43 protein-coding genes (1 of these 43 only partly in view) are annotated in these 57,671 nt (G+C 62.7%); 33 read left to right on the forward strand and 10 right to left on the reverse strand.

The genetic code is table 11. The features are described from left to right. A protein-coding gene (locus B5F40_RS06340) for an FAD-dependent oxidoreductase (protein ID WP_162610912.1) crosses the window boundary here: on the forward strand, positions 1-135 show its 3' portion. The gene continues 1,488 nt to the left of window position 1, outside the view; the window shows 135 of its 1,623 coding nt (coding positions 1,489-1,623); its start codon lies beyond the left edge, outside the window; it ends in the stop codon at positions 133-135. Between the two features lie 762 nt (positions 136-897). Here the strand turns inward: B5F40_RS06340 and B5F40_RS06345 are convergent. Further along, positions 898-1,230, reverse strand: a complete 333-nt coding sequence (locus B5F40_RS06345) for a helix-turn-helix domain-containing protein (RefSeq protein ID WP_087193513.1) — start codon at positions 1,228-1,230, stop codon at positions 898-900. A gap of 530 nt (positions 1,231-1,760) precedes the next feature. On the opposite strand from B5F40_RS06345, the gene B5F40_RS06350 reads away from it, so the two are divergent. Beyond that, positions 1,761-2,942, forward strand: coding sequence for an LCP family protein (locus B5F40_RS06350; RefSeq protein WP_239442930.1), 1,182 nt, complete (start codon positions 1,761-1,763; stop codon positions 2,940-2,942). 711 nt (positions 2,943-3,653) lie between these two features. Here the strand turns inward: B5F40_RS06350 and galE are convergent. Next, entirely contained in the window at positions 3,654-4,790 is a 1,137-nt protein-coding gene (galE, locus tag B5F40_RS06355) for a UDP-glucose 4-epimerase GalE (protein WP_087193515.1), read from the reverse strand. 700 nt (positions 4,791-5,490) lie between these two features. On the opposite strand from galE, the gene B5F40_RS06360 reads away from it, so the two are divergent. Beyond that, on the forward strand, positions 5,491-6,903 hold the full coding sequence (locus B5F40_RS06360) for a phosphoglucosamine mutase (RefSeq protein WP_087193516.1): 1,413 nt from the start codon (positions 5,491-5,493) through the stop codon (positions 6,901-6,903). Positions 6,904-7,417: 514 nt separating this feature from the next. Here the strand turns inward: B5F40_RS06360 and B5F40_RS06365 are convergent. Beyond that, complete coding sequence (locus tag B5F40_RS06365) at positions 7,418-7,855, reverse strand: hypothetical protein (RefSeq protein ID WP_204217343.1); 438 nt, start codon at positions 7,853-7,855, stop codon at positions 7,418-7,420. A 334-nt stretch (positions 7,856-8,189) separates the two neighbouring features. Between B5F40_RS06365 and B5F40_RS06370 the strand changes: the two genes are divergently transcribed. The 4 genes from B5F40_RS06370 (at position 8,190) to B5F40_RS06385 (ending at position 11,201) form a co-directional block, all read left to right on the forward strand. Further along, complete coding sequence (locus tag B5F40_RS06370) at positions 8,190-8,444, forward strand: dynein gamma chain protein (RefSeq protein ID WP_087193518.1); 255 nt, start codon at positions 8,190-8,192, stop codon at positions 8,442-8,444. A gap of 12 nt (positions 8,445-8,456) precedes the next feature. Further along, positions 8,457-8,879: a nickel-responsive transcriptional regulator NikR gene (nikR, locus tag B5F40_RS06375; protein WP_087193519.1), complete on the forward strand. Its 423-nt coding sequence runs from the start codon at positions 8,457-8,459 to the stop codon at positions 8,877-8,879. A 447-nt stretch (positions 8,880-9,326) separates the two neighbouring features. Next, positions 9,327-10,349, forward strand: coding sequence for a hydrogenase expression/formation protein HypE (gene hypE / locus B5F40_RS06380; RefSeq protein ID WP_087193520.1), 1,023 nt, complete (start codon positions 9,327-9,329; stop codon positions 10,347-10,349). 663 nt (positions 10,350-11,012) lie between these two features. Continuing rightward, positions 11,013-11,201, forward strand: coding sequence for a 4Fe-4S binding protein (locus tag B5F40_RS06385; RefSeq protein WP_087193521.1), 189 nt, complete (start codon positions 11,013-11,015; stop codon positions 11,199-11,201). A gap of 165 nt (positions 11,202-11,366) precedes the next feature. Here B5F40_RS06385 and B5F40_RS06390 read toward each other — a convergent pair whose 3' ends face one another. Beyond that, entirely contained in the window at positions 11,367-12,782 is a 1,416-nt protein-coding gene (locus tag B5F40_RS06390; RefSeq protein WP_087193522.1) for a helix-turn-helix transcriptional regulator, read from the reverse strand. Positions 12,783-12,876: 94 nt separating this feature from the next. Then, a complete protein-coding gene (locus B5F40_RS06395) occupies positions 12,877-14,496 on the reverse strand; it encodes an FAD-binding protein (protein ID WP_162610913.1) in 1,620 nt (539 codons plus the stop codon). 606 nt (positions 14,497-15,102) lie between these two features. Between B5F40_RS06395 and dnaK the strand changes: the two genes are divergently transcribed. The 14 genes from dnaK to B5F40_RS06460 all read left to right on the forward strand — a co-directional run bounded on the left by dnaK (position 15,103) and on the right by B5F40_RS06460 (position 33,452). Continuing rightward, the gene (gene dnaK, locus B5F40_RS06400) at positions 15,103-17,013 is read left to right on the forward strand and encodes a molecular chaperone DnaK (RefSeq protein ID WP_087193524.1); all 1,911 of its coding nucleotides are present in this window, start codon (positions 15,103-15,105) and stop codon (positions 17,011-17,013) included. 5 nt (positions 17,014-17,018) lie between these two features. Next, positions 17,019-17,798 carry a nucleotide exchange factor GrpE gene (grpE, locus tag B5F40_RS06405; RefSeq protein WP_087193525.1) on the forward strand — a complete coding sequence of 260 codons (780 nt, stop codon included), beginning with the start codon at positions 17,019-17,021 and terminating at the stop codon, positions 17,796-17,798. A 76-nt stretch (positions 17,799-17,874) separates the two neighbouring features. Then, positions 17,875-18,825: a DnaJ C-terminal domain-containing protein gene (locus B5F40_RS06410; protein ID WP_087193526.1), complete on the forward strand. Its 951-nt coding sequence runs from the start codon at positions 17,875-17,877 to the stop codon at positions 18,823-18,825. After that, a complete protein-coding gene (locus B5F40_RS06415; protein ID WP_087193527.1) occupies positions 18,822-19,214 on the forward strand; it encodes a heat shock protein transcriptional repressor HspR in 393 nt (130 codons plus the stop codon). The genes B5F40_RS06410 and B5F40_RS06415 overlap by 4 nt, the downstream gene beginning before the upstream one ends. A gap of 504 nt (positions 19,215-19,718) precedes the next feature. After that, on the forward strand, positions 19,719-22,442 hold the full coding sequence (gene clpB / locus B5F40_RS06420; protein ID WP_087193528.1) for an ATP-dependent chaperone ClpB: 2,724 nt from the start codon (positions 19,719-19,721) through the stop codon (positions 22,440-22,442). Between the two features lie 1,288 nt (positions 22,443-23,730). Continuing rightward, the gene (locus tag B5F40_RS06425; protein ID WP_087193529.1) at positions 23,731-24,456 is read left to right on the forward strand and encodes a hypothetical protein; all 726 of its coding nucleotides are present in this window, start codon (positions 23,731-23,733) and stop codon (positions 24,454-24,456) included. Positions 24,457-24,518: 62 nt separating this feature from the next. Further along, positions 24,519-27,344 (forward strand): molybdopterin-containing oxidoreductase family protein, encoded by a 2,826-nt coding sequence (locus tag B5F40_RS06430; protein WP_087193530.1) that lies wholly within the window; start codon positions 24,519-24,521, stop codon positions 27,342-27,344. After that, a complete protein-coding gene (locus B5F40_RS06435) occupies positions 27,345-27,932 on the forward strand; it encodes a 4Fe-4S dicluster domain-containing protein (RefSeq protein WP_087193531.1) in 588 nt (195 codons plus the stop codon). Between the two features lie 92 nt (positions 27,933-28,024). Further along, positions 28,025-28,843, forward strand: a complete 819-nt coding sequence (locus B5F40_RS06440; protein ID WP_087193532.1) for a DmsC/YnfH family molybdoenzyme membrane anchor subunit — start codon at positions 28,025-28,027, stop codon at positions 28,841-28,843. Between the two features lie 130 nt (positions 28,844-28,973). Continuing rightward, on the forward strand, positions 28,974-29,882 hold the full coding sequence (locus tag B5F40_RS06445) for a TorD/DmsD family molecular chaperone (protein ID WP_239442931.1): 909 nt from the start codon (positions 28,974-28,976) through the stop codon (positions 29,880-29,882). 3 nt (positions 29,883-29,885) lie between these two features. After that, complete coding sequence (locus tag B5F40_RS06450; protein ID WP_087193533.1) at positions 29,886-30,647, forward strand: 4Fe-4S dicluster domain-containing protein; 762 nt, start codon at positions 29,886-29,888, stop codon at positions 30,645-30,647. After that, positions 30,644-31,762: a 4Fe-4S binding protein gene (locus B5F40_RS06455; protein ID WP_087193534.1), complete on the forward strand. Its 1,119-nt coding sequence runs from the start codon at positions 30,644-30,646 to the stop codon at positions 31,760-31,762. Before B5F40_RS06450 ends, B5F40_RS06455 begins: the two co-directional genes overlap by 4 nt. Before the next feature lie 120 nt (positions 31,763-31,882). Then, complete coding sequence (locus B5F40_RS16630) at positions 31,883-33,244, forward strand: LuxR family transcriptional regulator (protein ID WP_239442932.1); 1,362 nt, start codon at positions 31,883-31,885, stop codon at positions 33,242-33,244. Next, the gene (locus B5F40_RS06460; RefSeq protein ID WP_239442933.1) at positions 33,177-33,452 is read left to right on the forward strand and encodes a response regulator transcription factor; all 276 of its coding nucleotides are present in this window, start codon (positions 33,177-33,179) and stop codon (positions 33,450-33,452) included. The genes B5F40_RS16630 and B5F40_RS06460 overlap by 68 nt, the downstream gene beginning before the upstream one ends. A 568-nt stretch (positions 33,453-34,020) precedes the next feature. Here B5F40_RS06460 and B5F40_RS06465 read toward each other — a convergent pair. Beyond that, positions 34,021-34,320, reverse strand: coding sequence for a hypothetical protein (locus B5F40_RS06465; RefSeq protein ID WP_087193536.1), 300 nt, complete (start codon positions 34,318-34,320; stop codon positions 34,021-34,023). A 416-nt stretch (positions 34,321-34,736) separates the two neighbouring features. Further along, the gene (locus tag B5F40_RS06470) at positions 34,737-36,446 is read right to left on the reverse strand and encodes an FAD-dependent oxidoreductase (protein WP_140396436.1); all 1,710 of its coding nucleotides are present in this window, start codon (positions 36,444-36,446) and stop codon (positions 34,737-34,739) included. Between the two features lie 201 nt (positions 36,447-36,647). On the opposite strand from B5F40_RS06470, the gene B5F40_RS06475 reads away from it, so the two are divergent. Next, positions 36,648-38,213 carry a response regulator transcription factor gene (locus B5F40_RS06475; protein ID WP_087193538.1) on the forward strand — a complete coding sequence of 522 codons (1,566 nt, stop codon included), beginning with the start codon at positions 36,648-36,650 and terminating at the stop codon, positions 38,211-38,213. Here the strand turns inward: B5F40_RS06475 and B5F40_RS06480 are convergent. Both B5F40_RS06480 and B5F40_RS06490 read right to left on the reverse strand, forming a co-directional pair. Next, entirely contained in the window at positions 38,210-39,163 is a 954-nt protein-coding gene (locus tag B5F40_RS06480; RefSeq protein WP_087193539.1) for an aminopeptidase, read from the reverse strand. The genes B5F40_RS06475 and B5F40_RS06480 overlap by 4 nt on opposite strands. A 698-nt stretch (positions 39,164-39,861) precedes the next feature. Then, positions 39,862-40,824, reverse strand: coding sequence for a DUF1177 domain-containing protein (locus tag B5F40_RS06490; RefSeq protein WP_087193541.1), 963 nt, complete (start codon positions 40,822-40,824; stop codon positions 39,862-39,864). Between the two features lie 105 nt (positions 40,825-40,929). On the opposite strand from B5F40_RS06490, the gene B5F40_RS06495 reads away from it, so the two are divergent. The 6 genes from B5F40_RS06495 to B5F40_RS06515 all read left to right on the forward strand — a co-directional run bounded on the left by B5F40_RS06495 (position 40,930) and on the right by B5F40_RS06515 (position 49,410). Beyond that, the gene (locus tag B5F40_RS06495) at positions 40,930-42,063 is read left to right on the forward strand and encodes a DUF917 domain-containing protein (RefSeq protein ID WP_087193542.1); all 1,134 of its coding nucleotides are present in this window, start codon (positions 40,930-40,932) and stop codon (positions 42,061-42,063) included. Continuing rightward, entirely contained in the window at positions 42,060-43,775 is a 1,716-nt protein-coding gene (locus B5F40_RS06500) for a hydantoinase/oxoprolinase family protein (RefSeq protein ID WP_239442934.1), read from the forward strand. Before B5F40_RS06495 ends, B5F40_RS06500 begins: the two co-directional genes overlap by 4 nt. Positions 43,776-44,029: 254 nt before the next feature. Then, on the forward strand, positions 44,030-44,263 hold the full coding sequence (locus B5F40_RS15880; RefSeq protein WP_140396437.1) for a hypothetical protein: 234 nt from the start codon (positions 44,030-44,032) through the stop codon (positions 44,261-44,263). Between the two features lie 314 nt (positions 44,264-44,577). Beyond that, entirely contained in the window at positions 44,578-45,450 is an 873-nt protein-coding gene (locus tag B5F40_RS06505; protein ID WP_087193543.1) for a nitrilase-related carbon-nitrogen hydrolase, read from the forward strand. A 613-nt stretch (positions 45,451-46,063) separates the two neighbouring features. Continuing rightward, positions 46,064-47,872 carry an FAD-dependent oxidoreductase gene (locus B5F40_RS06510; RefSeq protein ID WP_162610914.1) on the forward strand — a complete coding sequence of 603 codons (1,809 nt, stop codon included), beginning with the start codon at positions 46,064-46,066 and terminating at the stop codon, positions 47,870-47,872. 125 nt (positions 47,873-47,997) lie between these two features. Further along, positions 47,998-49,410, forward strand: coding sequence for a helix-turn-helix transcriptional regulator (locus B5F40_RS06515; RefSeq protein ID WP_087193545.1), 1,413 nt, complete (start codon positions 47,998-48,000; stop codon positions 49,408-49,410). A gap of 576 nt (positions 49,411-49,986) precedes the next feature. Here the strand turns inward: B5F40_RS06515 and B5F40_RS06520 are convergent. Then, entirely contained in the window at positions 49,987-51,369 is a 1,383-nt protein-coding gene (locus B5F40_RS06520) for a purine-cytosine permease family protein (RefSeq protein WP_087193546.1), read from the reverse strand. 1,068 nt (positions 51,370-52,437) lie between these two features. Here B5F40_RS06520 and B5F40_RS16405 point away from each other — a divergent pair. The 5 genes from B5F40_RS16405 (at position 52,438) to B5F40_RS06540 (ending at position 57,213) form a co-directional block, all read left to right on the forward strand. Continuing rightward, positions 52,438-52,575, forward strand: a complete 138-nt coding sequence (locus B5F40_RS16405; RefSeq protein ID WP_204217344.1) for a hypothetical protein — start codon at positions 52,438-52,440, stop codon at positions 52,573-52,575. 56 nt (positions 52,576-52,631) lie between these two features. Next, the gene (locus B5F40_RS06525) at positions 52,632-54,152 is read left to right on the forward strand and encodes a TrkH family potassium uptake protein (protein ID WP_087193547.1); all 1,521 of its coding nucleotides are present in this window, start codon (positions 52,632-52,634) and stop codon (positions 54,150-54,152) included. Continuing rightward, positions 54,149-54,844 (forward strand): hydrolase, encoded by a 696-nt coding sequence (locus B5F40_RS06530; RefSeq protein ID WP_239442935.1) that lies wholly within the window; start codon positions 54,149-54,151, stop codon positions 54,842-54,844. The genes B5F40_RS06525 and B5F40_RS06530 overlap by 4 nt, the downstream gene beginning before the upstream one ends. Positions 54,845-54,864: 20 nt before the next feature. Beyond that, positions 54,865-55,866, forward strand: coding sequence for a ribosome small subunit-dependent GTPase A (gene rsgA / locus B5F40_RS06535; RefSeq protein ID WP_087193548.1), 1,002 nt, complete (start codon positions 54,865-54,867; stop codon positions 55,864-55,866). A 768-nt stretch (positions 55,867-56,634) separates the two neighbouring features. Beyond that, positions 56,635-57,213, forward strand: a complete 579-nt coding sequence (locus tag B5F40_RS06540; protein WP_087193549.1) for a QueT transporter family protein — start codon at positions 56,635-56,637, stop codon at positions 57,211-57,213. Positions 57,214-57,671 lie beyond the last annotated feature (458 nt).

Raw genomic sequence — 57,671 nt, forward strand, 5'->3', positions numbered from 1 at the left:
GGGCTGTACGCTGTGGGCAACGTGTCCGGCCCTTTCTACGGCGGAGTCGATTACCCCATGGACGTGCTGGGATTGTCGATCGGACGTGCCATCACCGGCGGATACCTGGCTGGAAGGCACGTGGCGGGATTGTAGGGCGTCGCCTTCGCGGTCGCAGCCTAAACGGGATCTCCGACGCTTCGAAGCGCGCGGTTCCCATCTGGTATGATCGGTGCTTTTGAAATTCCGGACTATGCTTTCTCTGCGCCATGGCTTGTCATGGTGGCAATCGATAGGAAGCAGGCGAGAGAAGCTGCGAGCGCGCTTGGAAGGCCCTGACGAACCCCGCCAGCTCATCGGGGCCTTCCGGAAAAGCCATATGCGCGGAGGTAGCCAAGGCGCAAAGAGTGCGAAAGGCGTGAAAGGACCCTTCCGAACACTCGCCTTTTGACAAAGCATTCGATGTGCTTTCGCCGTTCCGGTGCCGTGCGCAATGCATGGCGCATCCAGCAAAGCGCTTGCGTCATCCGATGCGGTCGGGGTGCTCGAGTTCGGCATTATTCGTTGGTGCATCTAAGTGCGTCGAAGGTGAGTTTCCTTTTGCGTTGCACGTGCGCGGTGCGCTCCGGGGTTGCGTTTGGGAAGTGCGGCGGGTTCTGTCGGCCCTATGCGTCGAGAATTTCGGCTCGACCAGCAAGGCGGTGCGCGCCGCGACCCAGACTTGGCTTCGCCGATGCGTGCGAAGCTCGGTTTGTGTTTGCTGTAGCTTCAGTTCGTTGCATGCGCAAGCGCGGCGTATTTCTCTCGCTTGTCAATGTGGCCGGCATGTGTGGCATGCGGGAAAAGCGGCATCGATGCCTTGAGCTTCCGCAGAGCACCCTGTTCGATATACGTCGACCATGATAGGGGGGGTGCGCATTAGAGCGGGCGCGTATGCCGCATGTCAAGAAAAGAGGGAGAGCCACGCCTGATGCTTTCCTCGTCGATCTCGTTGTCGGGCGAGTTCAACAGCTCCTGGGGCGTTGTGTCGAGCGCGTCGGCGATGCGGACCATCACGTCGAGGCGAGGGTTCGCAGTGCCGTCTTCTATTTTGTCGAGGAACGGTCGGCCAATGCCCACCATGAGCGCAAAGCGCTTCTTGTTGATCTTCGCCTGCTTGCGGAGACGCTGCACGTTCGCGGCGAAAACGGGTGCGAAGCGAAATCGCTCCGCACCTTCGTCCACTGCGCATTGTCTCTGCCCGAGATTCATGAAGACAGACTACCTGTGCACGCCCTCCCTCTTGTAACCGTGCGGATACGTTTCAGCACCTTTTTGAGAAATGTGGGGTTTATACTCGGGCGATGACCATTTTATGATTCGGTCGCAGGGGTGATAGAATATTTTCCATATGCGAGAGTTCTATGCGCGCGATCTTGTGCGATGCCGCTGTTGATGAGCTGTGCAAAGCGCTGGTTCTCGATTATTCGCGACGGAGCAAGCTTCGATGTCGCGTGTTGCGTCGAAAAGGGGACGCCGATCGTAGCGGGCGAGTCGAACCGTCAAGACGCCGAAGTCGCAGAGGAGAACGTATGACACCAAGGAATTCCCGGACGAATCATCCTGCGGGACGAACCACGCGAGATCCCCAATCGGCTCGTGCTATCCGTTCCACGGCGCATGCGGCGCAATTTGAGGACTCTGCTTCGTCTGCGTATCGGCCTGCGTATATGCCTGGCAGTCAGGGGCGTGCTGCGAACAGCGCGTATGAGCGCCAGAGTGCGGCAAGCCAGTACTCGCGCATGAATCCGAACTACACAGCGGCGTCGTCAAGGAGGGCGAGTCGGGGGAAGAAGATAGCGATCGGCGTGGTGGCTGCCGTCTTGGCAGTTGTTTTGTTCGGAGGCACGGCGTTCGCCCTGTACTTCAACTCCATCAATGATCAGCTTACCCGTGGGACGAAAACTCAGGAAGAGCTCGATGCCATTACCGACGCGCTTGCCCCGAAGACCACGAGCAATTTCACTGAGCCGTTCTACATGATGCTCATCGGCTCCGACCGGCGCGAGGATGGCTCGGTTGAGGGTGCTCGTTCCGATACGAACATCGTTGTGCGAGTCGATCCGACGCAGAACCAGGTGACGATGGTCTCCATCCCTCGCGACACGTGCATCGACATCGACGGGTACGGACAGAACAAGTTCAATGCCGCCTACAATTTCGGTGGAGCAGCGGCCACCATTCGCGAGGCGAGCGAGCTGTGTGATGTTGAGATATCTCATTATGCGGAGGTTAACTTCGAGGAGCTGGTGGCGCTTGTCGATGCGGTGGGCGGCGTGGATGTGGAGGTCGACGAGCGCATCGACGATCCCGACGCAGGCAATATCGTCATAGAGGCGGGCACTCAGCATCTTGACGGCGAGGCGGCGCTTGTGTTTGCTCGCAGCCGTGCATACGTCGACGGCGACTTCACTCGTACAGCCAACCAGCGCAAGCTCATCATGGCTATCGTGGAGAAGGTCCTTGCGATGCCGGTGACCGATCTTCCGGGCGTCATACAGAGCGCCGCACGGTGCGTGACGACGGATCTTTCGGCCACCGATATCATCTCGCTCGCTCAGCAATTCAAAGACAGCGGTGACTTGACCATCTATTCGGGAATGGTGCCGTCTACGACAGGCTACATCGGCGAGATATCGTACGTGTTCACCGATGAAGCCGCGCTCAAAGAGATGATGGAGGTAGTCGAGGCGGGCGAGGATCCCAGTGGCATAGTCGCGTCGGGTGTTGCTCCGACGCCGGGGAGTTCGTCGTCGGGCGGGACTTCCGACTCGTACAATTATTCCTACAATGACGGTTCTGCGTATTATGGTGATTCGGGCTACACGGACAGCGGGTATTACGATCCTGATTATGGCTCCAACAGCACGGATTACGGCGCCGACACTGGTTACGGCACCGGCTATTCGGATTCCCTCGCTTAGCAAATGCGGCGCCTTGGTGGAATTGTCTCGTCATCGTTAGGGCGAGCGGCTGCGGTGGTGCATGTTGTTTGCGAAGTAATGTCCGTAGACGGTCGATGCACGGAACGCTCGTACTTGATTAGTCCGGGGGCATCAAAGGCGTACGGAGGTGCATGCGTGTTGCCTGAGCCAAGGCTCTGTTTTCGTTGAGCCTTGACTGTGCGAACGTTTCTTTCATGCTGATCATGAGCGCATCTGACTCGGAGTTTCGGCTTTGTCTTGGCGCTGCAGTCAGTAGGAAGCGGCGTATCGCGGGATTGCGCTGGCAGAAAAGGAAAGGCGCACGTATCCGGAAGCTTTGGAAACGCGCTTGTAGATGCTGACAGAACCCGCAAGCGAACGTGGCCGAATGATCGGGACGGTTCGAGTGGTGGGTCGGCTCGAGAAGGACGACGTTCGGGAAAACGCTTGAAGCGCATCCTCAGCCTCCTTCCCCTTCCCCTTCTCGTTTCCGCTTCGCCTCGCTCGAACGCGCGCCGCCCTGCTTTCGATAGCGAAAGCAGGGCGGCGGTGTATCTGGTATCTTGCGGTCTTGCAGGTTGGTTCGGAACTCGCACCCCCGCCTTTTTCCTCTTTGCTTCTTCTCGTGACCGTTGTCGCCTCAGCGATGCGGAAGGGTTTTCATGGGAGTCGGTTGGGGGCGCGACGATGGGAAACCTCTCAGGCGCGTCTTCACGCGGTGGCGTATCCGTCGGGGTTGGCGGACTGCCAGCGCCAACTATCGGCGCACATGCGGTCGAGGTCATATTCAGCAACCCAGCCAAGTTCGTCGCGCGCTTTGTCGCATGACGCATAGTTCTCGGCGATGTCTCCTGCCCGACGCGGTTTGATCTCATAGGGGATCTTGTGGCCGCAGGCGCGCTCGAAGGCATGGATCACGTCGAGCACGCTCGAGCCCGTTCCCGTGCCTAGATTGAAAATGCCCACGCCTCGTCGTGTGCCGTCCTCGGCGGGCTCGCCGGCTATCGACCCTAGGCCGCGCGCCTCGCCCGTGCCCACCTTGCCGCCCATCCAGTCAAGCGCGGCCACGTGTCCTCGCGCAAGATCCACCACGTGGATGTAGTCGCGCACGCCCGTTCCGTCGGGCGTGGGATAGTCGTCGCCGAACACGCCAACACGCGCCAGTTTGCCCACAGCCACTTGCGCCACATAGGGTAGAAGGTTGTTCGGAATGCCCTTCGGATCCTCCCCGATGAGCCCGCTTTCATGGGCGCCAATGGGGTTGAAGTAGCGGAGCAGTACCACGTTCCATTCGTTGTCTCCCACGTACAGATCGGAAAGCACCTGCTCGAGCATGCTCTTCGTCCATCCATAGGGATTCGTAGCGTCGTGTTTGGGGCAGTTTTCGGTGATGGGGCAGAATTCAGGCTCGCCATACACGGTGGCGCTCGAGGAAAATACGATGTTCTTCACATTGTGGGCACGCGCTACGTCGCACAGCACGAGCGTGCCAGCTACGTTGTTCCAATAGTACTCGAGCGGCTTTTGCACGCTCTCGCCTACGGCTTTGAACCCGGCGAAGTGGATGATCGCGTCGATGTCATGCGCGTCGAAGACGCGAGAGAGCGCGTCACGGTCGAGGATGCTGTCTTCGTAGAATACGAGGCGGTTGTCGTCGGGGGCAAGTCCGGCGATGGTGCGCACACGCTCGAGTGCCGTCTCGCTCGAGTTGCTAAGGTCGTCCACCACCACGACACGGTACCCGCGTGCAAGCAGCTCGACCACCGTATGGCTGCCGATAAATCCTGCGCCTCCCGTCACAAGTACGCAGGTGTCGGCATGATCCTTGGCAAGGCTTCTGTTCGCCATCGAAGCTCCTTCTCTCTTTGGCATTGACGTCGGCGCTCTATGGGCGTCTCCCGCGAGGGTCGGTGGCTTGGCGCGTCTTATTTCGGCGGTTTTCGCCCCGACGGTTCCGCTGCCATGGTATCAGGTGAGACAAAATGCGAAAACCCGTGGCGCTGATGTTTCACGTGAAACATCAGGAGGAGGCGGACGCAAGGGAAAACTCGCCGAGACTCCTTCGAATTTCGAACGCATCAGGGATGCTGTCATGTCGTGGATACCCTATTCCGAATCGTTTCGGCTGATCCCTGCATGGCTTCTCGTGTGCTCCGTTTATGTTCGGATCGTCATATGAAAACATCCGTTGCGTGCTTTGTGATGCGTGATCTCCGCTTCTGGGTTGTATCGCTGGATCTCAGGCCTCGATTCACTTAATCGTTCTGTCGGCTCTCGCCCTCAAGTATGTCGGCCCGACTGCCGAAACTGCCAAAAGACTTCAATTCTGCTCGGTCAGTTCCTCCAGTTCGGCTCTGCCGGCTATCCATCTCTTTCCGTCTTGTCCATTCGGGTACGCTCTCGTCGGCCGTCCGGCTTCGTCTGTTACGTGTTCGGGTTTTCGCTCGTTGTTGCGTACTCGGATGTTTCACGTGAAACATCCGTTCCCTCAAGCGTGCTTGGGCGCCGTACGATATACTGTGACATCATGGTGCGAGAAAGGAGCCTCGTGACAGACATTCATTTCGGTACCGACGGATGGCGCGCCATCATCGGAGAGGATTTCACGAACGTCAATCTTGTGCGTGTGGTCGATGCGGCGGCGCGCATCTTCAAGGAAGACGCGCTTGCGGCGGGCCGTGCGTCTGGCATGCCGGGCACGCTGATCGTGGGGCACGACTGCCGCCGTGACGCGCACGCCTATGCGCAGCTGGCAGCTGAGGTGGCGGCGTCGCATGGCTTTCGCGTGATGCTCACGCAGGACTATTGCCCCACGCCGACGCTGTGCTGGTCGGTGGCGCAAGACGTGGATGCGGTGGGCGGCATCATGCTCACGAGCAGCCACAACCCGGCCGAGTACCTGGGCGTGAAGCTGCGCATGGCCGACGGCGGCGCGGCAGGCAAGGACTTCACCGATCGTGTGGAAGCCGTGCTGCCCGACGGGGCGACCGCGGCGCGCGGCACCTACGAGGAAGTGGATCTCATGACGCCGTACCTCGCTGCCCTCAAAAAGCGCGTTGACGCTGAGGCCATTCGCAACGCCGGCCTGCGCGTGGTGGTGGACCCTCTGTACGGCGCCGGTCGCCACTATCTGGCCAACCTGTTACGCGATCTGGGCGTGGAGGTGTGCGAGATCAACAACGACGCCGACCCCACGTTCGACGGCTTGCATCCCGAACCCATCCCGCCGTGGGTGGACCGCTGCATCGCGAAGGTTCCGGAGCTGGGTTTCGACGCCGGCTTCATAAACGATGGCGACGCCGACCGTATCGGTGCGGTGGACGAACATGGCACCTTCGTGAACCCGCACCGCATCATCGCGCTTATCGTGTCCCACCTTGCAGAGGACAAGGGCCAGCGCGGGCGCGTGGTGTCCACCATCACGGCATCGGCCATGCTGGCGCGCCAGTGCAAGCGCCTTGGGTTGGAACTCACCAGCACGCCTGTGGGCTTCAAATGGATATACGCCGAGATGGAGAAGGGCGACGTCATGGTGGGCGGCGAGGAGTCCGGCGGCATCGGCATTCCCAGCCATGTGATGGAGCGCGATGGCCTGCTCATGGCGCTTTTGCTGTGCGAGACGATGGCCCAACGCCACATGAGCCTAGGCCAGCTACTAGACGACATGTTCGCCAAAATCGGCAAACTGGAGTTCGAGCGCCAAGGTCTGTCCATCACCGAGGAGCAGATGATGCGCTTCCGCTCCGAGGTGGTGCCCTCCTTCGCGCCTGAAACTATCTGCGGCAAGAAGGTGATCGACGTGGATCGCCGCGACGGTGTGAAGTTCTACCTCGAAGGCGACGCATGGGTCATGATGCGCCCCTCCGGCACTGAGCCGCTCGTGCGCATCTATGCCGAGGCTGAGACGACGGACGAGGTGCGCGCCTTGCTCGAAGAGGCGGAACGCGTCGTTGTGGCATAGGTCGTACCGCACTGCAAGCAGGCGTCGTCCAAGCGGGGCACTGCCGATCAGGAGACGGGGTTGTCTGTCGCTCGTTCGGTTGGCTTCCGGTCGACGACAGGTGCTTCACATGAAACACCTGTTTGACCAATTGCGCAATTCGCATCCCTGACGCTTTTGCGGCTCCCGCTCGATGGCGAAAGCCCTGCGGGAGCCGCAGCTTGGGGCATGCAATATCGGGGTTCTGCAGATGATGCATGGTGTGATGCCGTATGGTGCGTACAGAACATAGGCTTGCGGTACGCGAGGATGCGACGAAGCGCACATGTATCGTACGTGCAAGTGATGTACGGGTTCTGAAGTCTGGATGCGCATGTCGTTCTCAGGTTCTGGTGCTGCATGAGCGCGCCGCTTTGGCGAACGTGGGGCTACGGTTGGGGAGGGGCCGTCGCATGCAGCTCAAACAAAGCGCGTGCACATGCCCTCGCAGGTTCTGCGCTTGAACGTCGCGGCGAAGATGTGATGCGGTTGGGCGTCAGTGTGCGCCGAGGCGCGGCAGTTTCTTCAGCAATGCCCAAGCGGTCTGCTTGCTCTGGGCATCGTCAAGCATCGTATCGAAATTGCGAAACGCCACAACCGTGCGCCCGAATGCGCGTGATGCCATCATAGGCTCGACATGGCAACGGTACGTTTTACCGAGCGCTCGAGCGGCCGTTTCGTCCGTTGCGATGAGGCACAGCGGATCTATCCCTTCCAGAAGCAGGAACAGCGCAGCGGAGTCGATCTCGGCGTCTAGCGTCGCATATGCGCACGACTCGCGTCCATAGCCCAGCGCCTCGAGCGAGCTTTCAAGCGCCGATCGGGCTCGCGCGCTCAGAGAGCTCTCGCTCACTGCGCACACGAGCGCCGAGCGCGAGCCGTCCAGATACGAACCGAACAAATCCCACGTCTCTTCGAGTGTGACTTCGTACATGTTACCTTTCGCGGATTTTTTCACACTGTCCCTTGCGGTCGATCACGCTAAGCCGTATAACCTTCATGATAGCAAGAATCTTGCGCTGCGGCGTGCCGCAACGATAACGAAGGGCCGATTGCCGCGAGGGCGGCGCCGGAAGGGAGCGAGAGGAATCGCTTCGAAGCTCTCTTCCGGCGCGTTTCGCGCAGATGCGGTCGGCGTGGCGTGCGGAAGCTGCGATCTGCCCTTGGGGGCAAATCCCAAGGCGCAAGGTGTTTGCGGCAGGCGCGTGGCAGGGTTCAAGCGACGCTGCTTCGGTGCGCCACGAGGATACCGCGATAGGAGGCGGAGTATGTGCACGAACGGGATTAACACAGGCCAGTTCGAGCAGATGATCGAGCAGATCGACGACCATGTGAAGCTTGAGCGTCGTTGGGCGCACAATTTGGCGCATCAGGCGGGCGACGCGGGTTTCTCCACCGTGTGCGAGAAGCTGCACGCCGCCCAGGCGCTGCTCGACGAGGTGCGCGCCGCGCTCGACGAAGCGAAGGACGCGCTTGAGGACGATGCCGCCGCCGGGGCCAACGTCACGGTCAGCTTGGTGTAGGCACAGGCATCCATGAGCAACGACCTCATGCGCTTTTCGGTGGCCATGCCCGAGGAGCTTCTCGTTCGCTTTGATCAGTTGGTGGCGAGGCGCGGGCTGGCGAAAAACCGCAGCGAAGTGGTGCGCGACCTCGTGCGCGATGCGCTGGTAGAGGACGAATGCGCCACGCCCGGCATGGAGGTGGTGGGCACGCTCACCATCGTGTTCGATCACCACGCAAGCGATTTGCAGGAAAAGCTCCATGCCATCCAGCACGATTACTTCGAGTACATCATCTCGTCCATGCACGTGCATCTTGACGCGCATCGCTGCCTTGAGATCATCGTGTTGCGTGGAGAGACGGGTCTCGTGCAGGATATCGCGAACCTTATCTTGGGCACAAAGGGCGTTAAGAACGGCCGCCTTGTCGTGACCACGACGGGTCACGCTCTTTAGACGGAAGCGATTGCGTGGCGATTGGACGCTGCGGCGCTCGGCTTGTCGGCATGAGATGAGCCTTTCGAGCACGGCGTGCTCGTGTAGCGGGTCTCGGCGTGCATTGCGTTTGCGGGTTCCGTGCACCGCATCGGGTGGCGGGGCGCGCCGGACGCAAGGCGATCTGCCGGAGGGCTGTACGTGCATGCAAGCCGCTTCCGCGCCGCGCTGCGGACGGTGCAGTCGCGCTCGATCGATGGCGATCGCTGGTGTCGAGCCTGGCGCGATGCGAAAACGGTGTGAAGTCGGGCGTTCAAGCGCGGCGCACGCCGTGTCGCAGCCGCAGGTGGGCAGTGCTGTTACGTGGCGGGCATTGCGCATCGATCAAAAGACGGCGATGCGTCTTGGTGCGGCAGTTCCGCCCGAGATACGAATTGAAGACGACCAGATCGAGGAGACGACGAGGCTATGGACAAAACGGTCATGCTGGGGCACGGCAGTGGCGGAAGCATGATGAAGCGAATCATCGACGAGGTGTTTTTCGCTGCCTATGCTGGCGATGAACTATTGCGCGGTGACGATGCGGCTGTGCTGCCCTCGTTGGAACCGGGCGAGCGTTTGGCGTTCTCTACTGACAGCTTCGTGGTGACGCCATGCTTCTTTCCCGGTGGCGACATCGGTCGCTTGGCGGTGTGTGGCACAGTGAACGATGTGGCCACGAGCGGAGCGCGTCCGCTGTATCTCAGCTGCGGATTCATCTTGGAGGAAGGGTTTTCCATCGACGATTTGCGTCGCATCTGCGCTTCGATGGCCGAAGCTTCCCGAGAGGCCGGAGTAATCCTGGTCACCGGCGACACCAAGGTGGTGAACCGAGGCCATGGCGACGGCGTGTACATCAACACGAGCGGCGTGGGGGCTCTGCCTGCGGGTGTGGAACTGGGGGGCGCGCACTGTCGACCGGGCGACAAGGTGCTGGTCACCGGTACGCTTGGCGACCACGGGATCACCATCATGAGCTGTCGCGAGTCTCTGAGCTTTTCAACCGATTTGCAAAGCGACGCCGCTCCGCTGAATCATCTGATAGCCGATGTGCTGGCCGCCGCCCCGCATACGCGCTGTTTCCGCGATCCTACCCGTGGAGGACTGGCCTCTACGCTGAACGAGCTGGCGATGCAGTCGGGCACTGACATCCTGGTGGAAGAGGACGCGGTGCCCGTAAAGGCCGCCGTGCAGGGTGCGTGCGATATGCTGGGATACGACGTGCTGCAGGTGGCGAACGAGGGGAAAATGGTGTGTGTGGTGGCCTCCGACGAAGCTGAGGCAGCGTTGGCGGCAATGCGCGCTAACCGCTACGGAGCCGATGCGGCCGTTATCGGCGAGGTGACGGCTATGCAGCCGGAACGCGGGCCGAAGGTATTCCTGCGCACGGCGTTCGGTGGCACGCGCATCCTGGACATGCTGGTAGGCGAGCAGTTGCCACGCATCTGCTAGCAGCCATGCGCGCAGTGCTCGGAGACGATCTCGCAGGGAGTTTCGGCGCGCTCGCGGCCAGGGCGTAGATGTTGCGTGCCCCTTGCGCTTCCTGCGCGAGAGGCCGCCCGCCTCTTGCGGAAGGTAACGGTCCTGTTGTGAGCAAAAGCAGCCAAGGGCGGTTGGCGATCGTTCCGACGCGGTTCTTGCCAAGGAGGCTCATTGCAAGGTGTTGGGCCGCGCGGACGCGGTTTTCTCGATGCTTGATGACCGCATCCGTTCAGAATTGTTCCACTGGGGTTCTCGGAACGCGCGCCGTACGGGGCTTTTCCAAGGCTGCGAAGCGTTCGGAGCTAGGATCTTTCCGGTTTTCATGGATCCTGGGATGCGGATTGAAGGTTGTTTGCCATCGCGCTCACGTCGTTTGCGCTACTCGTCGCCATCGTCTCATCGTGTTTGCTTGAGCCCTTGGCGTTGGGCTTCGTTCCGGCGCAGTCACCCTGCCGGCTTTTCATCGTCCCAGCATCTTGCTTGCATGCGAATGCGTTTTTCTGCCGCACCCTGATAAATTCGTTTTTTCATATTGCATTTGCAGGGAACAATGGTATCTTGCGGCCATGCGGTTTTTGGGGAAGCGTCCGACGCGAACCGTCGGCATGCTTTTAGACGAGAAGGAGTTTTGACATGTCTCACCCGGTTATCGAAGCCGATGAGTGCATCGGCTGCGGCATTTGCGTTGATGCGTGCCCGCAGGAAGTGCTCGAGGTCGTAGGCGGCACGGCGGAGGTTGTGAACGAAGACGCGTGCATCGCATGCGGCGACTGCGTCGAAGAGTGCCCGATGGGCGCCATCCCCGAGGTCGTCGAGGAGTAGAGCCTGCGGCGTGTGGCGAATTCCGCTCACGCCCGCATGCATGTTTCGCGCATGCTTGACGAAACCCCGCCTCCGATATCGGTTCGAAGGCGGGGTTTCGTATGCGGCAAAGGCCTGTACGGCGAATCTGCGGCGATTCGCCATGTCTCCCTGCCAGCGCGCAGTCTATGCGCTTTCAGTGCGAACGTCTGAGAAAAGCTCGTCGAGCTGCTTGCGGCTGTGAACATCGAGCTTCACGTATATGCGCTGGATATGCGCCTTCAGCGTTCCGCTCGCTATGAAAAGCTCTCGTTCGATGGCGTCATTTGAGTTTCCCCGTGCGAGCAATCTCAGAACTTCGTCCTCGCGCGGACTGAGCTTGTGCGTGCGAGTAAGTTCGTTGCATCGTTCGTTGATGCGCTCTTCCCGGTGAAGCTCGCCTGCGAGGTTTTTCGCGTCGACATGCCGAGCGCCCCACATAGATGCGATCTCTTTCTCTGGGAGAAGCATCAGCGTGCCCGCGAGCACCATCATCACGATGACGGCGATCATTGCCGCATTGTGCGTCTGTCCGAAGAGGCCCAACTGGGAAAGTGCCTCGGCGCACCATGCTCCGGCAACGCGAAAGAGGGCCGAGACCTTGATCATCCCCATGAGGGAGACGATGGCGATTCCCAATCGTTTCGAGAGGTCGTACAGTAAAAGCGAGAGGAGGAGCGACACCAGCGTGTAGCTCATGGAGATAAGGTAGCCCGAGCTGATCGAGCCCACCATCCCTTCGGTCGGTATCAGCAAGACGCCGCACGCCATCAAAAGCAACGGTGATCGGCACACAGCAGCAAGGCTGAATCTGTCTGAGAAGAGGTAGATGGAAACGAACACCACTCCCATGACGATCGCCGTTGAAAGCGACGAGTGAATTCCTGCTCCCATCGACAGGTTGGCTTCGCGCAAGCCGTACACAAACGCATACAGCGATAGGAGCGCGATGGGCTTCCAAGGAATGGTGAACGCGCAATTGCCCGCAGGTCGATTCGCCGCAGGCGCGCTTGCGTAGGCATGCCGTGTGCAAGCGATCGCGACAATCGGCAGGATCGCCAGCGCGAAGGCTGTGCGCCACGGGTCGTCGCTTTGGCACATCCATGCGATGGGCACGGCTACGAATCGCGATGCGGCGGTGTAAAGCGCGATGCGCACCAGACTCAAGGGGACAAGCGCTTCCGAATACATGAGAAGCACGAGACAAAATCCGGCTCCTCCGAAAACGGCCCCTCCCATGTTGAGGAAGGAGAAGCCGGTCTGGTTGGCTAATACGACCAGAAGCGAGGAGGCCGTCATGGCGCAGAGCGCAAGGCGCTTCGGCATGGTTCTTTCCTGCAACGGAGTCAGCTTGCGGGAGGCGAGCGAGCATGCCACCCCGACGAGAGCGTAGGCGCAATCGAAAACAGCATGGGGGTCTATCGCGATGGCGGCCGCCGAGGGAAGCGTCGCGAACGTAAGCGTCATCCATGCGCGGGCGCATCCCAATGCAAACAGGTAGGGGATCATCTGCCCAAGATGATCGATGCGTGTGGGGGTCCAGGCGTGCGGGAGTGATCTCATGCCCCTATTATAGATCGAGGTTTAGGGATAGTACGGCGATGGAAAGCGGGCTTGTGGGCGCAGAAGCCGAGGAGGCTTTCTGCGCCCACAAGCCCTATAGGCTCGCCACGTAATGCCCCGTCATGTAGCCTGATGTGATCGCGCGACCGATGGAGAGCCCCTCAATGTCCATCGGGTAGTCGACGCCGCCGTAAAATTGTCCGGAGGCGTTCCCTACTGCGAAAAGGCCCTCTATAAGCTCGCCCCCGGCATCGAGGCACTGCTGGTTTTCGTTGACGATGAGACCTCCTAGGATGGCGGGCACGCTGTTCGCACCGCGCGGAACGGCGTAGAACGGTCCTTTGGCGATGGGCACGAGGTATTTCGCCCTCTTCCCGAACTCCTTATCGGCCCCTGTTGCGCATAGGTCGTTGTAGGACTGGATGGATTGCACGATCGTCTGCTCGTCAATGGGGTCGATCATCCACTGCTCTGACTCCATGTAGGCGTTGATGTTTGCGGCCAGCTCTTCGAACGTATCGCCTTTGATGAAAGCGCTTTCGTCGGGTGCTTTCATGTTGCCTACCCCTAATTGCACTTCAGCGGGGTTTTCGTCTGCCCATGTTTGAGCGATTTCAAGCCAGTTGGAGGGCATGATGGTGAAAAACTTCGCTGCCATCGAGTTTTGGTAGTCGTATTCGGCCAGGTATTCGCGCATAAGGTTGTTAAGGTAGGCGAAGCTGAGCACTTCGTTCATGAAGCGCTTGCCGTGGATGTCGAGGTTGAGGAATGGCACTTGAAGCCGGGTGAGGGCACCTCCTCCGTGAACCATTTTGCTGTGATTGATGGGGGTCATGCATGCGCCCGCCCATATGCCTGCGAGCATTCCGGAGCCGTCGCGGAACACGGACATCGTTTTGAATCCTCTCAAATCGGGGCAGTAATAGTCGCGCATCTGCTCGTTGCCCGAGCAGTCACCGCTTGCCAGAATCACCCCTTTGTGTGCCTTGAAGAGCGTGTGGGATCCGTCACGTTCGCAGATCGCACCCGTCACTCGCCCGTTTTCCGTATGAAGCTGGACGGCAGGGCTGTTGTAGAAGAACTCAGCCCCCTCCTGTTCCAACGCTTTGGCAATGGCGAGCGCGGCATCGTTGTGGGCGCCTTCCAGATGGTTGTAGGTGTTCGCATGCAGATGGAACGTGTAGCCGTTGTACTCCTTCGAGGAGTCGAACGGCTTCGATTCGGCACCTCCGTTGGCGGCGGCATCGGCCCACCAGCAAACTGCTTCGTACGAGTTCCAAGCCCACGCTTCCACCAGTTTGCGATCGCTGCGCCAGGCGTTCTTCTCCATGAGGAACGTCACGCATGCCTCGATGCCCGCCTCGTCGGTCTTTGTCGTATCGACCGACGCGCCCATGTTCCCGGTGGTCTGCGCAGTGCCGATGTTCTGCACGCATGCGACCGAGGCTCCGCTTTCAAGGGCCGTATGAACGGCGGAAAGGCCGCTTTCGCCCGCTCCCACAACCACGATGTCAAATTCCTTGGTATCGGCGAATTCGGTTATCGGTTCCGGCTGTTTGAGGAACGTCGCTTGATCCGAATCCTCTTCGTGCGCTTCATATGAAGAGGTCTGGGTTTTTGGCGCGCAGCCGTTGGTTGCTGTTGCAGCAAGCGCTCCTATGCCGATAACGCTTCCGAGCTTGATGAGGTTTCGTCTTGTGATGCCTTTTTCCATGGCGACTCCCTTCCTTGCCCTTGCCCTATTGCGTTGCCGACTTCGCATTCGTTCTGACGTGCGGCGGCGTCGCTATAGTAGGGAGAAGGAGGATGAGCGGCATCAGGTGTGCGAAAACTATTCGGTTATTTTCGTAACCCAACGCCTTAACCCGTGTCAATTTCCTCGAAAACAGAGCTTCGGTTCGTATGTGGGTTCCCGGTGCGGCCATCCGCAGATGGTCGTCGTGTCGACAACGCCTGCATGAAGTGGTCACAGTGTGTGCTCGGAGTGTAGCGACCATGGTTTTCATCAGGCTCGATCATGTGCGCTCAAGCTGCTTTCCAGTGCATGGGAGGCGAGGTGGTTTCGTGTCGGAAACGAGCGTTTGCTGGCAGCGTAACGATCATGCGCTGGGCCTGCGCGCGCCTCCCCCACAGGTATGGTGGTGTGCGTCAGCGGTTCTTATATAACAGTTCGGTAAAAAACTTGACAGCATATGACTTAGATTATATATTCCAAAACATCGAAACGAGCTTAAGCGTGGTCGATGAAAGCATCGAAGCGATCATCCTGCGCAAGGCTTCGCAACCGAGGTGACAAACTCCGAAAGAGAGGAAGCGCATAATGGCTAAGATTCTGGGCATCGATTTGGGCACGACGAACTCCGCCATGGCGGTCATGGAGGGCTCGGAACCTGAAATCCTCGTGAACGCCGAGGGCGATCGCACCACCCCTTCGGTCGAGGGTTTCCGAAAGGACGGCGAGCGCGTCGTCGGCAAGGCCGCGAAGAACCAGGCGGTCACCAACCCCGAGAACACCGTTTCGTCCGTGAAGCGCTTCATCGGGCGCTCGTACGACGAGACGTCCGAAGAGCGCAAGACCGTCAGCTACAAGGTGCAGAAGGGCAAGGACGGCCGCGCGGTCGTGGACATCGACGGCAAGGATTACACGCCCGAGGAGATCTCGGCCATGGTGCTGCAGAAGCTCAAGTCCGACGCCGAGAAGCAGCTGGGCGGCCCGGTCACTCAGGCGGTCATCACGGTTCCCGCGTACTTTAACGACGCGCAGCGGCAGGCCACGAAGGATGCCGGCAAGATCGCGGGCCTCGAGGTGCTCCGCATCATCAACGAACCCACGGCGGCGGCGCTGGCTTACGGTTTGGACAAGACGAACAAGGATCAGAAGATCCTCGTGTTCGACCTGGGCGGCGGTACCTTCGACGTGTCCATTCTCGAGCTCGGCGACGGTGTGTTCGAGGTTGCGTCCACTGCGGGCGACAACCATCTGGGAGGCGACGACTGGGATCAGCGCATCATCGATTGGCTGGCTGACAAGTTCCAGTCCGATAACAGCATCGATCTGCGTGCGGACAAGATGGCCCTTCAGCGTTTGAAGGAAGCTGCCGAGAAGGCAAAGATGGAGCTGTCCTCCACGACGCAGGCCAACATCAACCTGCCGTTCATCACGGCAGATGCCTCTGGTCCGAAGCATCTCGACTACACCCTGACGCGCGCCGAGTTCGAGCGCATTACGAAGGACCTGCTCGACCGCGTGAAGAAGCCCGTTGAACAGGCTCTCAAGGACGCCGGTCTCAAGACGGGCGATATCGACGAGGTCATCCTCGTGGGCGGTTCCACCCGCATGCCCGCCGTGCAAGATCTGGTGAAGAAGCTCACCGGCAAGGAGCCGAACATGTCCGTTAACCCGGACGAGGTTGTGGCTATGGGCGCGGCCGTGCAGGGCGGCGTGCTGGCCGGCGACGTTGAGGGCATCCTGTTGCTCGACGTCACTCCGCTTTCTCTTGGCGTGGAGACGATGGGCGGCGTCATGACGAAGATGATCGACCGCAACACCACCATTCCGACTCGCAAGACGGAGATCTACTCGACCGCGGCCGATAACCAGACGTCCGTCGAGGTGCACGTGCTGCAGGGCGAGCGCCAGATGGCTGCCGACAACAAGACGCTTGGCAAGTTCCAGCTCACCGGCATTCCGGCTGCGCGTCGTGGCGTGCCGCAGATCGAGGTTACGTTCGATATCGACGCCAACGGCATCGTGAACGTGTCGGCGAAGGATCTTGGCACCGGCAAGCAGCAGCAGATCACTATCAGCGGTTCCACGGCGCTCAACGATGACGAAGTCGAGCGCATGGTGAAGGACGCCGAGGCCCATGCCGAAGAAGACAAGCGTCGCAAAGAGGAAGTCGAGGTCCGCAACAACGCCGACGCGTTGGTGAACGCCACCGAGCAGACGCTGCAGGAATTGGGCGACAAGGCTCCGTCCGACGTGAAGTCGCAGGCCGAGGAAGCCATCGCCGAAGCCAAGAGCGCGCTCGAGGGCTCTGACATCGACGCCATCAAAGCTGCGACCGAGAAGATGCAGCAGGCGGGTTATAAGCTGGCCGAGGTCGTGTACTCTACGCAGAGCGCCGAAGGCGGTGCTGGCGCGGCAGCTTCGAACGCGGCGTCGGCCGACGACACCATCGAGGCGGATTACGAGGTCGTCGAGGACGACGACAAGAAGGAAGGGAAGTAATCGCGATGGCCAAGCAGCCGAGCACGCCTTCGCCGGAGCGCGCGGCGCAAGACGAGGCGAAAAGGATTCCCATCGAGGACGCACGCTCCGGGACCGAGGTTGCTCAGTCCCGGGTTCCCGATACCGACCCCGGCGACGGCTCCGAACCCCCCACCCCCTCCCCGGAAGCCGTTGCCGACACCGATGCCCCTGAGGCCGGCCCTGCAGGGCCGGCCGAGGGCGGCGCCTCTATCGGAGCCGAGGAGAAGCCCTGCGAGGGCGAGCCCGCGCCCAGCGACGAAGGGCCAACGGCAGACGAGATGGTGGCGCAGGCGCAAGCAGAAGCGAAAGAGTGGCAGGACAAGTTCGTGCGCCTGCACGCCGAGTGGGATACTTACCGTCGCCGAACGGCAGAGCAACGCGAGGCCGAGAAAGCCCGCGCCGCAGAGAAGCTGGTCACGAGCTTGCTGCCGGTGATCGATGACTTCGAGCGCACCATCGAGTACGCAGCGAGCAACGGCGAGGCCGGTTTGCTGGATGGCGTGAAGGCTGTCCGCTCCAAGCTGGTCAACACGCTCACGTCCGGTGGCGTCGAGGTCATCGACCCGAAAGGCGGCGCTTTCGACGCGCTCGAGGCGCAGGCGGTTGCCACTGTGGAGGATGCAAACGTGCCCGACGAGACAGTTGCCGAAGTGTACCAGAAAGGCTACAAAATGGGTTCGAAGGTTTTGCGACCCGCCATGGTGAGCGTTACCACCGGAGGCCCGAAACGGGAGAAAAAGCCCGATCAGGAGCAGGAAAAGTAAAATTGGAATGGTGCGAAGGCGGGCGGAGTGATGGCCCGCCTTCGGTTTGGAAGCGGTTGAGAAGGAGGTGGAGCGCATGGCGGCGACTCCCGACTATTACAAAACGCTTGGCGTTCCACGCACGGCGACGGCTGACGAGATCAAAAAAGCTTATCGCAAGCTCGCGCGCAAGCACCACCCCGATGCGGGCGGCGACGAAGGTAGGTTCAAGGAGATAAACGAAGCTTACGAGGTGCTGTCGGACGACAAGAAGCGCAAACTCTACGACCAGTACGGCACGGCGAACGAGAACCATATTCCCCAAGGCTGGGGCGGCGGCTCCGTGAACGTTGGCGATATCTTCGGAGGCGGAGCGGGCGGTTTCGGCAGTTGGGCCGAGATCCTTGAGAGCATTCGCCGCGGCGAAGGGGCATTCGGCACCGAATGGGACTTTGGCGACTTGGGCGGCTTCGGAGGGGCGCGTCAGCCGCGTCCACGCACGGGCCAGGACATGAACGTCACCCTTTCCGTGACGTTCGACGAGGCGTTCAAGGGCTCTGAGAAGCGCGTAACCGTCCGCGTTCCCGGCCGCAGCGAATCCGAAACGCTTTCCGTGAAGGTTCCGGCAGGAGCTGTGGACGGAGGCCGTTTGCGTTTCAAAGGCAAGGGCGGTCCTGGCGAAAATGGCGGTGCTGCCGGGGATCTTTTGATCACCACGAGGATCGAGCCGCATCCTTATTATGCACGCAAAGGTGCCGACGTGCTCATGGACGTGCCAGTGAGCGTGGCCGAAGCCGCGCTGGGCGCAAGCGTCGTGGTGCCTGCGCCTGATGGCACGAAAGTGCGGGTGAAGGTGCCGAAGGGCACGCAGGACGATACGGTCCTGTCTATCAAGGGCAAAGGTGCTCCTCAGGTGAAGGGTGCTGGTACGGGCGATCTTAAGATCACCGTCAAAGTGATCGTGCCGACGGAGCTGAACGAGGGGCAGAAGAAGGCCATGGAGGACTTTCTCGCCGCCACCACCGACGAGGTTAGGAGCTGGTCGTGAGCGATCGAACGGACCGCAACCGCCCGCTGTACATGATCAGCGTGGCCGCGCAGCTGGCGGGCGTCCATCCGCAGACGCTGCGCGCATACGAGCAGAAGGGCCTCGTGTCGCCGCAGCGTACAAGCGGCAACACGCGCATGTACTCGCAAGCGGACATCGACCGGCTCGAGCTTATCAACGAGTTGACAAGCGAGGGCATCAATCTGGCCGGTGTTATCCGCATCCTCGACTTGCAGGGAAGGCTGGACGAAAGGGATGCCGAACTTGACGATCTTCATAAAAAAGTGCGCCGACTGGCTGATCGTGTGCATGAACTTGAGACGCGCGAGAGCGTGAACGCCCTCGTTCGCGTCTCGGATTTGCCGCCGGCTCTGCGACGGCTGCCGTAGGTCGCCATGGATGCCTCGTTCGATTGCAGATCGGGAGCGGCGGTCTCGTCGTCTGTTCCGTCATGGCGGACCGTTGCGTTTCAAATGACGGCGCCGTTTCTGCGGCGACCGCCACGGGGGAGCCGTTCCGTCCGCCCGGTGCCTGCATCGCTTGCAGCTTGGCGATGCGCTGTCGGCTGCGCTCTCGCTCCGAGGGCCGGATCGCCCATTCCAGCGTCGCGACAACTATGGCTCGGCAGTGCTGGTCGGTTTCGTTTCGGTTTGCATGGACTGGCGGCGTGGCTGATCGAGCTCTCATCTTGGTTTGGCGATGAGGGGGCCGCGGCGGTCTCGATCGGATTTAAGGGCCCTGCTCGACTTTCGTCCGTCCTTGTGCGAAGCTTCGCCGCTTACAGAACCGCTCGACTGAAGGCATCGTTTGCATCTCCGGTTGACAACCTAATGCCCGGAATGTTTCGTATGAAACATTTAATGATCGGAAAGATCATATAAAGGAGGAACACCATGAATATGGGCAACCTGAACAAATTGGCCCTGACCGCGCAGGAGGCGCTGCAGCAGACCATCGTCATCGCTTCGGAGAGCGAGGCGTCGCAGGCAGAGCCCATCCATATGCTGAAGGCGCTGCTCGAATCGAAGGAGAACAACCTGTCGGCCATCATCAAGCGCATCGGTGCCGAGCCATTACAGCTGCTCTCCAATGTGAATGCCGAGATCTCGCGTATGCCGAAGGTCAAAAGCAGCGGCATGATGATGGCGGGCGCTCCGAGCCCTGCACTCATGAACCTCATCGACAGGGCGGTGAAGATCGCCGAGAAGCTAGGCGATAGCTACGCCACGAGCGAGCATTTGCTCATCGCACTGTCGGAGGACAAGGGTGCCGCAGGCAGGATTCTCAACGGGGCGGGCATTACGCGCAAGACCATCGAAGCGGCCTATGACGAGCTGCGCGGCGACACGCGCGTGACCGATCCGCAGAACAAAGTGCAGTTCGAAGCGCTGGAGCAGTATGGTCAGAACCTCACGCAGAAAGCACGCGAAGGTCAGCTCGATCCGGTCATCGGCCGCTCTGAGGAGATTCGCCGCACCATTCAGGTGCTCTCGCGCCGCACGAAGAACAACCCTGTGCTCATTGGCGAGCCCGGCACCGGCAAGACGGCCATCGTCGAAGGGCTGGCCCAGCGCATCGTGGCAGGCGATGTGCCCTCGTCTTTGAGGGATCGCGAGCTGGTGGCGCTCGATCTGGGCGCGATGGTGGCCGGCGCGAAGTACCGCGGCGAGTTCGAGGATCGTTTGAAGGCCGTGCTGCGCGAGGTGAAGCAAAGCGATGGACAGATCATCCTGTTCATCGACGAGCTGCACACCATCGTGGGCGCCGGTTCCACCGGCGACAGCTCCATGGATGCCGGCAACATGCTCAAGCCCGCGCTTGCTCGCGGCGAGCTGCATGCCATCGGCGCCACGACGCTCGACGAGTACCGCAAGTACATCGAGAAGGACGCAGCCCTCGAGCGTCGCTTCCAGCCGGTGCTGGTCGCGGAACCTACGGTTGAGGATACTATCGCCATCCTGCGCGGCTTGAAGGAGAAGTACGAGATCCACCACGGCGTGCGCATCACCGACGCTGCCATCGTGGCCGCGGCCGAGCTCTCGAACCGCTACATCTCTGACCGCTTCCTGCCCGACAAGGCCATCGACCTCATGGACGAGGCTGCCAGCCGCCTGCGCATCGAGATCGACTCGATGCCCGAGGAGGTGGATGCCGCCGAACGCAAACTCACTCAGATGCAGATCGAAGAGCAGGCGCTCATGAAGGAGAACGACGAGGCCTCCAAGGAGCGTCTTGAGACGCTGCGTCGAGAAATCGCCTCCGCCCGGGAAACCCTCGACAAGCAGAAGGCAGAATGGCAGAACGAGAAGGACGCCATCGAGAGCGTGCAGAGCCTCAAGGGAGAACTTGAAACAGCGCAGCTTGAAGAGGAACGTGCAACCCGCGAGGGCGATCTCGTGAAAGCTTCCGAACTTCGCTACGCCCTCATTCCCTCGCTGCAACAGCAGCTGCATGCTGCCGAAGAGGCGCTTACGCGCAAGCAGCATGATGGAGCCATCCTTAAAGAAGAGGTGTCGGAAGATGAGATCGCCGAAGTCGTGTCCACGTGGACAGGCATCCCCGTGCAGAAGATGATGCAGGGCGAGATGGCGAAGCTCGTCGATCTCGAGGACAAGCTGCACGAGCGTGTGGTGGGTCAAGATGAAGCCGTGTCGTCGGTGGCGGGCGCCATCCGTCGCAACCGCGCGGGCTTGTCGGATCCTGATCGGCCCATCGGCTCGTTCTTGTTCCTGGGCCCCACGGGCGTGGGCAAGACGGAGTTGGCGAAAGCGCTTGCGGAGTACCTGTTCGACAGCGAGAAAGCCATGGTTCGCATCGACATGTCCGAGTACATGGAGAAGTTCTCCGTGCAGCGCCTCATCGGAGCGCCTCCGGGGTATGTTGGCTATGACGAGGGCGGACAGCTTACCGAAGCCGTGCGCCGCAAGCCGTACTCCGTGGTGTTGCTCGACGAGATCGAGAAGGCGCATCCGGACGTGTTCAACGTTCTTCTTCAGGTGCTTGATGACGGTCGCCTGACCGATGGGCATGGGCGCGTGGTGTCGTTCAAGAACGCCATCATCATCATGACCTCGAACGTGGGCAGCCAGTCCATACGTGAGTTCGCCAGCCAGGAAACGGGCGGCGAGACCATGGGCCAGATGGTCGAGGATATGATGAAGGGGGATATCGCAAGCACGGCAAAACGTCTGGCGGAATTGCAGCGGCAAGTGAACGATGCGCTTCGTGCGACGTTCCGACCTGAGTTCCTGAACCGCATCGACGACATCATCACGTTCAACGCGCTTTCCATATCGGCGATGGAGCCGATCGTGGAGCTGCAGCTCAACAACGTCCGCGACCGTTTGGCGGACCGTCGTATCACGCTCGACGTGACGCCCGCTGCCATGGAGCATCTGTCCATCGATGGGTACGACCCCATCTTCGGGGCTCGCCCGCTCAAGCGTCTCATTCAACGCGAAATCGTGGATCGCATCGCCGAAAAGGTGGTGCAGGGCACGTTGCATGATCGCAGCCACGTTTTGATCGGCATCAACTCCGAGGGAAATTACGACTGCACGGTGGAGGAACCGCTCGACTTCGACACGATCACTCTCGACGCCGAGCCATTGCAGTAGTCGCGAACCTTGCGCCTCCTCTCGCACAAGCGCCCGAGAAGGCCGCATGATCCTCATTCTCGACGCACGCCCCCTGTTCCGCGCGCTTGCGGGCAGGGGGCGTCGCATTTTTGCGAGGGGGCGTTTCGGCCATAAGGGAGATTGATCCACTGGCTTCGGTCAAGCTTCGGTCAAGCGTCCACTTGCTTCGTTGCCCGAAAAGCCGCAGTCGCGTTTGGCCGTCTGAGCGTTTCATGTGAAGCATCCCTCTGTTGAGCTCGATCAGATACGAACATGGGAGTGCGCACCGGGCGAACAGGCTGGAACAGAAATTCCAGAGAAGATCGTTATCCCAGTTCGATCATGTCATCCATCGTGTATTAGCTCAGAAACTACGACTGATGAGCGCGTAATTTCGCATGAATCACGCAGCACGACGCTGGCGTGTGGTGCGATCAGGGCCGATGATCGTGTCGAGCCCGACGAGAGGGTGCGATGCAGCAAAAGAGAGCGCGTCCGGCAGGTTGGAGGGCAAATGCCGTACGGTGCGGATGGTCGGCGGCAGCAACGTGCGACAGGGTTCTGGCATTGGCGGCTCGCGACAGGGTGCTGGCGACAGCGGCTCGCGATAGGGCCGACATCGGCGGCGGCAACCCGAGACGGAATGCTGGCGACAGCGATCCCACGACAGGGTGCTGTTGACAACGGCTTGCGACGGGATGCTGGCGAGGACTGCCTGCAGCGGTCGCCGCCGGTTGGTTTAGCGCGCGATGAGCAATTTCTCTCGTGGGTGGCGCAGCGCATATGCGCGGAGATGCGAGGACTGGCCTGCTCGTCGGTTCGCCCGACGGGCCGCTCGATCGCATGTGCGTGCAAGGAGGAGATATGTGCAAGGACGAGAGGAATGTTTCACGTGAAACATTTTGGGTGCGAGGCTCGACCGCATGTGCGCAAGATGAGAAGCCTGGAGCGGATCACTCGCGCTTGGAGGGGCCGCACGGCTCGACTGCGCGCGTACAAGGATGAGGGCCGACAAACCCCGACGCACTTCCCGAGCGTGACGGCTCGACCGTATGCGCGTGCAAGATGAGAAGGTCGTTCTGTTTGCCTGCCAAGGGCTGTCGCGCAGTGCGAACGAGGTGGCATGCGAGGTTTCGTGTGATCGCGTGCGACGAGGACGGCTGCGCGCGCAGGCCCAGTCGCAGAGAGGGAGGCTGCGGCGCACCGTGCCCGAGGCGTTGCCTGTCCGCGGTGCAGACGAGGCGCACACCTCAGTCGCGGTCGAAGAAAAGCAAAAAAGGAGCGTTCTATGGCCTGTGTGGGAAACGGCGAAATGCTGGCTCAGGATGGCGTGACGATGGCGTTCGACGAGCGGTGCAAGCTTCTCGAGGACGCGCTCACGCGCCAATCGCTTCACAGGGAGGTGCTCTACAAGACGCTCGCGTTGTGCCAGGAGCGCCGCGAGCTTTCTGCGGTCGAGGCGGCTATGGCGGCGTTCCCCGAGTTCGCCGAGGCCACCCAAAGCCAATATCACCTGATCTCCGTGCTGGTGGATGCCGGCGGGCTTGCGCGTTTCCTTCTTGACGAGGCTGGCGACCCTCTTGATCCGACTGTCTTCGAGGGGTTGTCCGAAGACGAAGCCGACGACCTCGTCTTCGGCGAGGCGTACGAGACCACGGAAGTGGGCTGCGCGCTCGTTCGGCGGCACGACCCTCGCGCGCGCCTCGCCGAGCTGATGGAGCGCGAGCCGCATCGAGCCGCCGTTTATCGCGACCTGTTGGCGATGTGCGCCGAAAGACCGCGTACGTACGGCGAGATCGATCAGGTGCTTCGCGGAAGCGAAGCGCTTGTGCGCGAGGAGGATGGCCGACGGGTGGTCATGCAGCCCAGCGTGCTGGTGGACAGGCTGCAGCGCGCCGCGGGATTGGTGTGGCAAAACGCATGGAAGACGACACCGGAGGGAAAGGAGTTTCTCGAACGCAACGACGAGAGGGGCGCGACGGATGGTTCGAAAAGCCCGAGCGATCAAAGGTAGCGAGGGGGCTCGAGCGACCCGGAATGCCCGAAGGCGTGACATGAGGAGGAAAGGAAGGAACTATGGCAATGAAAGCGAGCATGACGCGTCGCAGCTTCGTCAAGACGACGGCGCTTGCGGGCGCGGCGGTCGCGATCGGCGTGTCGCTGTCGGATTCCCTTGTGGAGGTCGATCCGGCATATGCGGACGAGCCTGTTGAGACGAAGGTCGTGAAGACCTCCTGCCACGGCTGCATCCAGATGTGTCCGGCGCGGGCGACCGTGGAGAACGGCGTGGTGACGAAGCTCGAGGGCGATCCCGACGCTCCGGTGAGCCGCGGCAGCATGTGCATGAAGGGTTTGAACCAGCTGCACACCATGTACAGCCCCCGGCGCGTGCTGCATCCGCTCAAGCGCGCCGGTGAGCGCGGCGAGAACAAATGGGAGGTCATCAGCTGGGACGAGGCCATCGAGGAAGCCGCCACGCATATCTGCGACGCCATCGACAAGTACGGCCCGTATGCGTTCTTCGCAAGCGTGGGAGGCGGCGGGTCGTACTCCTTCATGGAAGCGATGACGCTGCCGATGGCGTTCGGCTCTCCCACGGTGTTCGAACCGGGCTGCGCTCAGTGCTACCTTCCGCGCTGGAGCCTGTCGAAGCTGTTCTACGGCGGCAACGACCAATCCATCGCCGACAACGCCGTGCAGGAGATATTCCGTACGGGCGACGACAACAAGGCCGAGGTTGTGGTGCTGTGGGGCGCTCAGCCGTCGGTGAGCCAAACAGCCGAATCGGGTCGCGGTATGGCCGAGTTGCGCGCCAAAGGCGTGAAGACCATCGTCGTCGATCCCAACTTCTCGCCCGATGCGGTGAAGGCCGACGTGTGGCTGCCCGTCCGTCCCGCCACCGACACCGGGCTTCTGCTGGCATGGTTCCGCTACATCTTCGAGAACAAGCTGTACAACGAGGAGTTCACGAAGTACTGGACGAACCTTCCCTTCCTCATTGATCCGGACACGAAGCTGCCCGTGGAGGCCAAAGAGTTGTTCCCCGACTACGCATCCCCCACGCCGGAGAACACTCCCGCCTATGCATGCTTCGATGCGAGGACGAACGCGGTCGCCCCCTTCCCTTACAGCGCCCCTGCAGATTCGCCGGTGGATCCCGAGGTGTTCTGGACGGGCGAGTTCAACGGCAAGACCTACAAGACGGCGGGGCAGATCTACAAAGAGCAGGCCGACCCGTGGACGCTCGAGCATGCCGAGGAGGTGTGCTGGGTGCCGGCGGAGCGCATCGAGGAGGCCATCAAGCTCTACACCGGCGCGAGCGTGGCCGGCATCGCCAACGGCGTGGCGTCCGACATGACCGAGAGCGCGAGCCAGGTGCCGCTCGGCTGCATGGGACTCGACTCCATCATGGGCTACATCAACAAGCCCGGATGCACCATGACGCAGTACGGCGCGGCGGGCGCTCCTCCCACGAAGCGCCCGGTCACGTACAACAACGGTTTCGACGGCATGTTCTCGGACATGTACGGAATCGGCGCTGTCGTGGGCATGAGCCCCGCCGAGAACGAGGCGCGCGCCAAGGCCCTCGGCGAGGCGAACCCGCAGCAAAAGCTGGCGAACCAGCTGCTCATCGACCGATTGGGCATGAAGGACCACAAGGGGCTGTACGCATGGTGCCACTCCCATATCCCCACCGTGCGCGAGGCCATCGCCACCGGCGAGCCGTTCAAGCCGCGCGTGTGGTTCGACATGTCGGGCAACAAGCTGGCGATGCTCGGCAACGCGAAGTCGTGGTACGAGGTGTTCCCGGAGATCGACTACATCATCGGCCAGTACCCCATGCTCACGTCGTTCCACATCGAGGCTGCCGACCTGGTGTTCCCCGTGCGCGAATGGCTCGAGGAGCCCATGGTGAACATGACGCAGCTGAACACCCAGTGGCTGCAGAACGAAGTGGTCCACATCGGCGAGACGGTGTCGCACTCCATTCCGGCGGCGCAGGTCATAGCGCGATGCAAGGAGAAATGGGGCGGCTCGCTGCCCGGCCTTGTTCCCGGCTACATCGGCAGCGCAACCGAGGAGGAGGTCAAAGCGAGCGTCGCGGAGACGCTGCACGCGCCCAGCTGGGATGAGCTGGTGAGCAACACTGATACGTACGTGCCCTACGTCACGCCGCCCGAGGAGTATTGGCATTACAACCAGCATGAGACGATCGTGGACGACGGGTTGCCGGCGGGCTTCGGCACCGAGAGCCGCAAAGTCGAAACGTACTGCCAGATACTGATCAAGCTGGCGCGCACGGGATACCCGTTCTGCTATCCCGAGCCGCAAGAGGCGTGCGAGGACTACAGTCCCATCTGCGAGTTCATCGAGCCGGCAGAAAGCCCCGTCAACGACGACACCGACGAGTACCCGTTCATCCTCACGTCTGGCCGCGTGCCGTACTTCCACCACGGCACCATGCGCCATGCGGCTTTCGCGCGCGAGCTGTATCCGGCGCCTGACGTGCGCATCAATCCGCGCAGCGCAGCCGAGTTGGGCATCGAGCACATGGATTGGGTGAAGGTGAGCAGCCGGCGCGGCGAGATTCACGGTCGCGCCTATCTCACAGAGTGCGTGCATCCCGGAGTCGTGTGGATGGAGCGCTTCTGGAATCCCGAGTGCTACGACGCATCCGTTCCGGAGGAGAAGCAGACGGCAGGGTGGCGCGAGTGCAACGTCAACGTGCTCACGAAGAACGACGCCCCGTTCAACGAGGTGTACGGCTCCTATACGAACCGCGGCTTCACGGTGAAGGTGGAGAAATCGGAGAAGCCCGACAACATCTGGGTGGAACCCGAACAGTTCGCGCCTTTCCTGCCGACGCTCCATGGCGAGCCGATTACGAAGGATGTGTTCTAGATGAGGAACTGTCTTGTCATCGACCTCGACCGTTGCAGCGGCTGCGACTCGTGCGTCGTCGCGTGCAAGCTCGAGAACAACATTGATCTGGGCAACTACTGGAACCAGGTGATAGCCGTGGGCCCCACGGGCACCCATCCCGACATCGAGCAGTACTGGCTGCCCGTTCAGTGCCAGCAATGCGAGAACCCCGCCTGCGTTCACGTATGCCCCACCGGCGCCAGCTACCGCGACGAGAAGACGGGCGTGGTGCTTATCGACAAGGCCAAATGCATCGGATGCCAGTACTGCATGATGGCGTGTCCCTACGGCGTGCGCACCTTCAACCAGAAGGAGAAGGTGGTGGAGAAGTGCACGCTGTGCAGCCATCGCACGGCAGATGGCGAGAGCGTTCCCGCCTGCGTTCACAATTGCTGCTGCGGCGCGCGCCTCTACGGAGATTTGGACGATCCGGAAAGCGACGCGGCGAAGGCCGTGGCCGCCGCCTCTCCTGATGCGGTGCACCATCTGCCCGATCCGGGCAGCGCGAAGCCCGCGACGGTGTATCTGCTGTCGCCGAAGACGGCGGCATGGAAGGAGCTGGTGTGAATGTCTGCGGCGGTGGCGCCGACGGGGCGTTCCTCTCGTGCGTGTCGGGCTGCTTCATGCAGCATCTCTTTTGGTGAAAGGGGTTGAGATCCATGGCGATCCAATGGCCTTTGGTCATTTTCAGCCTGCTCGCGGGAACAGGCGGGGCGCTGCTTGCGTTCGTCGGCCTGTCCGAGGTGCTGGGCTTGGCGAAGAAGGCTCGCGTTCCTGCGGCGGTCGGAGCGCTCGTACTGCTGGTGGTGGGAGGGTGCGCGTCGGTGGCGCACTTGGCGCAGCCTGCCAACATCATGGCCGCCGCCGCGAACGTGTTCTCGTTCAGCGGCATCTCGGTCGAGCTTATCATGCTGGGCGTCAACGCCATCGTGGCCGTGGCGTACGTGCTGGCCGCGCGCGGCGAAAGCGCGAATGCGACGAAGATCGTGGGCATCGTGGGTATCGCGGTGGGGGTGGTCATGACCTTCGTCGTGGGCAACGGCTACGTCATGGAGGCGCAGCCGAACTGGAACACGCTTGCGCTGCCGTTCGCCTATATGGGCAGCGGGCTGGCCACGGGCGGCGCGCTGTTCGCCACGCTCATGGCCGCGCTCAAGGTGGGCGAAGCCGACCTCAAGGGCATCATGCCATGGGTGCTGGGCGCAGCCGTCGTTCAGCTGGTCGCGTTCTTGGCGTACGGATTCATGATCGGGTTCGCCGCTGACGTGCTGCTGTACTGGGGCGGCGCGGTGGTCGTGGGTTCCGTAGGCGCCATCGCGTGCGCGGCGTTCATGGCGAAAGCGTCCACGATGGCCTACGCGACGCTCGTGTGCGCCGTGGTGGGCGGCATCTGCCTGCGTGCGCTCATGTGGCTTGTGGGCACGGGTTTCCTCGATGCCTTCGGCACCGCCGCAGTGCGCGGCGTGTGGGGAGTCTGACGTTTGCTCGTCGGCGGGCGCGGCTGCAAGCGCCCGCCGACGCCTTCGCACTGCGCGCCTCCATTCCCCCTCCCTCCCCGGCGAGGCGCGCGGTGCGAAGGCTCGGCAGAAGAAGAGAGAGGGGCCGGATATGGATAAGGCAAGCGCGAGAGCGCGTCTGACGACGTGCGGCGAGGCGGGTGAGATGGCGGCGGCGGTTTCCGCGACGGTGAGCGTGCGGGAGGATCCGACGGCTTCCGCGAAGCCATGCGCATGGGAGGATTTGGCGGGCGGGCGTACGGCGGATTCCCGACGGATTCGGCGGGGGACGGGGTCGACGGATGCCCAAGCGAGTGCGGAGGGCGCGGCAGAAGCGCCGATCACGGCGGAGGTCGCGGATCTGTGCGCCGTGCTGGAGGCGCGCGCGTCGTTTTACGAGACGTTGGCGAGCTTGTATTTCAAGCCGCTCACGCAGGAGCAGATTGACGCCATGGCCGTCGCAGACTTCTCGGCTTACGCTGACGTCAACGATGCGTTCGCCGAAGGCCTCAATGATATGGCGCGTTATCTGCGCCGCCGCAACAGCGGCACGCGCCAAGAGCTTGCCGTGGACTTCACCGGGGCGTTCGCTGGCACGTCGACGTACGAGGGCAAGACAGCGGTGCCGTACAAATCGGTGTTCACCAGCGACAAGGGGCTTATGTACCAAGAGGGTTACCAGGAGGTGTTCGCCGCGTTCAAGCACGAGGCGGTGAGGCGCCGTGCGGGGCTCGATTGGCCCGATGACCATCTGTCGTTCATGTGCCAGTTCATGGCCATCCTCAGCCGCCGGGCCGTCCGCGCCCTCGAGCAGGGGGATGCGCGCGCCGCCGCCCACAACCTCGAAGCGTCGCGCGAGTTCTTGGAGCGGCACATGGCTTCGTGGTTCAACGACTTCGCCTCGTTGGCGAACCGTTTGCTGAGCACGCGCTTTTACCGCGGCGTTCTCAAGGTGACCGAGGGCTTTTTCGAGCTTGATCGGGAAACCGTGGCCGATCTGCTCGACGAGGCGAGGGGGTAGGCCATGGGCGGCTTTCGCATTGTCGGGCGGAGCTTCGATGCCGCCGATCCCTCCGCTCGCGACGGCGACGAGCGCGTTGTCGGGAAACGGGCTTCGGGCGTGTTCGCACGCATCTCGCGGCGCGAGGCGGTGACGGGCGGCGTGGCCGTCGCCGCCATGCTGGCGTTGGGAGGCGCGGGCGTGGCGTTTGCGGGAGAGCGGCGGCTCTTGCGCCCTCCGGGTGGTCAGGACGAAGGGCGTTTGTGGGGCGCGTGCATCAAATGCGACCGATGCCGCAGCGCATGTCCGCACGGCGCGATCGATGTGGCGCACCTTGAGGACGGCATCGTGAACGCGCGGACGCCGAAGATGAACTTCCGCAAAGGCTTCTGCGACTTCTGCTTGCCCGACGGAGCGCTCGTCACCGAAGAAGGCGGCGAGGCGGCGCGATCCGACCCGCTGTGCGTTCGGGCCTGTCCCACGGGCGCGCTCGTTTTCGGGTTCGACTGTCTGCCCGGCGGCGACAAGATCGGCGTGGCGCGCGTGGACGTTTCCGAGTGCCTGCTGTACCGTTCGGGATCGGGCCGCTGCTCGAAGCAGTGCGTGGAAGCATGCGCGTTCGGTGCGCTGTCGTTGGGGGAGGACGGGCGCTTGATGGTCGACGAAGAGCGTTGCAACGGGTGCGGCGCGTGCGAATGGTCGTGCCCGTCCAGCTCGTATGCGAGCTACACCGGCTCCGGTCGGCGCGGTATCAACGTCGAGGCGCAGGGAGGCGAATCGTCATGAGCGATGCCAATGACCAAAAGGCGGGCGGCGCGCCGTTCGAAGGGAACGAAAGGGACAGGGCGTGTTCGCCGCACCAGGGAAGGCGGTTCCGAAGCGCCACGGTGCGGGGGCTTGTGGCTGCTGCCGTGTTCGCGGTGGTGGCGGTTGGCCTCGCGCTGCCCACGGGCACGGGAACGCTTTCGTCCATGGGATGGGACGCCATCGCGGCGGTGTGCCCTCTCGGCGCGCTCGAATCCTTGTTCGGAGCATGGGCGTTCGTTCCGCGCGCTCTTATCGCGCTCGCGGCAATCGTGCTGATCGTGGTGATCGCGGGCAAGGCGTTCTGCTCGTGGGTGTGTCCGATTCCCCATGTGCAGAGCCTGTTCAAAACGAAGAGGCGTGCGCGCGAGGAGGCTGTCGAGCGCAACGTTGCGGCGGACGCGGCGCTTGGGCGCTGGCGGCGCGGCGAGAAGCCGGCCCGTCCCAAAGTTGCCGTCGATTCGCGCCATGCGGTGCTCGGCGGGGCCTTGCTATCGACAGCTGTCTTCGGTTTTCCGGTGTTCTGCCTCGTGTGCCCCGTGGGGCTGACGTTCGCCGCATTCATCCTGCTTTGGCGGTTCGTGCAGTTCAACGAGCCCACCTGGGGGCTTCTGGCGTTTCCGGCCATCATCGTGCTTGAAGTGGCGGTGCTGCGGAAGTGGTGCGGCAGGATATGCCCGTTGGGAGCGCTGCTGTCGCTCGTGTCCACGTTCAATCGGCGGTTTCGTCCCACGGTCGATTCCAAGGCATGTCTGCGCGATGCCGAGGGCGTCGGATGCAAGGCGTGCGCCCAAGCGTGCCCCGAGCTTATCGACCCGTACGCCGATCTGGGGAATCGTCCTATGACGGAGTGCGTGAAGTGCCGCAGCTGCGCCGATGCCTGCCCAACGCGCGCCATCACGTTGCCGTTTCGCGCTGCGCGCCGTGCCGAAACGGGCGGTTCGCTGGCGTCCGGTGCGAGTGGGGAGTCGTTTGGGAGAGCCGGGGAGCGCAGGGACGAGGCGCATAATGGGCGCAGCACGGGCGGCGTTCGCTCCGGATGCTCCGAATGCGCAGAGACGGGCGACGAGTCGCGTTCGGGAGCGATTGATAAGTGACGACGCGTCGGTTTAGAATGGTGACCGGAAAACCGATCATATGATGCTGAGGGGACGATGGCGCTACAGGAACGGATCCCGTCTCCGTTCTGCGTCGATGAGGGTTCAAAGGGGGAGGTTATGCCGGAGGTGAAAGGCAAGAGGGGCGAGGCGCGACCAGGCGTCGTGCGCGAACTGGTTTCATTGTGGCCCTCTCTGCCGTATTTGGGATACGGTGTGTGGCTGGCGTGGGCGTGTCTTGCGTACAGCGGCACGTTATGGCTTTCGGATGTTGAGACGAACGGCGAGAACCTCTCGCAGCTCTACATGGTGTCCACGGCTGCTTTCGGCATCGTGTGCTTGGTGGTTCCGTTTGCGGTGAGACGGTTCGCGCAGCTTCTTGAACGGCGTGGCGTGGTGGTCGGGGCCGGTGCGTGCGCGGCTGTCGGATGCGTGTTCGTGGTGGCGGTGGGGCCGTATTATCTCGGGCAATTCGCCGAGATGCGTCCGCTGTTCTGGCTCGGAGCGGCTTTGAGCGGCATTGGCACGGGTGTTGTGGGGCTGAAGTGCGGCGTTATGTACGGATCGCTGCCTCCGCGGCGCGTGCTGCTGTACGCGGCCACGTCGCAGATCGTGGTGGCGTTCATCTACTTCGCCGTCATAGGATCGCCGCCGTGGGCGCTGGCGCCGGGAGGACCTTCGGTCGTGGGCATCCTTTCGTTCACGCTGCTGCCGGTGGCGGCGGCCTTGTTGACGGTGCTGCCGACGCCTCCTTCCTCGAGCGAGGCGGGGGTGCTCCACCTCACGTTCGGCGAGAGCAAGCGGGCGCTTCCGGGAGCGTTCTGGCGGCTTGTGGCGTTGTCGTTTTTGCTGCCTGCGGTGGCCTCCATGATGCGTGGCGTGGTGGTGGACGCGCATGCGCTTGCCGTGACGCTTGAAGGCAACAACATCCTCATGCTGCTGCGCGTGCTCATGGCGGCGGTGTTCGTGGTGGTGGCCGTGCGCGTGGACGCGAGCCATATGAACTTCGGGAAACTGTACTCGCTCATCGCCATCTGCATGGTGGTGACCATCGCGTGCGTGCCGGTGTTCGGCGCGCAGAGCAACGAATGGAGTTTGCTGATCTACTGCGCGTCGAGCGTGTTCGAGTTCGTCATGTGGTGTCTGCTCGCGTTCGTGGTGTTCCAGAAGCGCATCTCGCCGATCATCGTGTTCGGCATTGGGCGCGGCGCGTTCATGCTGGGCAGTGCGATCGGGTGGTCGTTCGGCGTGTACGCTCTGCCCTCCATCTCGGGGGGGGGGCAGCTCAGAGTTCGCGTTTTACATGATATGCGCTGGTGTGGTGTTGGTGCTGTCGTTCGTGCTGTTCTCCGAGCGCGACTTCGAGCGGATGTTTTCTCCCATCGGCGAGAACGAGCTGTCGTTCGAGAGCCTGATGGATGTGGATCTGCGCGAGCGCACGCAGCGGGAAGGCGGGCGCGGCAAGTTCTCGCGAGCGCTTGAGGGCATCGCCGCAGGGCACGGGTTGTCGGCGCGCGAAGCCGAGGTGTTCCGCTATCTGGCCATGGGCCGGGGCAGCGACTATATCGCCGAGAAGCTGCAGGTGTCGTGGAACACCGCGCGCACGCACACTCACAACGTGTACGTGAAGCTGGGCGTGCACTCTCGGCAGGAGCTTATCGACCTGGTGGACGAGGCCGTGCGGAAATGACGCGCTCGGGCGGCGTGCGGCGGCTTGCGGGCAGCAGCTTGCGGGCGGCTCGGGATGTGCGAGCGGTGGGCTGCGGGCGGCGGTTTGTAGGCGTTGAGGACGCAAGGGGCATCGTTCGTGGCGGGAAATGACGGAAAACCGCCTTTCGGTAGGGTCGATGGGGTCATGACGACGAAGCTCCTTTGACGTTTGTCCTGGTCGGTGCATCGGCATGTGGTCAATCGGCTGAAAACGTGCGGACGTGAAAGCAGTTTTCCGTCACTTCCCGCCACGAAACCGCATCCGCAAGCCTTTGCTCTGCCGCGTCTTCTGGTTTTCGCCATGCAACCGCTTTGCATTCTGAAAACGCCTCTGCGAGTGCGAGGGGACGCGCGGGCGGTTCGGGTCGTGTGGACGGCTTGGGATGGGCGGGCTCGTCGGTCGTTCGCGCGGTTCGGAACGTGCGGGCGGCGCTCGCAGATGCGGAACGTGCGGAGCGTGTAGGGGCGAGATTGCAAGGTCGCTGATTCTGCATTCGGAGGAAGGCGCGCTTGCCGCCGAGATAGAGGGTGGGGGCGAAGGGGCTCTCCTAGCAGGTTTTCCGGTAGCGCGTTGCCCTGGCCGCCCCCACTTTCTCGATGCGGCCTTCGGTTTGAAGTTTCTGCAGGATGCGTTCGATGGTTCTTTGGCTCATGGCGGGGTTGGCATCCGTGATCTCGCGTTTGCTTGCGCTTGCGACCAAGGAATCGAAGCAGCCTTCGAGCGCGCTTTCGTTGGATTTGCTCGACGAGAGCAGGGATAGTCGAGAATCGAGCGTTGCGTAGCATGCTCCGATCACTCCGAGCAGGTAGGTGACGAACGGCGTGTAGTCGTTTTCCCCTCGCTCCATCCGGTGGAGCTTGCGCGAAGGGTCTCGTAATAGGTTTCTTTCGATTTCTCTACCTCTGCCTCGATAGACACGTGCTTTCCAACGGTGTATCCGTTTCGATAGAGCGACAGCCATTTGGTTTGGATATGGCGATGATGCTGTATCGGTGGCGAGGATACGCTTGCAAATAGAGGGGGATTGCGCGACAGATTGATGAAACGCGCTGGACGGAGGCTCCTATCTTGTTGTCGGGCGTTTCGGTCGGGCGGCGATCTTGTCGGCAACGGGCCGCGCGCCAATCGGAGCGTCGCCGCGTCTTTGCCAAAGAAGCTGTCGATGGCCCGCCCTGCCTTCGCGCATGCTGCCGACTGCGTGCGCGAAGGCGCGAGAAGGGAGGGGACTCGCCCCCTCCCTTCTCGCGCGTCTTGCGGTCCTGCCTACGCTTCGGTTGCTCCGCCCAGAACCTTGCCGATGGTGTAGCCCATCAGGCAGTTGCGGGTGTGGCTGAGGCAGTTCAGGTTGTGCGGGTAGGTGTTGAAGAACATCCCGCCCGAGGTGATGCCGGCTGCGAACAGCCCTTCGATGGGCTGGCGCTCCTTGTTCAGCACGCGGCACTCGGTGTCCACGAGCAGCCCTCCGCAGGTGTTCAGGCCGTCGGCGTACTCCTTCGTGGCGTAGAACGGCGGCGTGTCGATGGTCATCATCATATCGCCGGGGAAGTTGAAGTCCTCGTCCTTGCCGGCGGCGGCCATTTCGTTCCAGCGCTCGATGGTCGCCACGAACTCGTCTACCGGAACCTCCATGAGTTCAGCGAGCTCTTCGAGCGTGTCGGCTTTGAGTGCGTTCTCGCTCGTGGCTGCTGCGACCCATGTTTCTTTTGGGCCGTAGCACGAAGAGCTAGGCGTCCAGATCTTATCGATCTTCTCGCCGATGGCGCTGTCCACAATGTAGAAGTCGTACGTGCCGGGCTGCGCTTGGATGGCCATCGCCAGGTGCCCGTACGGCTCGTACTCGGGCGTAAAGCGCTTTCCCAGCTTGTTCACGCGCACGTACGGCATGAGCTGCTCGGGATCAAGGGCGATGGGCTGCGGGAACTCGTCTTCTGCCGCCCCTACCGCAAGGCCCATCTGGTGTCCGTCACCGGTGTTGCCGAACGCGCCGGTCAGCCAATGGCCGGGGACGCTGCGCGGACGGCAGCGCTCTTCGAGCATCTGCTGGTTGAACTCGTAACCGCCGGTGGCCAGCACGACGCCCTTGGCGCAGTTGTACTGCTCGTAGCCCTGTTCGCTTTTCACGATCACGCCGGTCACCTTGCCCGCGTCGTCGGTGACCAGCTGGCAGGCGGGCGTGTTGTAGCGTATCTCGACGCCGGCGTTCTGCAGGATGCCGGCGAGGATGCCGGCCAGCTCCCCCGGAGGGTACGGAAGGTTGAGCGAGGTGTTCCACGAGCGCGACATGCTCGTCTTGTCCCACTCGTCGCGGAAGTCGGGGAAGTCTCCTGCAGCGAACGTGAGAGGGTAGTCGTCAAGGTTCTGGTTGTCGAAGTGGCTGACGTACCAGTCGACGGCCTCGCCGTTCGCCTCGAGCCAATGGCGGTACAGCGCGACGTCGCCCTGGAACGAGCAGTCGATCATGGCATCGGCCAGCCATGCCTCGGTGTCGTACGTCATGCCCCAGTGCTGATGGATCTTGGAGTTCGTGCCGCCGATGGTGGCGGAGTTGTAGTTGCCGTTCGGTTGCTTCTCCACGGCGACGGTCTTCAGGCCGTGCTCGGCGCAAGAAAGGGCTGCCGCATCGCCCGCAGGGCCAAGGCCGCACACCACCACGTCCACGTCGTGCGTGGCCACGATGTCGTCGGCGGCGATGGGGTCGGCTACGAACGCGATCTCGCCTTCGCCCGCGGCGTTCACCTCGATCTCCTCCACGACGGGCCACACGGCCTGCGAGGGGTCGGTCGTCTGCATGGCGCCTGCCGATGCGCTCGTTCCCTCTGCGGATGCGCCGCCTGTGCCGCTCGATGCGGTCTGCGGCGCGCAGCCGGCAAGGCCGGCGAACGCGGCCAGTCCGGCCGCGGCGGCCGCTCCCGACAAAAACGAACGTCGGCTCAAGCCCTCGCGCTCTGCGCCTTCATGTGTTGAACGGTTCATGTCATCCTCCCTTGCTCCGTGGCGTCCGACCCGATGTCGGATCGCTTCGAACACGTCTCCCATCGTGGCCGTCCCATTGTGGTAACGCATCTTCCAAAACGGTATATTTTGCATTAACCGAGGTCGGAGAGCTTGGTTTCTCACGAGGTCAACGTGTGCTTGCGGTATGATGCTGGCGAAGCTGAGGAGGGAGGGGATGCCATGCGCCGTTTTCGGAGCGTGGAGGAAGCTGCGGCGGTGCGTGCGGGGGCGCGCTCGCTGGTCAAAACAGTGGTCGGGTCGTCGTTTCTGTGGGCATGGGGTTTTCTGTGCTATCTGAGCCCGGCGCTCATTCCGCAGCCGAACGCAGACGGCCAGAGCGTCGGGCTCGAATACGGGTTCTTCGCCTCGCAGGGGGCGGTCGTGTTGTTCGCGCTCGTTGTGGCGTTGCGTGCGCGTCGTCGTCGCATCGTCGTGCGAACGCCTGTGTTCCTCGGCGCGGCGGTGGCTTCGTCGCTCACCGTGGTCGTCCTCGCGCAGGCCGTGCGCGCAAGCGCGCTACCGGTTGTCCTTGCGTGCGGTGCCATCGATGGTTTCTGCGTTGCGCTGCTGGGGGCGGCCTGGGGCGCGCGTTATTCGCTGGGATCGCGCGGCATGCGTCCGCTTGTGGTGGTGTCGTTTCTGGCGGCGTACGTGCTGTACTTGCTGGCAGCCCATGTGCCCGGTCCTTGGTCGATGGCGGTCGCGTGCGCGCTGCCCCTCGCTTCATGGGCGCTGTGGATGAGCGATGCCTCGGCACGCCATGAGCTGTCTGCCGATGTGTTCCCTGATCGCGATACGCGCGACGGGGCTTCGATGCCCGGAGAACTGTCGGCCGGTCTCTGGGAGGCGCGCGTGCTTCCGTGGCGGGCGATCGGCGTGTTGGTGGCGGCTGCGTTCGTGGGAAACCTCGTGGCGTCGGTCGTTATGGGACGGGGCTATGCGAGCGTCGACAGCCTGTTCTTCGGCGGCGTCGTCGTGTGCGCATGCATCGCCACGATGTCGCTCGTGCCGTTGACGGCCGGTCGCAACGCGCTTTCGGTGGAGGGGGTTTACCGCATCACGCTCACGTTCACGGCGGTGGGACTTGTGGCCATCATGGTGTTCGGTGCGGCGGGCATTTCGGCGGGAGGGGCGCTCGTGCAGGGCAGCGCGTTCTTCTTGCAGGTGCTCGTGTTCCTGGTCGTCACGCAGAGTACGCAGGAGGAGGGTTTGTCGCCTTTGCTGTCGTTCAGCGTGGGGCAGGCCCTTATCGCAGGGGTCGTGTTCGTGGGCAACGTGTTGGGGAAGCAGGTGTTCGCGCTGTTCGGCTCCGAGGCGTCCGTGCTCGATGTCGTGTGCGGATGCGGGTTGCTCGCGCTGTTCTTCATGTTGGTGTCGCGTGCGAGCGCGGGCGAAGGGGGCGCGGGAGCGTGGAAAGCGCAAGGAGGGGTGGAGGAACAGACGGGGAAGGGGCCGCTTGCGTGCGCGGACGACGGCGCCTCCGCCCTTTCGGGCACCTCTTCGGCCGTCCCTTCGCGCTTCGAGCCGGTGCAAGCGGAGGTCGCTCCTTTTGCGGAGCGCTACGACCTCACGCCGCGCGAGACGGAGGTGCTCGGCTATCTTGTGCGCGGGCGCACGCTTCCCTACATCGCCGACGCGCTGTTCGTGACGACGGGCACGGTGAAAACGCATACGGTGCACATCTACCGCAAAGCGCAGGTGAGTTCCCGTCAAGAGCTGCTCGACCTGTTCGAGGCGGGTGCCTAGACGAACTCCCCCTTGCTGATGACGCGTTCGCCGTCAAGATAGAGGGTGGGGCGCAGGACGATGCCGTCGAGGTGACAGTCCGCTTTCGTGATGCCGCCGAACGAGGCGTTGGTGCCGAAGGCCACGTGGACGGTGCCGTAGAGCTTCTCGTCTTCGAGGATGATGCCGCACAGCTTCGCCGCCTCGTTCGTGCCGATGCCCAGCTCGGCGATGGTGCCGTTCTCGGGACGCTCGAACAGCACGCCGAGGCGCTCGGCGTACGGGCCGTGCTTGTCGGCCCCTTCGATTCGCACGAGGCGGCCATGCTCGACGGTGATGATCATCGGCGAGGCGAGGGTGCCGATGCCCACCATCGATCCGTCGATGGCCATGCTTCCGTTCGCCTCGGTCTCGAGGGGCGCGATGTAGGCTTCTCCCGAGGGGAAATTGCCGCTTGCCCCCGGCTTGCGATAAACGCCTGGGCTCGGCACGCCAGTGCGTCCGGCCAGCGAGAGCTCCAGCACATGGCCGTCTTTCTCGATGCGGGCGGTGCGGGCTCGTGTGAGGCGGTCGGCAAGCGCGAGGGTGCGGCGTTCCACCTCGGCGTAGTTGGCGCACGCGGCGCCCTCTCGCAGCATGTCCATGGTCACGCCGGGCATGGTGACCACGCGCGTACCGGTTGCCGCCGCAGCGATGCGCGCGTTCGTGTGGGTGATGGACTGCGCCGTGGGGCAGAGCGCGACGTCGGCCTCGCGCATGGCCGCTGCGACGACGGCGGGCGGCTCTTCGCCGGCCACACGACCCTCGGCCATGCGCAGGATGAGCGCGCGCCTGCCGAGGGCGCGGGCGGCTTCGTAGAAGAGCTCGCCAACCTCGCGCGTGGCATCGTCGGTGACCACGAGCAGCGTTTCGTGCGCGCCAAGCGCGAGGTTCGTCTCGATGATGGTGCGCGCTCGCTTGTCCAAATCCATGCGGTTCTGTCCTTTCGGTTCGTTTTTGCTGTTCAGCGCAGAGTGTTTCACGTGAAACGCTCTGCGGTTTGCGCTGCGCGGCTCGCGATGTCGCCGCCTTGCCCGCGAGTGGGCGGGGAGGCGCGCCGCCAGGCTGTCGAGAATGGCGAAACTCCGTTCTCTCCGCTGGAGGTGGCAGCGTGCCTCTTGCGCTGGGGATGGCGGTGTCCCGTCGGGAGTGGCAGCGTCCCCTTCGCCGGAAGCGGCGGTGCGTCTTCCTCCTTTCCCAGGTCGGGATGTCGGCACGCCCTCTCTTTTCCTTCCTCCGAATGGCGGTGCGCCTCCTCCTTCCGCCGGGGACAATAGGCGCCGTCGGTCTGCTTGTTCGTCGTGGGCTTGTTCGTCGTGGACAAGAGACCCCTTCCTTTGCCGTGGATGCGGGGCTTCGTCGTTCTGTCGGCTCTCCGGAGGTAGGGGCCTCCTTTTCCGTCGGGGACAGAGGAGGCTCCGCTCTTCAGCCATAAGCAGAGGGCACTCCATTCCTTTTCTCCAAGAGCAACGGAGGCGCCCCTCCCCCTCTCTCCACCGGGGGCAGGGCCCTCAGACTCTCCTCCCTTCGCCGGGGATGCGACGTTGCGTCGTCCTGTCGGCTCGCCGAGGGCGACGGCGCTCCTAACGGCTTGCCGGAGGCGGCGGGAAGGGGGCCGCATCGAACGTCGCTACGCCTGCGGATCGTCCGCGGGCAGCGCGCCCATCGTTTGGAGGTGCGCCATGCTTCCGTAGCGTGCCACGAAGCGTTCGAACTCCCCTTCGTCGTAGAACGCGCACTTCCCCTCGCCGAACGCCTTCGCCGCCTCTATCATGAACGATCCCGCCTCGTCGAGATCGCCCAGGTGCGTGGCGCCGGTGGCGCAGCCGGGGACGGCGGTCTCGGTGGTGACGGCCACGCCCACGACGGGCGCGTCGGTTGCGGTGCACGGCTGCAGGATGGAGTTCAGGTGGTACAGGCCGTTGCCATAGGGCGTGATGTCGGCCATCGACAGCGGGTAGGTGCGGGCGCGCCGACCCGTCGCGATTTCCATGAGCGATACCAGATCCTCGCTCACGCGCAGGATGCACCCCTGTTTCACCGTGGGCGAGATCATGAAGCCGCGCTCGTTCATGATGCGGTTGCCCTTCGTCGTGTCCACCACGAGCACGGCGTCCAGCTGTGCGCCGCCCACCTCCTCGCGGTTCACATCCGCCGTGGCCACAGGCGAGCCCATGAACGCCACCGGCTCGTGCGGAAACGTGGGCGCGTGCGGACACACGTGCGTGGAGACCACCACGTCGCCCGCCAGCACGTCGCCGCGCGCGTGCATCGACACGAGCTTCGCCGCGCACGCCAGCGCGACGAGCGCGCCATCGCCGTCCGACACGAAGCCGATGCGCTCCGGTCGCGCCCCCAGCCCGCCCAAGCGCCCAAGCAGCCCGATGGTGGGCGCGTCGCCGCCCGCCGAGCGCCCGCGCGAGCCGGGTATGCGCGCGCGCACCATGTCGGTGGCGCCTTTCGGCCCTTCCAGCACGTACGTCTCCGCATCGCAGTCGGGGTCGATGCCGCGCAGGAAGTCGACGACGGCCGCTCCGCTGGCGGCAGGGGAGTCCAGCAGATCGTACAGTTCGATCAACTGCTTGAATATCATGAAGCGCCTCCTTTGGGCTATGTCGCTATCGCATTCTGCGCTCGCATCCATGATAATACGGTTCAGTGCGGTTCAGGGCATCTTCGATGAAAGGTTCCGGCGAACATGAAAAGGATGATCGGCATTAAAGAGATCGAGGACATGGCGCTGGGCGCGACGGTCCTCGGCGCGGGCGGGGGAGGAGACCCCTATGTCGGCAAGCTCATGGCCATCGAGGCCATCAGGAAGTACGGCGAGGTTGAGCTTATCACGCCCGATGAGGTTCCCGACGATGCGATGGTGTGCGTCTCGCAGATGATGGGCGCGCCCACCATCATGGTGGAGAAAATCTGCAGCGGCCTCGAGCCCATGGCCACCTTCGACGAGCTTGTGCGCGAGTTGGGCCAGGAACCCTACGCCATCTACGCGGTGGAGGCGGGCGGCGTGAACTCCACCATCCCGTTCATTCTGGCAGCCACGCGCCGCATCCCCGTCGTCGACTGCGATCTCATGGGCCGCGCGTTCCCCGAGCTGCAGATGACCACGCTCGGCATCAACGGCGTGAAGGGCCAGCCGGCGGTTCTCGCCGACGAGAAGGGCAACACGGTGACGGTGCGCGGTATCGACGACAAGTGGCTCGAGCGCATCGCGCGCCAAGCCACGTCGGTGATGGGCGGCTACACCATCCTTGCGTCGTATCCCTGCACGGGACGCCAGCTGAAGGACTGCTGCATTCCGGGCACGCCGACGCTCTGCGAAAAGATCGGTCGGACGCTGCGCGAGGCGCGCGAGCGGCATGCCGACCCCATCGATGCCGTGCTCGACGTGACGGGCGGGTTCCGTCTGTTCCGCGGCAAGGTGGTGGACGTGGAGCGCAAAACCGACGGCATGTTCGTGCGCGGTCGCGCCGTGGTGTCGGGCCTCGACGAGGACAAGGGCAGCGAGATGGTCATCGAGTTCCAGAACGAGAACCTCATCGCGCTGCGCGACGGCGAACCGGTTGTGACGGCGCCCGACCTCATCATGTCGCTCGACAGGGAGTCGGGCGTGCCGGTGACCACCGAGGGCCTCAAGTACGGCGCCCGCGTCGTGGTGGTGGGCATGCCGTGCGCGCCGCAGTGGCGCGAGCCGCAGGGCTTGGCCGTGGTCGGTCCGCGCGCGTTCGGCTACGATGTGGACTACGTGCCGCTGGAGGAACGCGTGGCGGCTTCGCGCGCGGGCGATGCGGCGGGCGAGAGCGAGGAGGTGCGGGCGCGATGAGCATAAGCCAAAAGGAGCACGCGAAGACCGCGATCCATGAGATGAGGGAATCATGCGGTCGGGCCATCGCCGACGAGGCGGAGGGCGCGGCGAATCGCGTGACGAGTTTGACGGGCCATGCAGCCGTGCCGGACGCGTCGGAGAATCGCACGTGGCGCCTCGGCATCGACGTGGGCGGCACGAACACCGACGCCGTGGTCATCGACGGTGATCTCAACTTGGTCGCCGCGACGAAAAGCCCCACTACCGAGGACGTCATGAGCGGCATCGTTGCCGCCATGCACGAGGTGATCGCGCAGATCGGCGCGGATGCCGCGCGAAACATCGGATTCGCCATGCTGGGCACCACGCACTGCACGAACGCCATCGTCGAACGCAAGCGCCTCAACAAGGTGGCGGCCCTGCGCATCGGCGCGCCGGCCACGACGGCCATCAGCTGCATGGCCGATTGGCCTGTCGAGCTGAAGGACGCCATGCGCGTGCGCGACTTTTTGGTGCACGGCGGCAACGAGTTCGATGGCCGCGAGATCAGCGCGCTGTCCGAGGACGAGATTCGCGACGTTGCGCGCGTCGTGCGCGACGAGGGCTTCGAGTCCGTGGCGGTGACCAGCGTGTTCTCGCCGGTGTCCGACGCGCATGAGAAGCGCACCGCCGCCATCCTGCGCGAAGAGCTGGGCGAGGGCTTCCCTATCACGCTTTCGTCCGAGATCGGGTCGCTCGGCTTCCTCGAGCGCGAGAACGCCTCCATTCTCAATGCGGCGCTCTACGATGTGGCGCGCACGACCGCCGATGGCTTCGAGGCCGCGCTCGCGTCCGAGGGCCTTGCCGACGTGGCCGTGTACCTGGGACAGAACGACGGCACGCTCATGTCCGTGGACTACGCGAAGCGCTATCCCATCTTCACCATCGCGTGCGGGCCGACGAACTCCATTCGCGGCGCGTCGTTTTTGACGCAGGAAAAGGACGCCGTGGTCGTGGACATCGGCGGCACCACCACCGACGTGGGCGTGCTTGCGCACGGCTTCCCGCGCGAGAGCATGGTGGCCGTCGAGATCGGCGACGTGCGCACGAATTTCCGCATGCCCGACCTCGTGTCGGTGGGCCTCGGCGGCGGCTCGCTCGTGCGGCAGCTCGAGGACGGCTGCGTGACGGTGGGTCCCGACAGCGTGGGCTACCTCGTCACGCAGAAGGCGCTCTGCTTCGGCGGCGATACGCTGACGGCCACCGATATCGTGGTGGCGAAGGGCCTGGCCGAAGGCGTGGGCGACCCCGTGCTCGTGGCCGACCTCGACCCGGCGCTCGTGGATGCGGCATATGCCGAGATTACGCGCATCATCGAAGACGCGGTGGACGCCATGAAGACCTCGGCGGGCGATGTGACGGTCATCCTCGTGGGCGGCGGCTCCATCCTGGCTCCCGATGCGCTGGAAGGCTCCGACAACGTGCTGCGCCCGGAGAACTTCGGCGTGGCGAACGCCGTGGGATCGGCCATCGCGCAGGTGTCGGGGCAGGTCGCCAAGGTGTTCTCGCTGTCCGAAACGCCGCGTGACCAGGCGATTGCCGAGTCGAAGCGCCGTGCGTGCGACGAAGCCGTGGCCGCCGGGGCGAACCCGGACACTGTGGAGGTTGTGGATGTGGAGGACATTCCGATGGCCTACTTGGGCGATGCGCTGTGCATTCGTGTGAAGGCCGTGGGGGATTTGATGCTGTGACGTTGTCGCGGTGGTCAGCGTTGTGCGGGGTCGGCTTCGGGTTTGCTCCGAATCCGGCCCCGAAGGATTCTGTGCGGCCGGGGACGTTTCGAGTCGGTTTCGTGCTGTCGGCGGCATTTTGAGTCCGGTATCTCTGCCAAACCACCGTTGATGTGGGCCGGACCGGGGGCTCGGCTCAAGATCCGGCGAGCGTGAGCTCGCGTCAACGGCGGTTTGGCAGAGACGCGTCGATGCAGTAGCACAGAATCACGGTTATGAACGATTTTTCGTTCGGGTTAGATTTCATGACCTGGTATTTCTCAGAAAACATCTCTACGGGAAGCAGAAAAATCATTCATAAACGCGATTTTGTGCTAAATGTATTTCCGACCGCTGAAAGATCAGGGGTGGCGGAGGTCGGGTTTGTCCAACGCGCAGAGCCGTTCGACGGCGCAGAGGGCCTCGCCTCAGGATCAGGCGAGCATGGGCTCGTATTGATTTTGGTTTGATAGAGGCGGCCTGGTTTTGTGCGGTTTTGACGGAACCGCTATTAGGTGCGCCGCCTTTCGATCAAATGGAAGCGAGTGGATGTGCCGACCAGGGACTATGCGATAATATTTCGCATCTCTCGTGCCGTCGGGTTCGTCGGATGGCGGTTTTCCGTCATTTTCAGCAACACGTGGCGACCTCGCTCGGGAGGGTTTTCCACGAGCGGTGCTTCCCACTTGCCCTGTAGGGTAGGAAAGGCGGCGCGCGGCGGGGCGGGCGTATCCGTGTTGTGGGATAATGCAACTCGGAGTGCATAGGCGAAAAGGAGCGACCCATGTTGGAAGAGAGGCGGTCGGGCGAAGAGCGGTTCGGCGAGGAAGGGTCGTGCGAGAAGCGCGCGGCGCATCTCGCACTCATCCAGTTCGAGAGCGTGCTGTGCGATACGGCGGTCAACGTCGAGAAGGCGTGCCGGATGATCGCCGAGGCGGCAGCTCAAGGGGCCGACCTCGTAGTGCTGCCCGAGCTGTTCTCAACAGGCTACCAGTTGGACATCGTCGGTCCGCGCATGCCAGAACTGGCCGAGCCGGTTGATGGCTCCACCGTGCGCGCGCTGCAGGATGCGGCTCGTGCTGGCGGCTGCTACGTGGTTGCGGGGCTCGCGTTGACGCACATGTTGGCAGGCGTGGCTTACAACAGTGCGGTTTTCATCGGCCGTGACGGCGAGCTCATGGGCGTGTACGACAAGCAGCATTTGTGGGCGCTCGAGCGCTTCTACTTCCGTGCGGGCGCCGATTGCCCCGTGTTCGACACCGATTTCGGCCGTGTGGGCGTGATGATCTGCTACGACATGGGATTTCCCGAGGTGGCGCGCATGCTGGCTTTGCAGGGGGCCGAGTTGGTCGTATGCCCGTCGGCCTGGTGTGCCGAGGACATGGACGTGTGGGATGTGAACGTGCCCGCTCGAGCGCTCGAGAACACGGTGTTCGTGGCGGCTGTCAACCGCTTCGGCGAGGAGGACGGGCTCGTGATGCCGGGCCATACGAAAGTGTGCGACCCGCGGGGGCATGTGGTGGCCGAGCTGACCGAGGAGGCCGAAGGCGTGCTGCATGCGCATATCGACCTCGGTACCCTCGCCGCAGCGCGGCAAACGAGCCCCTACTTGCGAGACCGTCGCCCCGATCTCTACGACGCCGTGCTCCTGCCCTAAGTTCTCGCCCGCTTGCCGTGTTTTGCCGCCCGAAACGGAAACCCCGCCAAAGGGAGCCCTGCCCGTTCGCGGCGTCTGCTAACGGGAGCCCTATCGCCCGTTTGCGGAGCCCGTCGTCCGCGACGTGCCATGTCGAACGGGATGTTGTCGCCTGAAACGGTCGGAATTCGCACGAAAACCGACCGTTTCAGGCGACAACGGCGCCGTATGGCGGACCTGTTCAGCATGTCGACCGGCGCAAGTGAACTCAACCCGCGAGTCTGCAAGGGCGCGATCTTTGGATCGTGCGCGGGGGTGGGCGGCGCACGAATACCTATTCGCGATTTGCAACGTCCGAATGATCGGAATGCGCGTGGGATTGAACCGTTCGGACGGTCCGCGGAAAGCATGATGGTTTGGAAAGCGGTTTGCGAAGAGGTGCTCATCGCTGCGTATGAGGCATCCCTCTTCGAGGGTGATATTCGTTTTGCCGCGGCTTTTAGTCGTTCGACGGTGATGTCGATTCGGGCTTTGCCTTCCATATTGGATGTGATCCGATCAGGTGGCGCGCAGGGCGTCGCTGCGGAGACCATGCGTTTCGATCATGCGCATGCAACGTTCAAAAGGAGGGAATATGCCAGACAACACGCAGGGTACGGGAATCTCGCGCCGTTCGTTTATTGGCGGTGCCGGCATCGTTGCAGCGGGAGCGGCGGTTATGGGACTTGCCGGTTGCGCGCCCCAGTCGAATGCGGGATCGGGGGCATCGTCTGCAAAAGCCGGCGCGGCAACTGCGAATCGTTGGCAGTCCGAGGCTGCGGCAGCGTGGCGCACGGCGCCCGAGCCGGTGGACGAGGCCAGCATCTCCGATGGCGGCACCTATGATCTCGTCATCGTGGGTGGCGGCCAGTCCGGCACCTGGACGGCCAAGTCGGCCGCCAAGAACGGCTTGAAGGCCATCGTCATTGAAAGCCAGACCGCCGAAGACCATATGTTCGTCGGCGGCGAAGTGGGCACTATCAACAACCCCTGGGCGCTCGAGCATGGCGCGCGCGAGATCGATCCGCAGGAGTTCATGCGCGAGGTGTTCCGTCGCAATCAGGGTCGCAGCAACCAGCGTCTCATCAAGGACTACGTGGACCACTCCGGTGCGCTTCTGCAGGAGGTCATCGACGAGCTGGGCGAGGATTGGATGGCCGAACACACGCATGTGGGCTCGTGCCCGCCCGACGACCGCATCGTGCTCGACCCATCGGACTACAAGTACTTCCTCGGCACCGTCATCTTTCGCGATCCTGCGATGCAGCTTTCCGAGTGGAGTTGGGCCGAGGTTATGAACAAGCAGGTGGAGGTTGCGCAGGCCGCAGGCGCCGAGTGGGCGTACAATCACCATGCGGAGTACCTCGAGAAAGACGATGCCGGCCGTGTGACCGCCGTCATCGTGAAGGACAAGTCCGACGAAAGCTACAAGCGTTTCACGGCCGAAAAGGGCGTCATCCTGGCGGGCGGCGACTTCGCCGGCAACGTGGACATGTTGCGCGACATCAACGACGAGTATCGTCATTTGGCAGAGTCGCTGGGCAATATCGAGCTTGCCGCCAGCGCTCCTATGTTCCTCGAGCGCGACGGCTCGGGCATCGCGATGGGCGTGTGGGCGGGCGGCCATGTGGAAGTGGGCCCGCGCGCCGGCATGAACACCGGCCAGGCCGGCCCCGAGGCGCCGTGGGGTCCGGGCTCGCTCATGCTCAACCAGAACGGCTTGCGCTTCTGCGACGAGTGCGCCGGCGGCACCGAGGGGTCCGCGTACATGGTTCCGCGCCAGCCTGTTGGTTCCGTCGTGGCCATCAACGATGCGAACTGGCAGGACATCGTCTATACCATGCCCCCGTGCCACGGAGCAGTGGATTACCGTCGCGAAATCGGTTGGCCCGAGACCGTGTCGGGAATGGAGGCCGTCGTGCCCGGAACGGAGCCTTCGCCAGTGCAGTTGCCCTCCGCTACGGCCAAGGTGTACTGCGCCGAGACTGTCGAGGAGCTGGTGAGGATCGTCGGCGTGTGGGACGACGACCAGCAAAAGGCCGCTATCGAGGAGATCAAGCGCTACCAGGGCTTCGCCGCTGCGGGCAAGGACGAGGACTTCGCCAAGGATCCGCGCATCCTGGCTGTGACGCGCTGCGACACCCCGCCATTCTACGCCGTGGTGGGCGACTCGACGGCCATGAACCCCGGATTGTGCCAGACCGCCGGTCTCGACATAGACGCCGAGCATCACGTGCTCGACAGCAGCCTGCAGCCCATTCCCGGTTTGTTCTCCGTCGGCAATAACGCAGGCAATCGCTTCATCGTGCAGTATGCCACGCCGCTCGCTGGCATGAGTTTGGGCTTCTGCCTGACCGAGGGCACATTGCTTGCCGAACGCATTGCGAAGGGCGAAATCGCCTAGCGCAAGATTCCTTTCGGTGTTTTTTGACATCCCCCTCCCAGGGCCCGGCCATTGCCGGGCCCTTACTTATATTCGTCGTTGAGCTCGATGCGCTATACTGACAGGTTGACGAGACGAGGGGGAGCATGGCCGACGACAGAACAAGCCTGCCGTGTGCGCTGAGGAAGCGCCTGCCGAGGCCGTTAATACGCTTTCTGGGGTTCGCGTTTTTGCAGTGCTGGGTGCTGGCTGTGTTCTCCAGCTTCATTCCCTATGGCGACAACCCTGCCCGTCTTCCCGTCGGCTGGCTCCATTGCCTGTCATCCTTGGCATCTATTCTCACGGCGTGTGCCGTGCTGTTGCTCACCATCAGGCTGGTGCCCATGTCGCGGCGTAAAGAGTTAGGCCTGCTGATGGCTGTCGCAGGTTCGACGGGAACTCTGTTCGTGCACCTGGCCTCGAAGGCTGCAATGCCCGCATGGTGCGGTATGGTTGGCTTGATTTTGGTTGCAGTATGTGCCACTTGGCTTCACCTATCGTGGCAAGAGTATTTCTCGACACAGGGCGCGCAGGCGGCGGTGCTTGGATTCGCGTTGGCAACCATCGTCGGAATGTTGCTATTCTTTGCGCTGGGCTGGTTTCCTCGAGCCGTAGGGGTGGGCGTTGCGGTGGCGTTGCCTTTGGCGGCCGACCTTTCCTTGCGTCCCCATCGTGGCGCACGATTCTACCTGCGCGATGAGACTCCTTCCGTAAAAAGCACACGTGATTTGTGCGCTGATATCGCACATGATTGGTCGCCGCGCCTCATGACGGTGGTCTCCTTGGTGGCGTTGGCCTACGGAACGATGCGTGCCAGCAGTGTGCCGTCGCAGTCGCTGTCAAGCGTCGAGTTTTGGTTGCGCTTCGGTGGTGGTTTGGCGGCAGGTTCGGTGGTTGCATGCCTGGCCGTTTGGTCGGTGCAGCGTGGTTCCGTCATGCGTGCGTTCTACGTGGCGATCCCCTTGAGCGCGCTTGGCGTGATCGTGCGCGCTCTGCCTTTTAGCGGCGTGCCTGAGGCGTCTGCGTTCTTGGGAACATGCGGGTTCTTGCTGGTGAACTACCTGGTATGGATCGTCATGTTGGAAAGGGCGTACAGCCGCAAGCTGCCGGTGCTGGGGCTTCTGGCATCGTTGTGGACGGCATCGTACACAGGCGTGTTGGGCGGACAGCTCGTGGCCCTTGCGTGGCCGGTCGGCGCTGAGTTTCTGAACTATCTGGCGCTCTCCGCCTTATTGGCAGCATCGCTTTTGCTGGTGAGCATGAATGGGAAGCTGACGGTGTCGCAAACAGTTCTCGAGGCTTCCGAAGCGACGTCTGCCGCCCAGCGCGCTTTGGAGATAGCCGCGGAGGCGAAGCTCTCGCCACGGGAGACGGAAATCCTCGCCATCTGGCTGACCGGTCATAATGCCGCCTACATCGAAGACACCCTGCACATTTCGCGCAACACAGTGAAGACGCATCTCAAGCACATCTATCAGAAGACGGGTGTTGAGAGCAAAGAGGAGCTTCTGCGCAAATGAGCGCGAGCGGTTCCCGAGTGGTCGCGGTAGCCTGAGGCGGTCGGCTGCATGCAAGATCAGACCGCCTCAGGCTACGGTTGCGGATGGTCTGTCATCGGAGCGCCGATAGAGGGCGGCTTGCCGAAACGCACGTTTTCGCATGCTCATCCTCAAGCGCCATGTTTTCATGCGTGCGCTGCAGTACCGCTTCGGCAGCTCGAAGGGATTGAGCGCGGCGGAAGCGGTTTCAGGGCGCCTGGGCGAAACCGCTCGACGCGTGCCGAGTTTCAAGCTGCCGAAGCGAAGGAGGCCCGCAAGGGCGTTCCAAGCATCTATCCGGCATCCAGCCCTTCCGAGTTCGGATGGTCGAAGGTGCTCGACTGCTGGAATCCTAGCTCGGTCGAGGTTTTCTCCCAAATCCGTCGAAGCGCAGACCAATCGGACTTTCCCGGATTCATGGTGTTTGGCAGCAAGAGGCGCGGCGGCCGCTTCGGCTTCGAAGACCGAGGCGGCCGCCTTCGGAGGTTGGGCGCGAACGTCCGGTTGTTGCAGCGCCTGGCGACCGCAACCGTTGCGAATGTCCGTGCGATGCGGTGCTTACAGCACTTGGTCCGTTTCGGCGAACGCGACGGTTTCGACGTTCTTTGCCCGCGCGTATGCCAGCATGACAGCCCAGTACAGCGCACCGGCCAGCACAAGCGAGTTCAACCCGGGGATGCCGATGTTCATGACGCTTGTGACCTCTCCCACGATGAAGCCGGCGATCCAGCAGACGATGGAGATGGGATTCCACTTCTCCACCTTGGCCGGCAGCTTGCCTTGGGCGCGAGAGGCGTCCAAAGTGGGACGGCTGCGCTTTAGAACGAAGTAGTCCACCACCATGATACCGGCAACCGGAGGGATGGCCACTCCGAGCAACGTGAGGAAGTCCGTGAAGTAGTTGATGATGCCGATCACCGACAGAAACGTGCCCACGATGCCGAGTGTCCACACCAGGCCGTTGCGGCTGAGCTTTTTGTTGAACAGCGAGTTCACCATGGTGGCCAGACCAAGCGACGAAGAGTACAGGTTGATATCGTTGAGCTTCACCGTGGAGGCGACCACGATAACAACGCCGATCACGCCGGAAGTGCCCATCATGATGTCGACGACGTTCTCGGTTCCCATGGCGTGCGCCAAGAGCACGGCCAGGAGGTTCATGCCCAACTCGCCGACGAACGTGCCGATGAGCGTCATCCAGAACACCTGCGTGCCGTTCTTCAGGAAGCGCGCGTAATCGGGCGTGCAGATGGCTCCGGCGATGAAACCGCCCGCTACTATGGTGGTCGCCGCGCCCAGCGTGAGGGCCGGCCCCGGAGGCGCCGTAGTCAGAAGCTCGGTAAGCGAGTGGTTCTGCAAGATGATGGCCGCGGCCACGACGACCACGATCACGAAAAGCGGCACGAACACGGTGGCGAAGTTCGCGATGGCCTTGATGCCGAACACCACGAGCAGCGTGATGCCCAATCCGGTGATGATCGCCCAAAGGATGTACTCGGGCGTGACGCCGGGCATGAGGCCGGGCAGAACTTCCTCGGTGCCGAGGAAGTCCGTGAAGGGGACGATCTCGGCCATGCCTTCGCCGAACACCGCGTTCTGCACGCCGAACCATCCCACCATGGAGATGGCGACAACGCCGCCGAACAGCGCCGATCCCACCTTGCCGAAACCCGCCCAGCGCGAGAGCAAGCTGGTCGACAGTCCCTCGCGTGCGGCTGCGGTTCCCAGCGCCCAGCTGACAATCTGCAGAAGCACCGATCCGAGCATGGTCGCCAAGAACGCGTCCCAGAACGTCAGGCCGAAGCCCAGCGATGCGCCCAGCATTAGCTGGGAGACGCAGCAGATCGCGCCGATCCTGATGAAGAGAATTCGCCAAAACGGCTGTTTCGCTTCGTCAGGAACTCGCGACAGCGAGTAATCGATGTCGTGTTCCGGAGCCATGGTGTTCCTTTCTCGTGTTGGCTTGCGCTGCAGGGCTGCCATGTGACACGAGGTGGATCGCGGGAGCGTTTCGCACGGCGATTTTGCTGTGCGACGACGAGGCCGCTTCGGATCTTTCTCGTTTCCCTGCACGACGAAGGCGCGCTCTGCGTTTCGGAGTTGCTTTGGGGCGGGGTCTCGTAGTGCGGCGCCGTCTCGTCGTGGGCAAGATGGAGGGATTATACCCCGAAGCGCTTCCTGCTACGATGGGGCGGGCGAAGTTAACCGGTCGGTAACGCGAGACTATCCGCCGCCGTGCGCAAAGGGGGCGGGCGAAAAGCGGTTCGATGAAGGGCTTCGGTGCTTTCCGCGGACGCTTGCGAGGGGGGCTTTCGTCCGTTTCGCGCTTGGCGAGAGGACCGGGCTCGAGGGCGGGTGGGCAGACGATGCCTTTTTCTCATCCGCGGAAGTGCCGTTCTGTCCGTTTGTCCCGGTGAGCGAGTGCGACGGCTCGGGTGCGCGGACGCATGGGATGAAAAGCGGCGACGACACGCCCCGTCGTTCCCATGTGGCGCGCGCCTGCTCCGAAGCGCAGGCTCGTCCGTCGACCAGCCAAAGTGGTTCTTGACGCATCGGCTGCGCTCACGTGCAGGTTTATCCCCCCCCCTCCCCAAAAAAGACGTTCAATGTCGGCCGGTTTGCCGGGAGTGGATATTCGAGCGGACGCGCAGGCTCTTTCCAGGGGGCCGACCGTTGTCCTTCGCGCATGATTGGCGCGCAGGTTCGTTGCGCAGTCGGGGTTGGAGAAAGGGTGTGGATCGTCGTCGGAGCTCGTTGGGCGCGCGGATTCGTTCGAGGAATGTGTTCGATGCGCGCGTGTTTGGGCGTGGGGCGCGCTCTTGGGCGCGCGGGTTCGTTCGCCATCGCATGCGGGATGGCCGCTGGCACGATGGCGAGGCGTCTGCGGACGCTCAGGCTTGTTCCGCCTCCTCCGCGCGCTGGTCCTCTTGCCTCGAAAGCGATGGTGAGTTCGCGGGTGTTGCCAAGCTGGGCGTGTTGTGCGGTGGACATTGGTGCTAGAATGCCCGCATGCGCAAAAGGCCGCAGAACATTCGGCAGATCCTTGAGACCCCGCTCATGGGGTTCGGCATCGTGCTGCTTTCTCTCGTGTGCTTTCTGATTTTGCTTTGGGTGCTCATCATACTTGTGAGGGTTGTGCTGGGTTGAGTTCCGTCACCGACAAGGCCGACAAGCTCGGCGCGCGACAGGGGTAGAGCACGTTTATGTGGCAAAGGTTCACATTGTACGATGTGCGGGTGATCGGCCATTACCTCGGCGTGCTCGTGCTGTTCTCGTCGCTGGCGCTGCTGGTGCCGTTTGTCACGGCCGTTGCTTGCCAAGAATGGAAGCCTGCGGCTCATTACCTGCTCGCCATTGGCGTGGCGCTCATCGTGGGCGTTGCACTGCGTTTTCTGCGCATCGAGCCCGGCCGGCTTGATCGGCAGCAGGCGCTTGCCGTCACCGGATTCGCATGGATTGTGCTGTCGTTCATCGCGTCGATCCCCTTGTACCTTTCCGGCCATTACGCTACGCATCTAGATGCGCTGTTCGACTGCGTGTCGGGCATGACCACCACGGGCGCAAGCGTCATCCTCGACCTCGACCATCTGTCGAACGCCGACAACATGTGGCGCTTCATGCTGCATCTCATGGGAGGTTTCGGCCTGATTGTGGTTGCGCTTTCGTTCGGGCTGTTCGGCAAGCGCGTGGGCGCGAGCCTGTACATGTCCGAAGGCCGTAGCGAGCACGTGGTGCCCAACGTCGTGCAAACCACGCAGTTCATCGCGAAAATCGGCATGGGCATCATCTTGGTGGCCACGGTTATCCTGACGGGGTTGTGCCTGATCATCGGCATGGAGCCGCTGCGGGCGTTTCTGCAGGCGCTGTGGTTGTCTGTTTCGGGCTTCACCACGGGCGGCTTTGCTCCCATGAGCCAGAGCGTGATGTACTATCACTCTTTTCCCATCGAAGTGGTGCTCATGCTGGTCATGCTGGTGGGCTCCATCAGCTTCGTGCTGCATGCGGAGGTGTGGAAAGGCCGTGTGGCGGTGTTTTTCCGCGATCTCGAGATACGCACGATGGTGCTGTGGCTTGCGGTGGTGACGTGCGTGTTCGCGGCCTCGCTCAGCGCGAGCGCCGACTTCTCCAATTTGCCCGCCATGTTGCGGCGCGGCCTGTTTATGGTGATCTCGGCGTTCTCCACCACGGGTTTTCAGAACATCACGACGAACCAACTGGAAACGTCGCTTACGTCGGGTGCGTTTCTCGTGCTGGCGATGCTCATGGCGGTGGGCGGCAGCGGCGGTTCCACGTCGGGCGGCATCAAGTTCAGCCGCATGGGCATCATCGCGAAGTCCATGGTGTCCACCATCAAAGAGGCGCTTGCGCCCGATTCGGCGCGCGTGGTGGTGGCGTACAACCACGTGGGGCGGCGCGTGCTCACGCCCGACATCGTGAAAGAGGCCATGACGGTGTTCATCCTGTACGTTGTCACGTACGCAGTGGGGGCGCTCGTGGGCATCGCGCATGGGTTCGAAGCCGCGCCGGCCATTTTCGAGTCCGTGTCGATGGCCAGCAACGGCGGCATCGTTTCATCGTTGGCGACGCCTGGGATGGCGCCGACGCTCGAGGTGTTCTACATCGTGCAGATGTGGGCGGGACGCTTGGAGTTCGTGACGCTCATCGCCTTGGCGGTTGAGATCGCGGTGTCGCTCAATCCGAAGAAATGGATGGTGAGACGATGAGGACCGGCTGGCGAACGGCTGCGTGCGCGCGGTTGGGGTTGGCTTTGGGGCCGAGGCGGGTTTCGAGGCCTAAGCTGGCGAGGGAGCTGGTCTCGAAGCTGGGCTTGGCGATGGCGCTTGCGATGGCGCTTGGACTTGCGGGTATGCCGATGCTTGGCTGCATGGACGGGAGGTCGGACGTTGCTTTCGCCGACGAGCCTGCGGAGGGTGGCAATGCGGTGAATACCCAGCAGCTTCCTGACAGTTCGTTCATCTACGACACATCCATCGGCGATCTTGCCCAAGCCGACTCCTATTACGACAACCAGACCGTGCAAGTGGTGGGGGAGGTTGTCGGTGACGGCATCCGGTCGGGTTTGGATGATCGCCATCAATGGATCACGCTTTCGGCCGAGGGCGACTCGTCAACGATATCGGCGTACATGACCTCTGAGCAAGTGATGAAAATCGACACGTTCGGCAGGTATGGCGCACGTGGCACCATGCTGCAGGTGCGTGGAACGTTCCACTTGGTATGCCCCGATCACGATGGTATTTCCGATCTCCATGCTGAAGTGGTGACAGTGGTGTCGCGCGGTGAGGAGATGCCGGACGAGTTCGATGCGAAGGCGTTCGTTCCCGGCGTCGTGACTGTGGCGGCTGGCTTGGCCATGCTCGGGGTGTTCTACTGGTTGCGCGAGCGACAGCGCTAAGCGCGAGAAGGGGAGGGCGTGTGCAGAAGGGGCAGGTCGTCAAGCTTGATCGCGGGTATCCTCTCGTGCGCACCGAGCGCGGAGAGCTCGTGCGCTGTGAGCATGCCACCGCATTGGTGAAGGGCGAGGAGGTGCGCGCCGTCATAGGTGATTTCGTGGACGTCGACGTACCGGAGGGCCATGACAAGGGCATCATTGGCGGCATTCGGCCGCGCACGCGCGCGTTTGTGCGCAAAGACCCCACCGAACGCGCGTTGCCGCAGGTGCTGGCGGCGAATTTCGACCGAGTGCTCGTGGCGCAGCCGCTGGCCGACGTGAACGTGCGGAGGCTCGAGCGCGAGCTGGTGCTGGCGTACGAGACGGGCGCTGCGGTGACCGTCGTGTTGACGAAGGCCGACCTTGCGGAAAGCGAGGAGCACGCCGCTGCCGTGAGCGACCGTGTGCGCGCGCTCGTGGGACCGGATGTTCGGACGCTTGTCGTATCGGAGAACGATCCCGCCAGCATAGAGTCTGTGCGCGCGCTCGTGCCTGCGGGCACCACAGCCGTGCTCATCGGGAAGAGCGGCGTGGGGAAATCGAGCATGGTGAACATGCTGGTGGGATCCGCCGTGCAGGAGACGACGCCTGTGCGCGACGACGGCAAGGGCCGCCATACCACGGTGAGCCGCGAGATGGTGGCCGTGCCCGGCGGCGGCTTCATCGTGGACATGCCTGGCGTGCGGGGTCTGGGGTTGTGGGAGGCCGATGCCGGCATAGGGGCGGCTTTCGCCGACGTGGAGAAGCTGGCCGAGCAGTGCCGTTTCCGCGATTGTCGCCATGTGGACGAGCCTGGTTGCGCCGTGCGTGCCGCTGTGGGCTCCGGCGCATTGAGCGCCGAGAGGTTCGAGTCCTATCAGGCGCTCAAACGCGAGACGCACGAGCTGCGTGATCGGCGCGAGCAGGCGCGCCGCATGCGCGGCGAAAAAGCCTCCGACCGCACGAAGGCCTCCGCCCGCAAAGGCAAGCCTCGCAAGAGGCGCTAGGGCGGTGCGCGCTCGGCTGCGGATCTGGTATGCGCACGCATTGGCTACATAGCGTGTGAAAATTGGTTACAAATTATGTTATATTCGCTAAAGTCTTCGGTTTGCTCGCCATATTAAAAACCGTTGCGTCTTTTTCGGCGAATGCGAGCTCTTTCAGCTGGTTGTACGGCATGTCGAAAAGTTTTTGGTAGAGGGTATGCCGAGTTTCGCCAGCGTTTCGTCGCAGAGGCGGCGTCCGCGCTCGATGGTTGCTAGCTCCCGCATCCGCTTTTCACGCGTCGTGTTTTCTACGTTGCCGTCTAGGGTGAAGGTCGTTGGGTGACGGGCTCTGGCTGATGGCGATGATTCGAGGAGGACTGGTGCAGCATGCGTATGGCCTCGGGCGACGTCAGCCCCACCGTCGCGAGGGCCGCCTCATCGCGCTGTTCGAGATCATGGTTCATATGCGTGTTGGCCTGCGCTGTTCGGGATGCCTTTCGCCCCTCTTTCGCTATTGCTTCCATTTTGTCTATGCGGCATGGCGCGCAATAGGAGGAGAGCGCCCTGGTCGTTTCTGCTATACTTCGCTATGGCCTTCGTGGGGTCGGGGCGCGCGTCGATCCTGCGAAAGCTGCGCGTTTGCATCGTTGGGCCCTGCACTCGCGGACTGTCAGTTGCCCATAGCCCGCGGCGATGCCGTGCGGAACCGCTGTTCGCTCACCGCCTGTTGGGCGATGCGTTCGCCTGCTCCGCGCTGTTGTGCCGTGTGGAGACAAGGAGTGTGAAACCATGACCAACAAGAAGACGGCGTACCTTGCCCAATCTGGCATGATCGCGGCTGTGTACGCGGCGGCCACTCTTGCGGCGCTGATGCTGCTGCAAGGACTTGCGTGGGGTCCGGTGCAGTTCCGCATCTCGGAGGCGGTGTGCGTGTTGGCGGCGCTCACGCCCTCGGCGGTGCCAGGGCTTACGGTGGGATGCGCTCTGGCGAACCTCATCGCGCTCGCTATCAACGGTACGGGTGCGCTCGGTCTGCTCGACGTGGTTTTCGGCAGCTTGGCGACGTTCATCGGAGCGCTGTGGTGCTGGAAGATGCGAGAGCGTCCGAAGCTGGCGTTGCTCGGCCCCGTGATTGCGAACGCTCTCATCGTGCCCGCTTATCTGCCGCTTTTGCTTCAGGGTTTGGGCTATTACACCATTCCGTTCACCACGATCGCGCTTGATGGCATGTATGTGCCCATGTACCTGTTCGGCGTTGTGGCCACAGGTGTCGGCGAGGCGCTTGTCATGTACGTGCTGGGGCTGCCGCTGCTTGAAGCCCTCAAGCGCTTTGGCGTGGCGAAGAAAGTGGCTGCTCGCGTCGAGTGAGGGCGCAGGCGGTAGCGCCGCCTCCGCTCCTCTCGCTTCCGACTCCCGCCTCCTGGGCCCTTTGCCTTCGGCTACCGCGCGCCCAAACTCCTTGTTTGCCCATCTGCCCCTCCCTCTCTCCGCGGTTCATCTGCGTTTCCTCTCCGACCGTTCGCATTCTTGTTGCCGAAAGCGTCAGGTTGCTGCGTCGTTTTCGGTTGTCGTGCGAAAGCCTGATCGAGCACTGTGCATTTTCGTTCACATGCGCAAGGGATGCGGAAACGACGGAGGCGTTGCGAGGCGCGCATGCCGGTGATGCCCCGCTAGGTCATCTCGAGGGGGCGGTGCGGAAGGAGTGGAAGCGTTGCCAGATGCGCAAGGCGAAAGGCCCTGCGGCGATAGGGGCCACGTTGCGGAAGGTCGCTCGTACTGAACAATGTGCGAGAGCGCATGGCGAGATCGTGCACGGCGTCCGAGAA

It is taken from the genome of Gordonibacter sp. An230 (assembly GCF_002159915.1).
Classification (GTDB): Bacteria; Actinomycetota; Coriobacteriia; order Coriobacteriales; family Eggerthellaceae; genus Rubneribacter.

Coding starts and splice junctions, on each gene's coding strand:
- B5F40_RS06345 (WP_087193513.1), bottom strand. CDS start 1,230: ATGAATCTCGGGCAGAGACAATGCGCAGTGGACGAAGGTGCGGAGCGA.
- B5F40_RS06350 (WP_239442930.1), top strand. CDS start 1,761: ATGAATCCGAACTACACAGCGGCGTCGTCAAGGAGGGCGAGTCGGGGG.
- galE (WP_087193515.1), bottom strand. CDS start 4,790: ATGGCGAACAGAAGCCTTGCCAAGGATCATGCCGACACCTGCGTACTT.
- B5F40_RS06365 (WP_204217343.1), bottom strand. CDS start 7,855: ATGTACGAAGTCACACTCGAAGAGACGTGGGATTTGTTCGGTTCGTAT.
- B5F40_RS06370 (WP_087193518.1), top strand. CDS start 8,190: ATGTGCACGAACGGGATTAACACAGGCCAGTTCGAGCAGATGATCGAG.
- nikR (WP_087193519.1), top strand. CDS start 8,457: ATGAGCAACGACCTCATGCGCTTTTCGGTGGCCATGCCCGAGGAGCTT.
- hypE (WP_087193520.1), top strand. CDS start 9,327: ATGGACAAAACGGTCATGCTGGGGCACGGCAGTGGCGGAAGCATGATG.
- B5F40_RS06385 (WP_087193521.1), top strand. CDS start 11,013: ATGTCTCACCCGGTTATCGAAGCCGATGAGTGCATCGGCTGCGGCATT.
- B5F40_RS06390 (WP_087193522.1), bottom strand. CDS start 12,782: ATGAGATCACTCCCGCACGCCTGGACCCCCACACGCATCGATCATCTT.
- B5F40_RS06395 (WP_162610913.1), bottom strand. CDS start 14,496: ATGGAAAAAGGCATCACAAGACGAAACCTCATCAAGCTCGGAAGCGTT.
- dnaK (WP_087193524.1), top strand. CDS start 15,103: ATGGCTAAGATTCTGGGCATCGATTTGGGCACGACGAACTCCGCCATG.
- grpE (WP_087193525.1), top strand. CDS start 17,019: ATGGCCAAGCAGCCGAGCACGCCTTCGCCGGAGCGCGCGGCGCAAGAC.
- B5F40_RS06410 (WP_087193526.1), top strand. CDS start 17,875: ATGGCGGCGACTCCCGACTATTACAAAACGCTTGGCGTTCCACGCACG.
- clpB (WP_087193528.1), top strand. CDS start 19,719: ATGAATATGGGCAACCTGAACAAATTGGCCCTGACCGCGCAGGAGGCG.
- B5F40_RS06425 (WP_087193529.1), top strand. CDS start 23,731: ATGGCCTGTGTGGGAAACGGCGAAATGCTGGCTCAGGATGGCGTGACG.
- B5F40_RS06430 (WP_087193530.1), top strand. CDS start 24,519: ATGGCAATGAAAGCGAGCATGACGCGTCGCAGCTTCGTCAAGACGACG.
- B5F40_RS06435 (WP_087193531.1), top strand. CDS start 27,345: ATGAGGAACTGTCTTGTCATCGACCTCGACCGTTGCAGCGGCTGCGAC.
- B5F40_RS06440 (WP_087193532.1), top strand. CDS start 28,025: ATGGCGATCCAATGGCCTTTGGTCATTTTCAGCCTGCTCGCGGGAACA.
- B5F40_RS06445 (WP_239442931.1), top strand. CDS start 28,974: ATGGATAAGGCAAGCGCGAGAGCGCGTCTGACGACGTGCGGCGAGGCG.
- B5F40_RS06450 (WP_087193533.1), top strand. CDS start 29,886: ATGGGCGGCTTTCGCATTGTCGGGCGGAGCTTCGATGCCGCCGATCCC.
- B5F40_RS06455 (WP_087193534.1), top strand. CDS start 30,644: ATGAGCGATGCCAATGACCAAAAGGCGGGCGGCGCGCCGTTCGAAGGG.
- B5F40_RS16630 (WP_239442932.1), top strand. CDS start 31,883: ATGCCGGAGGTGAAAGGCAAGAGGGGCGAGGCGCGACCAGGCGTCGTG.
- B5F40_RS06460 (WP_239442933.1), top strand. CDS start 33,177: ATGGATGTGGATCTGCGCGAGCGCACGCAGCGGGAAGGCGGGCGCGGC.
- B5F40_RS06465 (WP_087193536.1), bottom strand. CDS start 34,320: ATGGAGCGAGGGGAAAACGACTACACGCCGTTCGTCACCTACCTGCTC.
- B5F40_RS06470 (WP_140396436.1), bottom strand. CDS start 36,446: ATGAACCGTTCAACACATGAAGGCGCAGAGCGCGAGGGCTTGAGCCGA.
- B5F40_RS06475 (WP_087193538.1), top strand. CDS start 36,648: ATGCGCCGTTTTCGGAGCGTGGAGGAAGCTGCGGCGGTGCGTGCGGGG.
- B5F40_RS06480 (WP_087193539.1), bottom strand. CDS start 39,163: ATGGATTTGGACAAGCGAGCGCGCACCATCATCGAGACGAACCTCGCG.
- B5F40_RS06490 (WP_087193541.1), bottom strand. CDS start 40,824: ATGATATTCAAGCAGTTGATCGAACTGTACGATCTGCTGGACTCCCCT.
- B5F40_RS06495 (WP_087193542.1), top strand. CDS start 40,930: ATGAAAAGGATGATCGGCATTAAAGAGATCGAGGACATGGCGCTGGGC.
- B5F40_RS06500 (WP_239442934.1), top strand. CDS start 42,060: ATGAGCATAAGCCAAAAGGAGCACGCGAAGACCGCGATCCATGAGATG.
- B5F40_RS15880 (WP_140396437.1), top strand. CDS start 44,030: ATGAACGATTTTTCGTTCGGGTTAGATTTCATGACCTGGTATTTCTCA.
- B5F40_RS06505 (WP_087193543.1), top strand. CDS start 44,578: ATGTTGGAAGAGAGGCGGTCGGGCGAAGAGCGGTTCGGCGAGGAAGGG.
- B5F40_RS06510 (WP_162610914.1), top strand. CDS start 46,064: ATGCCAGACAACACGCAGGGTACGGGAATCTCGCGCCGTTCGTTTATT.
- B5F40_RS06515 (WP_087193545.1), top strand. CDS start 47,998: ATGGCCGACGACAGAACAAGCCTGCCGTGTGCGCTGAGGAAGCGCCTG.
- B5F40_RS06520 (WP_087193546.1), bottom strand. CDS start 51,369: ATGGCTCCGGAACACGACATCGATTACTCGCTGTCGCGAGTTCCTGAC.
- B5F40_RS16405 (WP_204217344.1), top strand. CDS start 52,438: ATGCGCAAAAGGCCGCAGAACATTCGGCAGATCCTTGAGACCCCGCTC.
- B5F40_RS06525 (WP_087193547.1), top strand. CDS start 52,632: ATGTGGCAAAGGTTCACATTGTACGATGTGCGGGTGATCGGCCATTAC.
- B5F40_RS06530 (WP_239442935.1), top strand. CDS start 54,149: ATGAGGACCGGCTGGCGAACGGCTGCGTGCGCGCGGTTGGGGTTGGCT.
- B5F40_RS06540 (WP_087193549.1), top strand. CDS start 56,635: ATGACCAACAAGAAGACGGCGTACCTTGCCCAATCTGGCATGATCGCG.